This is a genomic window from Agrobacterium larrymoorei (assembly GCF_013322225.1).
Classification (GTDB): Bacteria; Pseudomonadota; Alphaproteobacteria; order Rhizobiales; family Rhizobiaceae; genus Agrobacterium; species Agrobacterium larrymoorei_A.
In genome coordinates this window covers 57,450-114,515 of sequence record NZ_JAAMFB010000019.1, presented here as the reverse complement: position 1 = coordinate 114,515, position 57,066 = coordinate 57,450, and the positions used below count along the sequence as shown (strand labels likewise).

The window sequence follows — 57,066 nt, the reverse complement described above, 5'->3', positions numbered from 1 at the left end:
TCGTCAAGGCACAGATTCATATTCTGGAAGGTGCCGCCATTGGCACACCGGAATCGGGCGTGCCTGCCCAAAGCGATATCCGTCTCAATGGCCATGCGCTTCAATGCCGCATCACCACGGAAGACCCGGAGCACAACTTCATTCCCGACTATGGTCGCATCACCGCCTATCGTTCCGCATCGGGTTTCGGCATCCGTCTGGATGGGGGCACGTCTTATACCGGTGCTGTGATCACCCGATATTACGATCCGCTGCTGGTCAAGGTCACGGCCTGGGCGCCGCGCCCGGATGAGGCGATCAACCGTATGGACCGTGCACTTCGCGAATTCCGTATCCGAGGTGTCGCGACCAACCTTACCTTCCTCGAGGCCATCATCGGTCACGAGAAATTTCGCAACAATACTTATACTACGCGCTTCATCGATTCGACGCCGGAACTGTTTGCGCAGGTCAAGCGTCAAGACCGCGCAACCAAACTGCTGACCTATCTGGCCGACGTGACCGTTAATGGGCACCCCGAAACCAAGGGTCGCGCAAAGCCGTCGGAAAAATCGGCAAAGCCGGTCGTTCCCTATATCGACGCACCGACGCCGGATGGGACCAAGCAGTTGCTGGACAGACTGGGTCCAAAGGGTTTTGCTGACTGGATGCGCAATGAAAAGCGCGTTCTGGTAACGGACACCACCATGCGCGACGGTCACCAGTCGCTGCTGGCCACCCGTGTCCGCACCCACGATATCGCCCGCGTGGCCAATGTCTACGCCAAGGCCTTGCCGCAACTGCTTTCACTGGAATGCTGGGGTGGCGCAACCTTCGATGTTTCCATGCGCTTCCTGACGGAAGACCCATGGGAGCGTTTGTCCCTGATCCGCGAAGGTGCCCCGAACCTGTTGTTGCAGATGCTGCTGCGTGGCGCAAACGGCGTCGGCTACAAGAACTATCCGGACAACGTCGTCAAATACTTCGTGCGCCAAGCCGCGAGAGGCGGAGTCGATCTGTTCCGCGTGTTCGACTGCCTGAACTGGGTGGAAAACATGCGCGTTTCGATGGACGCAATCGCGGAAGAGAACAAGCTCTGCGAAGCCACCATCTGCTATACGGGCGACCTGCTGAATTCGGCGCGCCCGAAATACGATCTCAAATACTACACGAACCTTGCTGCCGAATTGGAAAAGGCGGGGGCGCATATCATTGCCGTAAAGGACATGGCGGGTCTGTTGAAGCCTGCGGCTGCCAGGGTTCTGTTCAAGGCGTTGCGCGAAGCAACTAGCCTGCCGATCCATTTCCACACCCATGATACGTCCGGCATCTCGGCCGCTACGGTTCTCGCGGCGGTCGATGCGGGTGTGGATGCCGTGGATGCCGCCATGGATGCCTTTTCCGGCAACACGTCGCAGCCATGCCTTGGCTCCATCGTTGAAGCGCTTGCCGGTTCCGAACGCGACACAGGCCTCGATGCGGAATGGATTCGCAAGATTTCCTTCTACTGGGAAGCCGTGCGCAATCAATATGCCGCCTTCGAAAGCGACCTCAAGGGTCCGGCATCCGAAGTCTATCTCCATGAAATGCCGGGCGGCCAGTTCACCAATCTCAAGGAGCAGGCCCGCTCGCTCGGTCTCGAAAGCCGTTGGCATGAGGTAGCGCAGGCTTATGCCGACGCCAACCAGATGTTCGGCGACATTGTAAAGGTCACGCCGTCGTCCAAGGTCGTCGGTGACATGGCGCTGATGATGGTCTCTCAGGATCTGACGGTTGCCGATGTAGAAAATCCTGAGAAAGAAGTGTCTTTCCCGGATTCGGTCGTCTCCATGCTGAAGGGTGATCTCGGTCAGTCGCCAGGCGGCTGGCCGCAGGCGTTGCAGAAGAAAGCACTGAAGGGCGAACAGCCCTACACGGTTCGTCCCGGCTCGCTGCTGACGGATGCCGACCTCGATGCGGAGCGCAAGGAGATCGAAACCAAGCTGGAGCGCTCGGTCGATGATTTCGAGTTCGCGTCCTATCTGATGTACCCGAAGGTCTTTACCGACTTCGCGCTGGCATCCGAAACCTATGGTCCGGTGTCTGTCCTTCCTACGCCCGCCTATTTCTACGGTATGGAAGATGGCGAGGAACTGTTTGCCGATATCGAGCGCGGCAAGACGCTGGTCATCGTCAATCAGGCCTCTTCCGGTACGGATGACAAGGGCATGGTCACCGTTTTCTTCGAGATCAACGGTCAGCCGCGCCGTATCAAGGTGCCAAACCGCGCCCATGGCGCGACAGGTTCTGCCGTGCGCCGCAAGGCCGAACCTGGTAATTCTGCCCATGTTGGCGCACCGATGCCGGGTGTCATCTCCCGCGTCTTCGTCAATCCGGGGCAGGACGTTAAGGCAGGAGATGTGCTGCTCTCCATCGAAGCCATGAAGATGGAAACCGCGCTGCATGCGGAACGTGATGGAAAGATAGCTGAGGTTCTCGTCAAGCCAAGCGATCAGATCGACGCCAAGGATTTGCTGATCGCATACGGCGAATAGCTCCCCACCAAACTACGGCCAGCAAAAATGCCCGCTCTCCAGCGGGCATTTTTGCTTGCGAAAAATCGAATTCCGTTTTATGCACGTTTGTGCACGATTATTCCTGTTGAGTAAAAATGTCAAAGATCGATCAATTCGTCAGTGAGCGCCAGGCGCAAATCCTCGCAGAACTCCAGCGAAACGGTCGCGTCTTTGCGCACCAACTGGCGGAAAGTTTTGCGGTCTCTGGAGATACCGTTCGCCGTGACCTCCGAGAGATGGCGGCGCGCGGTGAATGCGAGCGCGTCTATGGCGGTGCTCTATTGGCGGGTGGGACCACCAGTCCGCTGAAGAATCGCCTCGAGGAATCGATGGACCGCAAGACTGCTCTCGGACGTGTCGCCAGCCGGTTCTTTTTGGATGGCATGGTCGTGTTCATCGATGCAGGTTCTACCAATCTCGCGATTGCCCGTTGTATTCCCACCAATGTGCGGCTGACTGTCGTGACCAATACACCCACAATCGCTGCCGAACTTTCAGGCCGCGCAGATATTGAGTTGGTCGTCATCGGCGGCAGGATCGATCCGGCGGTCGGCGCTGCAATCGACACCACCGCCTTGCGGCAGCTCGAAGCGGTACGGCCCGATCTCTGCATACTGGGCGCGTGCGGTCTGACGCTTGAAAATGGGCTGACGGCGGATGTATTCGAGGATGCCGTATTCAAGCGGCTCGCCTGTGCTGCAAGCCTGCGCACATTGGCAGCAGTCACGACTGAGAAACTTGGCCACAGGGCGGCTTTCCACGTTCATCCCCTCAAAGCGCCATTATCGCTGGTTCTCGAAAGTGATGCCGAGCCGCATTTCATCGACCGTTTCACAGCAAACCGTGTCGAAGTCTACCAACCAGATTGAAATCATCGGAGCGGATCTCTGATTCGAAAGGACCTGAACCATGGGTGACCAATTGGCCGATACGGCTGTCAAAACCCGCGCGCCATATATGACACGAACGCGACTCGGCGTTTCGCTGCTTTTTCTTATGAACGGTTTTATGATGGGCTCATGGGCACCCATGATACCGGAATTCGCCAAGCGGCTGTCCTTGAGTGAAAGCGCACTCGGTCTTGTCATTCTGGTATTCGGGCTGGGGTCGCTTGCCTGCATGCCCATCGCCGGTTCGCAGATCGCCCGCTTTGGGTCTCGAACGGTAACACTTTCCATCGCATTTGTTTTCGTACCGACACTGCTCCTGATTACATTTTCGACCAGCATTTGGGCAGGGGTTCTCACAGTCTTTCTGTTTGGTGGCCTGACCGGGGCGATGGATGTCGCCATGAATGCCAATGCTGTTGCCGTGGAACGCGGTATGCGCCGCGCAATCATGTCGTCCTGTCATGCTTTCTGGAGCCTCGGTGGATTGATCGGGGCTGCTCTTGGCGGTGTCCTGATCACCAAGATAGGCATTTACGGCCACGCCGTCGTGTTAACGGCTATCGCCGCTGCATTGCTTGCCATCGCCTGGCCACGCGTTCTTGCTGATCGTCCACATCCTGAAGAAGAGCGTGCCAAGGGTGGCCTGCCTCTGACGCCCTTGCCATGGATCATCGGTGTCATGGCACTTTTTTCGATGATTCCCGAAGGTGCCATTCTCGATTGGGGTGCGCTTTATCTTCGCAATGAACTCGGTGCTTCCGTTGCGCTTTCAGGCTTTGCCTTCGCCGCTTTTTCCCTGACGATGGCAATCATGCGTTTTGCAGGAGATCTGGTTCGTGATCGTTTCGGCGCAGTGCGCACGCTGCAGGTATGCTCGGCCATTTCCATCACCGGCCTGTTGATTGCCGGGGCCGCTCCAAACTCAATCATCGCGATTGCAGGTTTTGCTGTGGCTGGCGTCGGCATCTCCAACATGGTGCCGATTGCGTTTTCAGCGGCGGGTAACATGCCCGGACTTGCGCCAGGCATCGGTCTTTCGGTTGTCACGACCATGGGCTATTCCGGCATTCTGGTCGCTCCTTCGGCCATCGGCTTCATTGCCGAGCATACTGGACTGGCGAGCGTCTTCATCGGATTGCCGCTTCTGCATGTGGTGGTGCTGTTGCTTTCCAGACTGGCTCGCCATGCGGATGGGGCAAGCGGCCACTGAGTATAAATCCCGGAATGGGAACGGATTTCGCGAAAGTACGATACTAGAATCGTGAAGTCTCGAATTTCGCCATGATTGCGGTAAAGTAGGAGTTGATTGCTTCGATGTTGACAAGGCGCGCGCCTTGTTCCACCTGAAAGATCATATTTTGCTGCACGTAGCCGAGAAAACCATGACCTCACACGCTGATTTCGATCCCAAGCCGCGCCGTGCCTCTGTTGCCGTCGATGTTGGTGGAGTTATCGTCGGCGGTGGTGCGCCGGTCGTGGTGCAGTCGATGACGAATACGGATACGGCGGATATCGACGCCACCGTCGAGCAGGTTGCAGCATTGTTTCGCGCAGGCTCTGAAATCGTGCGTATTACGGTGGACCGAGATGAGAGTGCCGCTGCCGTTCCGAAAATCCGCGACCGGCTGCTTCGTCTTGGCATGGACGTTCCACTGGTAGGTGACTTCCATTATATCGGCCACAAGCTTCTTGCCGATCATCCCGCCTGTGCGGAAGCGCTCGCGAAATATCGCATCAATCCCGGTAATGTCGGTTTCAAGGACAAGAAGGACAAACAGTTCGGTGACATTATCGAAATGGCCATCCGCTACGACAAGCCGGTGCGGATCGGTGTCAATTGGGGCTCGCTCGATCAGGAACTGTTGACCACATTGATGGACAAAAACAAGGAGAACGGTTTTCCGCTTTCCGCCCGTCAGGTCACGCGTGAAGCTATCGTCCAGTCCGCGCTGATCTCCGCTGAGCTTGCGGAAGAGATCGGCCTTCCCCGCAACCGCATAATCCTGTCTGCCAAGGTCAGCCAGGTGCAGGACTTGATCGCGGTCTATTCCATGCTCTCGGAGCGTTCCGACCATGCGCTGCATCTGGGCCTCACCGAAGCGGGCATGGGATCGAAGGGCATCGTCGCTTCATCTGCTGCCATGGGCTATGTGCTTCAGCATGGCATCGGCGATACGATTCGCGTTTCCCTGACGCCGGAGCCGAATGGCGACCGCACCCGCGAGGTGCAGGTCGCACAGGAAATCCTTCAGGTCATGGGTTTTCGCCAATTCATTCCGGTTGTGGCAGCCTGTCCCGGCTGCGGGCGCACGACGTCCACCGTGTTTCAGGAACTGGCGCAGAATATCCAGAACGACTTGCGCAAGAATATGCCGGTCTGGCGCGATAAATATCCGGGCGTCGAAGCGCTCAATGTCGCCGTCATGGGCTGCATCGTAAACGGTCCCGGCGAAAGCAAACATGCCGATATCGGCATTTCGCTGCCCGGCACGGGTGAGAACCCCGCAGCACCTGTCTTTATCGACGGTGAGAAGGCGCTGACCTTGCGCGGCCCTAATATCGCTCAGGATTTCGAGGCGCTGGTGGTCGACTATATCGAAAAGCGTTTCGGCCGAAAGGATGCGGCGGAGTGAGTATCGACCGCGAAAATGCCGAAATCTGTCTGTCTTAACTCCTGAACTTCACGGAGCACTGGAATTCATGATCAAGAAACTTGCTATTGTCGCGCTTGCGGCAACCTTTCTTTCCGCCTGCACCACGACTGATCCCTATACGGGCGAGCAGAAGGTTTCCAACATGGCTGGCGGTGCCGGTTTGGGCGCGCTTGCAGGCGCTGTCGGCGGTTTGGCCATCGGCGGCGGCAACAAAGGCCGCAACGCCCTGATCGGTGCTGGTATCGGCGCGCTGGCTGGCGGTGCGATCGGTAGCTACATGGATAATCAGGAAGCGGAACTTCGCGCGCAATTGCAGGGTACTGGCGTATCGGTGACCCGCCGCGGCGACAGCATCGTTCTCAACATGCCATCGAACGTCACTTTCGCCACTGACCAGGATCAGGTGATCCCGCCGTTCTACCCAACGCTGAACTCTGTGGCGATCGTTCTCAACAAGTTCAACAAAACATACATCGATATTAACGGTCATACCGATTCTACCGGCAGCCTTTCGCATAACCAGGGTCTATCGGAACGCCGTGCGGCGTCCGTTGCGAACTATCTCGGTGAACGTGGCGGTGTCGACCAGCGTCGTATTTCCACAATGGGATATGGTCCGTCCCAGCCGGTGGCGTCCAATGCTACGGCAGATGGCCGTGCCCAGAACCGCCGTGTGGAAGTGCTGATTTCGCCGCTGACGCAGAATGGTTGATAGCGATTTATGGTCCCGGGGCGATCGAGTCAGTCCCGGCTTCCTGATTTTCGCCGTCGATGATCTTTGACACGTCATGCTCGGGCTTGTCCCGAGCATCTGCCAACGTTTCGGATTTTGCGACGTGAATGGATCCTGGGCTCAAGGCCTAGGATGACGTCGAGTTGGCGGTGATGTCGGACGAAAGATAGATCGCTGGTTGAACGAACGTCTTCTGCGCCTAACTCTTCCGTTCCGCAATAAACTGCGCCGCCTCTACAAGTGTGTCGGCCTTATCGCCATAAGGCCTCAGCAATTCCGCAGCCTCTACCACCAATCCCCGCAGTTTCGCGCGCGCCCATTCTTCTCCTCGCAGTGCGACCAGCGTTCCCTTGCCACGGGCGGCGTCCTTGCCCGTTGCCTTGCCCATGGTGGTAGCGTCGGAGGTAAGGTCTAGAAGATCGTCGGCAAGCTGAAAGGCGAGGCCGATTTTTTCGCCGAAATTGCGCAGCCTTTGACGATTTGAAGGATCGTTGCCGGCGATGATCGCGCCCGCCTCGCAGGCAAAGCGCAGCAGCGCACCGGTTTTCATAGCCTGCAATGTAACGATGCCAGCCTCATCGGGGGTGTTTTTTTCCGCAGCCAGGTCCAGCGCCTGCCCGCCTGCCATGCCGCCGATGCCAGCGGCGCGAGCCAAGGCGAGCACGAGTGCGGCTTTGCGATCTTCCGGCAGCAGAGTTTCGGGCGAGGCAATAATGTCGAAGGCCAATGTTAAAAGGCTATCGCCTGCCAAAATGGCCGTCGCTTCATCGAATTTCCTGTGAACGGTCGGCTGACCGCGGCGCAGATCGTCATTGTCCATGGCGGGAAGATCGTCATGTACAAGCGAATAGCAATGCAGGCATTCAAGCGCGGCACCAACACGAAGTGCAGCGTCCTCGTTACCACCAAGAAGCTTGGCCGTTTCGATGACAAGGAAAGGACGGAGACGCTTGCCACCGTTCAGAACGCCATGACGCATGGCTTCCAGAAGGTTTGCAGGGCGGGCAATTTCGTCTTCACCGACCTCGTTCGTCAACCATTGGGCAAGCAGGGCTTCTGTCTTCGCCGCGTTTTCGCGCAGCCGCATCTCGAATGTCATCGTGAAGGTTTCCTCGCTGTGGAGGCTCTTTGGCATGGGGAAAAATGACTGGCAATTGTTTTGTGTAACCAGTGTGGAACTTCCATATCGTGAGTAGCCTTGATGGCTCACGCGGAATATGACAGGTTCCGACTAAGCAAGCGGGGACGGGATTTGAGCAGCACGCCGGATAGCGATACGGAATACGAGACGCTTCCGGAAGAAGGGAGCAGGCGCAAGGTGGATGTTCGAAGCCTCGTCAAACGCGTCGTGGTCTTTGTGCTTGCCCTGCTCATCCTGCCTTATCTGCTGATCCCGGTCTATGCGATACCCTTCATTCGTCCTGTTTCCACGCTGATGTTGGCCGATCTGATCACCTTTCAGGGCTATGATCGCCGTTGGGTGCCGCTCGAAGATATTTCTCCCCGCCTTGTACAATCGGTGATGATGTCGGAGGACGGGCAGTTCTGTTCGCATGGCGGTGTTGACTGGAACCAGATGCAGACTGTCGTCAACAGCGCGCTAGAAGGCGAAGCGACCCGTGGTGCCAGCACTATTCCCATGCAGGCATCCAAAAACCTGTTTCTATGGAACGGCCGTTCGTTTATCCGCAAGGGGCTGGAACTTCCGCTCGCAGTCGTCTCTGATTTCATCTGGTCCAAAAAACGGATGATGGAGATTTATCTCAATATCGCCGAGTGGGGGCCCGGAATTTACGGTATCGAGGCCGCTGCACAGCATCACTTCAAGGTGCCCGCCTCGAAACTCAGTTCCCGGCAGGCAGCGCTTCTGGCTGTGGCGCTACCCAACCCGATCGACCGGGTCGCGAGCAAACCGGGGCGCGGTATGCAGCGGCTGGCAGGGCTCATCGAAAGACGAGCCCGCGGATCTGGTGCCTATGTCGGCTGTGTGCTGGATTAAGCTTCTCAGCTTTTTGTGAAAACGTAGTCCGTTTCCTGCCGTAGCGTTTCGCCTGGGCGCAATACTCCGTTCGGAAAACCTTTGTGATTGACGGCATCCGGCCAGATTTGCGTTTCGAGGCAGAAACCGGCAAACGGGCCGTAATGGCGACCGTCCAGGCCGGGAACGGCAGTGTTCAGCTTGAAGCCGGAATAGAAGTGCACGCCCGGCTCGGTCGTATGCACCTCGAGCGATACGCCCGAAGCGGATGCGTGGGCGTGCGCGACTTTCCGTTTTGTCACGCGTTCGGCGGAGAGGCAGAAATTGTGGTCATAAAGAACCTGTTCGCCATTCTCCATGCGCTTCATGGCCCCCGGTTGACGCAAGTCGAATCCCGTTCCGTCGACTGGACGGATTTCTCCGGTCGGAATTTGGCGCTCATCGGTCGGAAGATAATGGTCAGCTGCGATTTCGATGTCGTGGGCGAGTGCGGTTTCTGCGCCATCCAGGTTGAAATAGGAATGCTGGCAAATATTGGCAATGGTCGGCTGGTCGGTGGTCGTCTCATAGACAACCGACAGCACGCCACCTTCGCGAACGGTGTAGGTGGCAGTTATGGTGCAGTTGCCGGGGTAGCCAGCACGTCCGTCTGGATCGATGATCTGTAGCACCACATGGTCGGAGCCGTGCTCCATGATCATCCAGTTGCGCTTTCCGATACCATCGCTGCCGCCATGTATATGGGTCACGCCTTTTTCATTGAGTTCGAGCTGATAGCTCTTGCCCTCGATAGAGAATTTTCCACTATCGATGCGGTTGGCATTTCTGCCGGGTGTCGCTCCGAAATAGGAGGAGTATTTCGGGTAATCATCAAAATTATCGAAGCCGAGGACGAGTGGAGGTTGGTGGCCTTCTAACCGCAAATCCTGGATAACAGCGCCCCAGGTGATGACTTTCGCCGTCAAGCCGCCCGCAGAAATGGTCACGCGCTCGACCTTTTCACCCGTTGGCGTAAAGCCAAAATTTTCCCGTGCGCCTGCTTCGCTCATTCCGTTTCTCCCAATCGATACATCGGGCCGGACGTTGCGTTATTTTGTCATTCAACGCAACGCTGGAATGGGGCGAACATCAACCGGCTTGCTTTCCGATCTCTTCCAGCTCGTATGGCGTTGTCTGGTAAATCTCGTTGATCCAGTTGCCAAAGAACAGGTGTGCATGGCTGCGCCAGCGGTTGAGCGGCGTCAGCGAAGGGTCGTTGTGCGGGAAGTAGTCGTGCGGCAATTTTATGGGAACCCCGGCATTCGCATCACGGAAATATTCATCCGAAAGTGATGTGGAATCGTATTCCACATGGTTGAACATGTAGAGCCGCTTGCCGCGCTTTTCATGCACCAGACACACGCCCATTTCCTCGGATTCCATCAGGATTTCCAGATCCGGATGTTTTTCGATATCGGCGCGGCGTACCTCCGTCCAACGAGAGACCGGAACCTGAAAATCGTCCGAAAAGCCATTGAGATAGATCGAGGCGGGGCAAAGATTGCGATGACGGTAGACGCCGAACGCCTTTTCCCTCAATTCGTGCTTCGGCACCCCATGGAAATGGTAGATGCCGGCCATCGCGCCCCAGCAGACATTGAGTGTCGAGTGGACGTTGGTTTCCGTCCAGTCGAAGATCTTCCTCATCTCGTCCCAGTAGGTCACGTCTTCGTAGGACAGTGTTTCCACTGGTGCGCCAGTGATAATGAAGCCGTCGAACTTGCGGTGGCGCACCTCTTCCCATGTTTCGTAGAAGGAAAGCAGGTGCTCTTCCGGCGTATTCTTGGCGCGGTGACCGCCAATTCGGATCAGCGACAACTCCACCTGAAGCGGCGAGGCGCCGACGAGGCGTGCCATCTGGACTTCTGTCTTGATCTTGTTCGGCATAAGGTTGAGAAGCCCGATCTGCAGCGGACGGATATCCTGACGGATAGCGGCCGTTTCGGTCATGACCCGCACCCCCTCATTGACGAGGGTTTCAAAGGCGGGCAGCGTATCGGGAATCTTGATGGGCATCTCGAACTCTCACTTCCAGGCCACTCAAAGCCGTGAAAACAAAAAAACCGGCAGCGAAATCGCAACCGGTCCTCGGAAATTGCCTGTTTCCTCGACCCTTTAGCGACTTCTTTAAAGTGGCTGCAAGCCGGTCGGCAAATCACCACTGGCGGCTGTCATAATCCTGTCCGTGCGAAAAATCAATATCGTCGGTGCAAGCGCCGTTTCCGCCTTTCCTTGCCGCACCATTCCGGGCTATGGCAGGACATGACTTCGACCCACTTCACCATTCTGCTCGGTGGCGACATCACGGTGACGGATCGCCTGCGCGATGCCGTGGCGGGAACGCGCGTAATTGCGGCAGACAGCGGCATGCGTCATGCGGAAGTCCTGGGCTTGACCCCCGAATTGTGGGTGGGTGATTTCGATTCTTCCGATGCCGACCTCGTCAGCCGATGGCCGGATGTGACCAGGCAGCCATTTCCGGCCGCCAAGGGCGAGACGGATGGTGAGATTGCCGTTTCCGAGGCGTTGGCACGGCGCGCATCGAAATTGACCCTGGTCGGCGCGCTTGCGGGCGAGCGTTCGGATCATGCCCTGTTTCATTTGCTTTATGCCGTTTCGCTTGCCGAGCGGGGCATCGACGTGATGCTGACCTCTGGCACGGAAGAGGCCTATCCTTTGCTGAGTGCCGAACGAACGCTGGATCTACCCGCTGGATCGCTGTTTTCCATTGCCGGTTTCACTGCGCTGGAGGGTCTGGATATCGAGAATGCGCGATATCCCTTGAACGATTTTGCGCTTGCCTTCGGCTCATCGCGCACTATTTCCAACGTGGCGGAAGGGCTTTTGCGCCTTCGCCTGAAAAACGGTAAGGCCATTGTTCTTGCCCGTCCCTGTGATCTGACCGGAGCCTGATGCCTTGGCACCACCCATTCTGAAACTCGACGATATCAAGCTTACCTTCGGCGTGACCCCTTTGCTGGACGGCGCGAACCTGCAAGTGGAGCCCGGCGACCGCATTTGCCTTGTCGGGCGCAATGGTTCAGGCAAGTCTACGCTGATGAAGATCGCCGCCGGTCTGGTCGAAGCGCAGTCCGGCGAGGTTTTCCGCCATCCCTCCGCGACCATCCGCTATCTGGAGCAGGCGCCCGATTTCGATGGTTATGACACGGTTCAGGCCTATGCCGAATCCGGTCTTGGTCCAGGCGATGACGCCTACCGCGTTACTTATCTTCTCGAACATCTTGGGCTGACGGGACAGGAAAATCCGGCCAGCCTTTCCGGTGGTGAAGCGCGACGTGCGGCTCTGGCCCGCGTTCTGGCACCTGAGCCCGATATACTAATGCTGGATGAGCCGACCAACCATCTCGATCTGCCGACAATCGAATGGCTGGAAGGCGAATTGCAGCAGACGCGCAGCGCGCTTGTGCTTATTTCGCACGACCGCCGCTTCCTCGAAAAGGTTTCGACCGCGACCGTCTGGCTGGATCGCGGCCAGTCCCGCCGTCTCAGCCGTGGTTTTGCCCATTTCGAGGAATGGCGTGACAAGGTGCTGGAAGAGGAAGAGTTGGAGCAGCACAAGCTCGGCAAGGCTATCGAGCGTGAAGAGCACTGGATGCGCTACGGTGTGACCGCACGCCGCAAGCGCAACATGCGCCGTGTCGGTGAGCTTCGTGAAATGCGCGCCGCCTATCGGGGACATAACGGCCCGGTTGGTTCCGTGCAGGCAACGGTCACCGAGGGACGAGAGTCCGGCAAGCTGGTGATCGAAGCGGATACCATCACCAAGTCTTACGGGGATCGCACCATCGTTGCGCCGTTCTCCCTGCGCGTCAATCGCGGCGATTGCATCGGATTCGTCGGCCCCAATGGTGCTGGCAAGACGACGCTTCTGAAGATGCTGACGGGCCAGCTAGAGCCTGATAGTGGCACGGTGAAACTTGGCACCAAGCTTGAAATTGTAACGCTCGATCAAAAGCGTGAGGATTTGAATCTAGAGGATACGCTTGCCCATTACCTGACAGATGGGCGCGGCGAGAATCTGCTCGTCAATGGCGAGGTCAAGCACGTCACTGGCTACATGAAGGATTTCCTGTTTCAGCCGGAACAGGCCCGCACGCCGATCCGCAAGCTTTCGGGCGGCGAACGCGCGCGCCTCATTCTCGCGCGCATTCTTGCCAGGCCCACTAACCTGCTGATCCTCGACGAACCCACGAACGATCTCGATATCGAAACGCTCGATCTCCTGCAGGAAATCGTCGCAGGCTTTTCAGGAACAGTCATCCTCGTCAGCCACGACCGTGACTTTCTCGATCGCACCGTCACCTCCACCATCGCGCCCGCGAACCCGGATGCGCCGGATGGCCGCTGGATCGAATATGCCGGCGGTTATTCGGACATGATGGCGCAGCGCAAGGGTGCTGCGGACGACAAGCGGAAGGCGGAGAAGCAGGAAAAAGCGAAATCTGCTTCTTCTGCCGCTTCCATAAGCGATGCTGGAAAAGCTAAGGGCAAACTTTCCTTCAAGCAGAAATTCGCACTCGAAAACCTGCCAAAGGAAATGGAGAAAGCGCAAAGCGAAATCGCCAAGCGGGAAGAGCGTATGGCCGACCCACAGCTTTTCACCAAAGACCCGGGTGCTTTCAACACGCTGGCCGGTGAAATGGCAAAGCTGCGTGAGAAGCTGGAGGCAATGGAAGAAGAGTGGCTAGAGCTGGAAATGCTGCGGGAAGAGCTGGAGAGTTGATACTGTATATGCCTCCGTGCCTGGCATTTACTCCTCCGCTCCGTGCCGTGCGTGATAATGCGCGTACTCGGTATACGGCGTCGGCGAAGTGGGAAGCTTTCGTCTCGCAAACGCAAAGCGGCTAAACGCCAGTACAAAGTACGATGTAAAGGCGCGGAGGCTTACGTTCTTCCATCTTTGACTCAGCATCCAATTTGCGCTTTGCTGACCTGAAACGGAGGAGTCAAAACAATGCGCATGATCTTCGTCAACCTGCCGGTCAAGAATATCGAAACGTCCAAGGTCTTCTTCACCGCGCTCGGCTTCAGCTTCAATCCCGAATATTCCGATGACCGCACGCTCTGCATGATCGTGGAGAAAAATATCTTCGTCATGTTGCTCCAGGAGGAGCGCTTTCGCGACTTCATCAATGGCGATATTTCCGATGCCAAGAGCAGCACTGAAGTGCTGACCTGTCTGTCTGCGTCCAGCCGCGAAGAGATAGACACGATGCTTGCCACCGCTTTTGCCTCGGGCGGTAGCGAATGGAAGCCGGTTCAGGACCACGGCTTCATGTATGGCGGCAGCTTTCAGGATCCAGATGGCCATGTCTGGGAACTGGTGCATATGACCGAACAGGCAGAGCAAGCTTGATCTCTTGCCAAGCAGGCGCTTCGCGATTACATCTCGGCTAGATCTAACGGGGTGCTCTTCCTTTATAGGAAGGGCTGAGAGGCTGCGCCAACCCGAAGAACCTGATCCGGTTAACACCGGCGGAGGGATTAGACGGCTTCCATCCAGACGCCTATTCCCGTTTGCCCATTCGAGGAGGTGTCTGATGTATCGTCGTATTTTCCTGAACAGTCTTGTTGCTGCGTCTTTCCTATTGCCGAGCTTTGCCGTTGCGCAGGACAAGAAGGTGCTAACGGTCTATACCTATGAGAGCTTCGTGTCCGAATGGGGTCCCGGCCCCAAGGTCAAGGCGGCTTTCGAAAAGACGTGTAATTGCGTGGTCAATTTCGTCGGTGTAGCCGATGGCGTGGCCCTTCTTAACCGGCTGAAGCTCGAAGGTTCTGGCTCCAAGGCTGACGTTGTCGTCGGCCTCGATACCAATCTGATTGCCGAGGCCAAGCAGACGGGGCTGTTCGAAACGTCCAATATCGATACGTCTGCCGCGAAGGTGCCGGGTGGTTTCAAGGACGATGTTTTTGTGCCTTACGATTACGGACATTTTGCCGTCGTCTATGACACGCAAACGCTGAAGAACCCGCCGAAAAGCATGAAAGAATTGGTGGATGGCGATCCTTCCCAGAAGATCGCCATCCAGGACCCACGCACCTCGACGCCGGGTCTCGGTTTGCTGTTGTGGGTGAAGTCCGTCTATGGCGACAAGGCGCCGGAAGCTTGGGCAAAGCTCAAGAGCCGTGTTCTGACCGTAACCCCCGGTTGGTCGGAATCCTATGGCCTCTTCACAAAGGGCGAAGTGCCCATGGTGTTGTCCTACACCACCTCGCCCGCCTATCACATGGTGGCAGAACATAGCGAGCGTTATCAGGCGGCCGCATTCGAGGAAGGTCATTATATTCAGATCGAGGTCGCGGGCACGTTGAAGAATGCGCCGGAGAAGGATCTCGCTAAGCAGTTTCTCGCCTTCGTGCTCAGTTCCGGCTTTCAGGACGCCATCCCCGAAAACAACTGGATGATGCCGGTTGCAGACACGTCTTCTCCGTTGCCCGATGCATTTTCCAAACTCGTGCAGCCGACAAAAACGTTCCTGATGTCGCCCGAAGAGGTTGCGAAGAACCGCAAGGCATGGATCGACGAATGGTTGACGGCCATGAGCGTGAAGTGATTTCGGGCGTTGTCGAGCAATGATCGAGCGCCGCGATAGACGCCGGTTTCTGGTGGGCGGCACGGTGGCTTTTGCTGCCCTGCTTTCATTCATCGGGCTCGCTGTCTCGTCACTCCTTTCGTTCGATGGGCAGGCACCGTCAGGGGCGCTTCTGAATGGCTATACGTTGCGAATTCTTCGGTTTACGCTCTGGCAAGCCACGCTTTCGACGCTTCTTTCCGTGTTGCTCGGTTTGCCGGTGGCGCTTGCGCTTGCTCGGCAACACGGTTTTCCCGGTCGCATATGGATCATTCGGCTTATGGCAGTCCCCATGGGGCTGCCGGTCGTCGTTGGGGCACTCGGCATCATCACGATCTGGGGGCGGCAGGGAGTGTTTAACACGCTGCTGTTGGCCGCAGGGATGGATCAGCCTTTCAGTATTTACGGTCTTTCGGGCATTTTGATCGCGCATGTGTTCTTCAATTTGCCGCTTGCCGTTCGTTTCTTTCTCGCCGGGCTGGAGCGCATTCCAGGCGAATATTGGCGCATGAGCGCAAGCCTGGGGCTCGGATCCTTTTCCACCTTTCGCTTTATCGAATGGCCGGTGGCCGCGAGACTTATTCCCGGTGTGGCGGGGCTGATCTTCATGCTGTGCGCCACCAGCTTCACCCTTGTCCTGCTGCTTGGCGGCGGACCAGCAGCAACCACAATCGAGGTGGCCATCTATCAGGCGCTTCGCTTTGACTTCGATCCACCGCGTGCCATTGGCCTGTCGCTAATACAGATCGCCATGACGGGACTGCTCCTTCTCCTGCTTGCGCTTTTACCCTCTGCCGACGCGAAAGGGCAGACGCAGGGGCGGATAGTTCGACGCTTCGATGGCAGGGCAGCGGCCCAGCGCATTTGGGATGTCGTCGTTATCCTTCTTGCGGTTATGCTGGTCGGCTTACCGCTTGTCGCCGTCGCGGCCTCGGGTTTCTCAACCGACCTCTTGCGCTTGGTAACGGCAGAGGCTTTCCGAAGGGCTGCCGTGACAAGCCTTTCGATAGCCGTTGTTTCGGCGACGCTTGCGCTATGTCTTTCGATCGCCCTCATTCGCGCAAGTCAGGCCATTGCCGATAGACGGCGAGCAGGCGCACCGTTAAAAATGCTTTCGGTAGCACTCGGTGCGAGCTCTTCGCTCGTACTTCTTGTGCCGCCGGTGGTGTTGGGAAGTGGCTGGCTTCTGCTGTTGCGGAATTATGGCGATGTTGCCGCCTTTGCACCAGTGCTGGTCTCTGTCATAAACATGCTGATGGCGCTACCCTTCGTCATGCGTGTTCTGGAACCTGCATTTGCAACGCATCAGGCCCGGAACGGTCGCCTGTCTGCCAGTCTTGGTCTTTCCGGCTTCTCGCGTTTCCGCTTCATTGACTGGCCTGTTCTTAGGCAGCCCTTTGCCATGGCTTGTTCCTTCGCCATGGCGCTGTCATTGGGTGACCTTGGCGCGGTCGCATTATTCGGCTCGGAAAGCTTCGTGACCCTCCCATGGCTGATTTACAGCAATATGGGCAGCTATCGTACCAATGATGCGGCGGGCTATGCCTTTATTCTCGGCGTGATATGCCTTGTCCTTGCAGCAGGGGGCGTGTCGCGCCCGTCCAATCCAGCGAAAGCGATTTCATGAGCATTGAGGAAGCCGGGGCAAAGCTCGATAATGTCAGGCTGACGCTCGGTAAACAGGATTTTGTCTTCGATTGTGCATTCAAGCGGGGAAAGGTCACAGCGGTCGTCGGGCCTTCCGGCTCCGGCAAGTCGACGCTGCTCAATCTCGTGGCTGGTTTCGAAGCACCTGATGCCGGACGAGTGATGATCGACGGTCGGGACGTAACGACCCTCGATCCATCGGTGCGTCCGGTTTCCCTGATTTTTCAGGACAATAATCTGTTCGCGCATCTCGACATCTTCACCAATGTCGGTCTTGGCATCGACCCGTCTCTCCGGCTATCTTCTGTAGAAAAATCTGAAATATCGAGCGCTCTCTATCGCGTGGGTCTTTCGGGCTTCGAAAAGCGTCTGCCCGGCTCGATGTCCGGCGGTGAGCGGCAACGGGCTGCACTGGCAAGGGCGCTGGTGCGAAAGAAGTCTCTGATGCTGCTGGACGAGCCCTTTGCCGCGCTTGATCCCGGTTTGCGGTCTGGCATGGCAGTTCTGGTGAAGGAGCTTCAAAACGAAAGCCAAAACACTGTTCTGCTGGTGACGCACCATCCTGATGACATTCGCCGTCTTGCAGATTCCGTGGTCTTTCTGGTGGATGGGCGGATCGTTTTTGAGGGGCAGACAGACGCATTCTTCGCGGCGACCGACATACACGCAATCGGTACTTTTCTTGATGTTTGACTTTTACCCACGCCACAATTTGGACGCGGCGCGGTGTCAACCCTGCAAATACACAATGGCGATGCTCTAATTTTGCACTTGCGAATCTGTCTTTACTGCTTGAGAAACATGCATAGTTTTCTTTCGTTGGAATATTTCCAAGCCGTGGATCGTTCTCGCTGTTTAAGCATTTGCGTGCCCATAGGTGTAAATCTGGTATTCTGGTCTTAACGGATGATCAGGAACGTTAGGAGCAGACTGGCAGAATGATGACGCGTGTGAAGGCCCTCGAGGGCCGCACCTCCGGTCACAAGACGAAAGCTTATGGGCAACCGGCAAAAGGCATCGCAGCCCTTGTCGCAGCGTGTCTCATGTTGTCTTCCTGTCAGTCGCTGTTTTCGCCTTCCTATCAGTCCAGCCTCAAGCCTTCCGATAATCCGCAGACGGTCGAACAGGTCCAGAAGAACGATCCGCGAGCGCAGATGGGTGCGCGCGAGCATCCCCGCATCGTCGCCAGCTACGGCGGCGAATATCACGACGATAAGACCGAGCGCCTGGTGGCGCGCATTGCGGGTGCGCTGACGGCGGTTTCGGAAAACCCGCAGCAATCCTATCGCATTACCATTCTTAATTCGCCGGCTATCAATGCTTTCGCGCTGCCCGGTGGCTATCTTTATGTGACACGTGGTCTTCTTGCGCTTGCCAATGATGCGTCTGAAGTCGCGGCGGTCCTTTCGCACGAAATGGGTCACGTCACCGCCAATCACGGCATCGAGCGCCAGCGGCGTGAAGAGGCGGAAGTCATCGCCAGCCGTGTCGTGGCGGAAGTCCTGTCCAGCGATCTTGCGGGCAAGCAGGCGCTTGCACGCGGGAAATTGCGGCTCGCCGCCTTCTCCCGCCAGCAGGAATTGCAGGCGGATGTTATCGGCGTGCGCATGTTGGGGGAGGCGGGGTATGATCCTTACGCCTCGCCTCGCTTCCTCGATTCGATGGCGGCCTATGCGCGCTTCACGTCGGCTGACCCAGACAGCGACCAGAGCCTCGACTTCCTTTCCAGCCACCCGAATACGCCGCAGCGCATCGAGCTTGCCAAGCGCCATGCCCGCGCCTTTGGGCAAGAAGGGCAAGTGGGTGACAAGGGTCGTGACTGGTTCTTAAACGGCATCGATGGTTTGCTATACGGCGATAGCCCGCAGGAGGGCTATGTTCGCGGCAACACATTCCTGCACGGAACTCTGGGCATTCGTTTCGATGTGCCGGAAGGTTTTCAGATAGACAACAAGGTCGAAGCCGTTCTGGCGACCGGCCCCGGTGATATGGCCATCCGTTTCGATGGCGTGGCCGATCCAAAGCAGACGGCGCTTTCCAATTATCTGACCAGTGGATGGGTTGCCGGTTTGCTGCCCGAAACCGTACGTGAGACGCAGGTCAACGGTTTGCCCGCTGCAACCGCCCGCGCCAGTGCCGACAAGTGGGATTTCGACGTGACCGTGATCCGCGTCGGCGACCAGATATTCCGGTTCCTGACGGCGGTTCCGAAGGGAAGCCCTCAGCTTGATACGGTTGCAAATGGTCTGCGTTCCAGCTTCCGCAAGATGACACCGTCGGAAATTGCTTCTCTGAAGCCTTTGCGCGTCCGCGTCGTGACCGTCAGGCCCGGCGATACGGTCGCGTCCCTATCCGCGCGCATGATGGGCACCGAGCGTAAGATCGATCTTTTCAGAACCATAAACGCGCTCAGCGCCACGGCGACCGTCGACCCCGGTCAACGCGTCAAGATCGTCTCGGAATAATTCAGCCTTCCGCCAGCGGCACGTCGAATACTTCACCGGGTCGCATTGGGTGGAACCGGTCTTCTGAAACGCCGTGTTGCGTAAGTGCAGCTTTTAACGCGATGAGCGGCGCATCGATGGCTTCATCGGTAAGCTGAACGGTGCCCCAGTGATGCCCGCAGGCGTAGGTTGCGCCGCAAATCTTCATACCTTCAACCGCTTCAGCCGGATTTTGGTGCTGGCCCTTCATGAACCAGCGAGGCTCATAGGCACCGAAGGGGAGGTTGGTGAGGCGAAAGCCGCCGTACTTCTTCGCTGCCGCGTGGTAATTAAGCCCGCTATGAAAGCCTGTGTCACCGATGTGATAGATCTTGCCGCCAGGCGTTTCGAGGACGAATGCAGCCCACAGCGCCATACGACGATCATTGAGGCCGCGCGCCGACCAGTGATGGCAAGGCTCGAAGTGGATTTTTACGTCAGGCGATACCGCCAGTGCATCGCCCCAGTCTCCCACCGAAATCTTTGCCGCCTCGACCTTAGTGCGGATAATCGTGTCGTTGCCGAGTGGCGTGATGAAATGCGGCTTGTGAGCAACGTGCAGCTGATGCAGCGTTTCCAGATCGAGATGGTCGTAGTGATTATGTGTAACCAGCACGAGATCTATCGGCGGGAGGTCTTCAAAGCGGATACCCGGTGGATTGACGCGCTTTGGCCCTGCGAAGCTGAAAGGACTGGTGCGCTCTGACCAGACGGGGTCTACAAGGATATTGAGGCCTGCGGTCTGAATGAGGAAGGATGCGTGGCCGATGAAAGTAACGCGCAGATCGGTGCCGTTTACGCGCTCGTCGGGTTTCACGAAGGGATAGGGGCTGGGGTAGCTTTCCGGCCATTTCGCCCGTTCGCCATTGAAGCGCCACTTCAAAAGATCGCCGAGACCGTTCGGTTGCTCACCGTTGGGATTGAAGAAGCGCGTACCATCGAAATGGTCCGAAATTGGTCCGGAATAATAAGCGGCTTTCGACTGGCGCGCATAGAGACCGCCGCCAGCGAGAGCGGCAGCCAATACAGAAAGTTTAAACAAGCTTCTTCTTTTCATTGTAAATCTATATGCGCGGCGACGAAGGCCTTCAAGGAGGTTGAGCTTGATCACCGTGATTTTACGGTGACGTCAATTCCTGTCGTGGTCTCTAAAAATCCCCGGACGCCTTGACTTCTGTGGGCTTTTCCTGTTTATCTGCCCGATCAGCTGGCAGTTTCAAGACTCCAAGCCGCCGACCGGGACCCGCAAAGGTGTAAAGAGATCCCGGAGGCAAACATCCGACAGCGCGATGCGCCCTCGGGTGCTTTTTGGCTATGCTCGTTCTAGGGCGTCTTGTTTTTGACAGCAAAAGCACCGACGTTTCGGGAACCCCGGAACGAAGAAGGATGAAACGATGTTTGAAAACCTCCAGGACCGCCTTGGCTCCATTCTGAATGGACTGACCGGCCGTGGCTCGCTTTCGGAAGTCGATGTTTCCGCAGCGTTGCGTGAGGTTCGCCGTGCGCTTCTGGAAGCGGACGTGGCGCTGGAAGTCGTTCGCTCCTTTACCGACAAGGTGCGTGAAAAGGCCGTCGGTGCCTCGGTTCTGAAATCCATCAAGCCCGGCCAGATGGTCGTCAAGATCGTTCATGACGAGCTTGTCGAGATGCTGGGCTCCGAAGGCGTTTCCATCGATCTTCATGCGGCAGCTCCCGTCGTCATCATGATGGTGGGTCTGCAGGGTTCGGGTAAGACCACCACCACTGGCAAGATCGCCAAGCGCCTGACGGATCGCGACAAGAAGAAGGTGCTGATGGCATCTCTCGACACGCGACGTCCGGCAGCGCAGGAGCAGTTGCGCCAGCTCGGCGTTCAGACCGGTGTCGATACGCTGCCTGTCATCGCGGGCCAGTCGCCGACCGATATCGCTTCGCGGGCCGTGCAGGCGGCCAAGCTCGGCGGTCATGATGTCGTGATCCTCGATACCGCCGGTCGTACCCACATCGACGAACCGTTGATGTTGGAAATGGCCGACATCAAAAAGAATTCCAAGCCGCACGAAATCCTGCTGGTGGCGGATTCGCTCACCGGTCAGGACGCGGTCAATCTGGCGCGCAACTTTGATGAGCGCGTCGGCATTACCGGTCTTGTGCTAACCCGTATGGACGGCGATGGCCGTGGCGGTGCGGCGCTTTCGATGCGGGCCGTGACCGGCAAGCCGATCAAGCTGATCGGTATCGGCGAGCGCATGAACGAGCTGGATGAGTTTCATCCACGCCGTATCGCAGACCGTATCCTCGGCATGGGCGATATCGTGTCCTTGGTCGAAAAGGCTGCCGAAAACATCGATGCGGAAAAAGCCGCTGCGATGGCCAAGAAGTTGCAGTCCGGCAAGTTCGATCTGAACGATCTGGCCGAGCAGCTTGGTCAGATGAAGAAGATGGGCGGTATGGGCGGCATCATGGGTCTGATGCCCGGCATGGCTGGCATGAAGGACAAAATGGCCGCGTCCGGTATGAACGACAAGATGTTCGACCGTCAGATTGCCATCATCTCCTCGATGACAAAGGCCGAGCGCGCCAACCCGGATATTCTGAAACACAGCCGCAAGAAGCGTATCGCTGCCGGTTCCGGCACGGATGCTGCCGAAATCAACAAGCTGCTCAAGATGCATCGCGGCATGGCCGACATGATGAAAGCCATGGGCGGCAAGGGCAAGGGCGGCATCATGAAACAGATGATGGGCGGACTTGCGGGCAAGATGGGTCTTGGCGGTGGAATGGGCGGCATGCCTGATCTCGCCGCCATGGACCCCAAGCAGCTGGAAGCGCTTCAGAAGCAGGCGGAAGCCGCCGGTCTCGGCAAGGGTGGCGGACTGCCACCGGGTCTGGGCGGCATGCCCGGTCTTCCAGGACTTGGTGGGCCAAAGCTTCCCGGTCTCGGCGGGCTACCCGGCCTTCCCGGTTTTGGCAAGAAGAAGTAAGCGATCATGACAAACACCGAAGTGAAGGCGCAGCTCTCTGAATACCGCCAGTCCATCGATAACATCGATGCTGCATTGGTTCATATGTTGGCCGAACGGTTTCAGCGCACCAAGGCTGTGGGCGTTTTAAAAGCCACTTACGAATTGCCGCCGGCGGACCCGGCGCGCGAAGAATACCAGATCGAACGCCTTCGCCGTCTGGCCAAGGACGCCAATCTGGATCCGGATTTCGCCGAGAAGTTCTTGAACTTCATCATCAAGGAAGTCATCCGGCATCATGAAGCAATCGCCGCTGAACACAGCGGCCTCGACAAGACCGCCTGACCGGCGGGCAAGCCATTATAAGGAGAACTCACATGGCACTTAAAATTCGTCTCGCACGCGGTGGTTCCAAGAAGCGCCCGTACTACCAGATCGTTGTTGCTGACGCCCGTTCGCCACGCGACGGCCGCTTCCTCGAGAAGGTCGGTTCCTGGAACCCAATGCTCGCCAAGGACAATGCTGACCGCATCCAGATCAATGCTGATCTGGTCAAGGAGTGGCTTGTAAAGGGCGCTCAGCCAACCGACCGCGTTCTGCGCTTCCTCGCAGAAGCTGGCATCACGACGCGCGACGCCCGCAACAACCCTGAAAAGGCAAAGCCAGGTAAGAAGGCTCTCGAGCGCGTTGCCGAGAAGAAGCAGAAGGCTGAAGACGCCGCTGCTGCTGCCGCTGAAGCATCTGCTGCCGAGTAATCGACAGGCTGAATTCAAAGACGGGTGGTGCGGTTTCCGCGCCACCCGTTTTCATGTTTTAATTGCGTGTGCTTAAGCTTAGAAAAGGCTTTAGGCAGAAACGCGAGAACAACGGACGGTCCGATGGCAAAGCTGGAAAACCCCATTCTCATGGCCAAGATCGGCGCAGCGCAAGGGCTGCGTGGCGAAGTGCGGGTCAGCTCTTATACGGATGATCCGACGGCACTTGGCGATTACGGCAATCTGGTTGCCGCCGATGGCCGCGTGTTTGAAATTCTGGAAATTCGTGAAGCCAAGACCGTCGTCATCGTACGTTTCCGAGGTGTCAACGACCGCACTGCCGCAGAGGCGCTGAACGGTATCGAACTCTTCATCGACCGGGACAATCTGCCGGATGACGACCTGGATGAGGATGAGTTTTTCTACACCGATCTCGAAGGCCTCAACGTGGTCGATGCCGAAGGAAAGAGCTACGGTGCAGTCAGCGCCGTTTATGATTTCGGAGCAGGTGATCTGCTGGAGTTGAAGGGCGCGGGCCGCCGCCCGGCGCTTATCCCGTTTTCCGAAGCCTCTGTTCTGGAAATCGATCTGGAAGGTGGGAAGATACTGATTGATCCATTTGCAGCAGGGCTGGTGGACAACCCGGAAGATGGTAAGGACGATCCCGATCATCCGATCTTCGGCAGACAAAAGAAATAAGCCGATGAGCTTTAAAGCAACCGTGCTGACGCTCTACCCGGAAATGTTTCCGGGCCATCTCTCCTATTCGCTGGCGGGCAAGGCGCTGGAGCGCGGCCAATGGCACATGGAACCGGTGCAGATTCGCGATTTCGCCACCGACAAACATCGCAGCGTGGACGATACACCTGCGGGCGGCGGTGCTGGCATGGTGCTGAAGCCCGACGTGCTGGCGGCGGCAATCGATGCCGTGTCGGAAGGCGATACGCGTCCGCGGCTGCTGATGAGCCCACGCGGTAAGCCGTTGCGCCAAGAGCGCGTGCGTGAACTTGCTGCGGGCGATGGGGTCATCATCGTCTGTGGGCGCTTCGAGGGTGTGGATCAGCGGGTTATCGATGCGCGTAATCTCGAAGAGGTCTGCATCGGCGATTATATCCTGTCCGGTGGTGAACCGGCGGCGCTGACGCTGCTGGATGCGGTGGTGCGTATTCTCCCCGGCGTGATGGGCAATGATCTCTCGGGCGTGCATGAGAGCTTCGAAGGCGGTTTGCTGGAGCATCCTCACTTTACGCGTCCGCAAGTCTGGGAAGAGCGCGATATTCCAGCGGTTCTCACCTCAGGCAATCACAAGCTGATCGAGAAATGGCGGCACGAGCAGGCGTTGGCTTTGACGAAAGAACGCCGCCCGGATTTGCTGGCAGAGGCTCAGGACGTGAAAAAGTAGTAGCCCGTCAGCAGCAGGCCGACCGTGATGACCAGAGCGCGGATGATCCATTGAGGAACGCGGCGGGCGACATAGACCCCGCAATAACCACCAAGTGCGGAGGCGGGTATCATGATCAGTGCCGCATGCCAGGCAACCACGCCGCCACCGACGAAAACGACGATGGCAACAGCCGCGATAACGACGGCCAGCAGGTTTTTCAGCGCATTGAGATGGTGATAGGTTCCGCCTGCGGTAAGGCCCAGCACAGCCAGCATCATGATGCCCATGCCAGCACCAAAAAATCCGCCGTAGATCGAGGTGAAGAACTGGCCAATCAGGCTGGCTGCATTGCTGGTTGGATGTTCCTGAGCTGAACGGGGGCGTAACCAAGGCCCTGCAGCAAAGAGCGCTGTGGCCGCCAGCAACAGCCATGGCACCATCTGGCGGAAGGACGGGTTGTCGAGGGAGAGCAGAAGCAGCGCTCCGGCTGTCGAACCGAGAATGGACAGGATAGAAAGAAAGATCGCACCTTTCCAATGTGCACGTATTTCCGGCCAGTAGGCGATGACCGAGGTAACATAGCCTGGAAACTGCACGATGGATGAGGTGGCGTTGGCAGAGATTGGTGCGATGCCTGCAACCGTCATAGCGCCGAAGGTGAGAAATGTTCCTCCGCCAGCAATCGCGTTGACCGCACCGGACAAAAAGCCGCTTGCGAAGAGCAGCAGAATGATAGCGATGGACATGACCCCTCCCGAGTTGTCCATTTGCATATCCGGTCCGAAAATTTCCGGCAATCAGGTGCTGAAGTATTTCCAACATATGCGCGAAGCGGTTTTGCGTCTGGATGATTGCTTTGAAAAGCGGAAATGCTCCAATCGACAAATTATTGTCACGAAAGTGGTGACAAAGGCCGTGTCTTCCTGTATGCCCCGCGTGGAATTGGGGTTTACCCCATAGACCGAAAGCAAAGAATGGCGAACCCGCTTCTGCCGAAAGGCATAATTCCAAGGCATTGACCCAAGGAATGATCGTTGAGCGCTCTGGCTGTTTCAGAAGAAATCAGAGGTTAACATGACCAATATTATCGCACAGCTGGAAGCCGAACAGGCCGCCAAGATCGAAGCAAAGCGCAAGCTTCCTGAATTTTCCCCGGGCGACACCGTTCGCGTCAACGTTCGCGTTACCGAAGGTAACCGTACCCGTATTCAGGCCTATGAAGGCGTTGTCATCGCCCGTTCTGGCGGCGGCCTCAACGAGAGCTTCACCGTTCGCAAGATTTCCTACGGCGAAGGCGTAGAGCGCGTATTCCCGGTTTATTCTCCGCTGGTTGAAGGCGTTGAGATCGTTCGCCGCGGTAAGGTTCGCCGCGCGAAACTCTACTACCTGCGTGACCGTCGCGGTAAGTCCGCACGTATCGTTGAAGACACCGGCGTTCGCGCTCGCAAGCTCAACGATGCAGAGCGTCAGGCCGCTGCTGAAGAAAAGGCACGCATCGAAGCTGAAAAGGTTGCAGCAGCACAGGCTCTGGCCGCCGAAAAGGCAGCAGCGGAAGCGGCTGAAGCCAAGGCAGCTGAAGAAGCCGCAGCCGCGAAGGCTGCTGAAGGTGCAGCTGAATAAGCTTTCCCTCATTGGGATTTTGAAAGGGCGGTCTTCGGGCCGCCTTTTTTGTTTTTTGGGATTTGGGCGTTGGCCCGCCCCCCTCGACTTCATGCTCGGGCCTGTCCCGAGCATCTGCTACGTCTCATATTTTGCTAAGTTGGCAGATCCTCGGGACGAGCCCGAGGATGACGTTACAGGATAAGGAGGCCTTCGACATTCTCTTGTTGTCACCTACTTTGGGTGCATATCCCTTGCTCCGCACCCTTCACCTATGCCATTTTCCAGCCCTGCCAGCCGGAGAGATCAAATTGTTCAGACGCTCGTTTTTCATCGCCATTGCCGCAGCATTGTTTTCGCCAGTCATCGCCTTTTCCACCGAGCTGCCGGACCTGAAAGGCCGTGAAATCGTCGTGGTGACGGAAAATGCCTACCCACCCTTGCAGTTCGTCGATCCGAAAACCGGCGAGGCGATCGGCTGGGAGTATGATGCGATGAATGAGATTGCCAAACGGTTGAATGCCAAGGTCGAGTACCAGAACTCTTCATGGGATGCGATGATTCCGGCGGTGTCCGAGGGGCAGTACGATATTGGCATGACCGGTATCAGCATCAAGGACGATCGTAAGGCCAAGGTGGATTTCTCCAATCCCTATATGCGCTCGGAAATGTTCATGTTGGTGCGCGCAGATGAAGATCGCTTCACCGACGCTAAAAGCTTTGCCGCTTTCGAAAAGGGGCTGGTAGGCGCGCAGGCGGGCACCACGCCCTTTTACACCGCAGTCTACGACATTCTCGATGGCAACGAGCAGAACCCACGCATCAAGCTGATGGAGACTTTCGGCGCGACAGTTCAGGCGCTTCGTTCGGGTGATGTCGATCTAGTCCTGACCGATGGCGTTGCTGGCAAGGGCTATGTCGATGCCTCGAATGGAGCGCTGAAACTTATCGGTGGTCCCTTGGGTGGCGACGATTTCGGCTTTATCTTCAAGAAGGGGTCCGATCTCGTTGGCCCGATCAATGCGGCCATTGCTGCGTTGAAAGCGGACGGCACCTTCACAGCCCTCGATAAAAAGTGGTTTCTCGACTACAAACTCGGTGAATAGACCGATGCTTCCGAATACTAGAGAGCGTCGCGCGTGAGCGGCATTCGCAGCAAATCTTCCATAGAGGATTTTCCGTGGTGGCTGGTGGCGCTCGTCGCCATTGGGCTTGTTCTCACCATCGTGATAGCCATCAACGGCATCTACGCACAGGTCTTCACGACTGTCGCAAATGGCATCGGAATGACGATCTTCGTCACACTCGTTGCCTTTGCGCTGGCGTGCGGTTGGGGGTTGGTTATCGCCCTGCTCGGCATGGCCGATAATATCGTACTGCGACAACTCTCGCGCTTCTATATCGAGGCGGTGCGCGGCATCCCTATCCTCGTCGTCCTGTTCTACATCGCCTTCGTCGGTGCGCCTGCCGTCGTGGACCTCATCAACTGGATCGCCTCGCCTGTTATTCAAGCGGGCTGGATGGAGGAGATGCTGGTCCGCGAATTCTCGCTGACATGGCGCGCCATTCTGGCATTGACGATCTGTTATGGTGCCTTCATCGCTGAAATCTTCCGTGCGGGTATCGAGGCGGTGGCAGAGGGGCAGGTTGAAGCGGCAAAGGCGCTGGGCCTGAACCGGATGCAACGGTTTCGCCTGATCATCTTTCCGCAGGCGATGCGCACTGTGTTCCCGCCGCTCTCCAACGATTTCGTATCGATGATCAAGGACAGTTCGCTGGTCTCGGTCCTCGGCGTGATGGATATCACCCAGCTCGGTAAGGTCTATGCCGCGGGTTCGTTCCGCTTCTTCGAAACCTACTCCATCGTCGCCTATATCTACCTCATTCTTACATTGGGCCTTTCACTCATACTAAGACGAATAGAGAAGGCAATGAGGCGCATAGACGCCTGAAGATAGGCCAAGCAGCACCTCACGAAGTATCAAACGCAAAACGCCGGGACTAGCCCGGCGTTTTTTCGTTCATATATTGCTGGATTAGGCAGCCAGATCTCGCAGAACGGTCTGAAGAATGCCGCCGTTGTTCATGTAGGTCACCTCATCGAGCGTATCGATGCGGCAAAGCAGAGGAACGTCCTTCACTGTGCCGTCGGAGTAGGTGATCTTGGCGATCTTCGTTTCGCGCGGCTTGATCTCGCCTTCCAGCCCTTCAATGGTGACGATTTCATCACCCTTGAGACCGAGGCTTGCCCATGTCGTGCCGTCCTGGAAGGTGAATGGAACAATGCCCATGCCGACCAGGTTGGAGCGGTGAATACGCTCGAAGGACTGTGCGACGACTGCCTTTACGCCGAGCAGGTTGGTGCCCTTTGCAGCCCAGTCACGCGAAGAACCGTTGCCGTATTCCACGCCCGCAAAGATAACCAGCGGAACGCCCTCTTCCTTATAAGCCATTGCCGCATCGTAGATCGACAGCTCTTCCTTGGATGGATAGTGGATGGTGTAACCACCTTCCTTGCCATTTGGTCCGAGCATGTGGTTGCGGATGCGAATGTTGGCGAAGGTGCCGCGCATCATGACTTCATGGTTGCCACGGCGCGTTCCGTACTGGTTAAAGTCCGCAACAGCGACGCCATTGTCCGTGAGATAAGCACCGGCTGGCGAAGCCGCCTTGATCGAACCGGCCGGGGAAATGTGGTCGGTGGTGATCTTGTCGCCGAACAGGCCAAGAACGCGCGCGCCCTTGATGTCCTTGAGACCGGAGCCGGTCTTGCCCATGCCGACGAAGTATGGCGGGTTCTGGACATAGGTCGAATGGTCGTCCCATGCGTAAGTCTGACCGTCTGGAACCTGAACCGCCTGCCAGTTTTCGTCGCCCTTGAATACGTCAGCATACTTGCTTTCGAACAGTTCGCGGGTGACATACTTCTGGATGAACTCCTGCACTTCGGCAGAGGTTGGCCAGATGTCCTTGAGGTAAACCGGGTTGCCATCACGGTCTTCACCGAGCGGCTCTTTGGTCAGGTCCTTTTGAACCGTACCGGCGAGCGCGTAAGCGACGACCAGAGGCGGAGAAGCGAGGTAGTTTGCCTGAACGTCAGTAGAAATACGGCCTTCGAAGTTACGGTTGCCGGAAAGAACGCCAGCCGTGATCAGACCCTTGTCGTTGATGGTCTTGGAGATCGGCGCAGGCAGGGGACCGGAGTTGCCGATGCAGGTCGTGCAGCCAAAGCCGACGAGGTTGAAGCCGAGTGCGTCAAGCTCCTTCTGGAGACCGGACTTCTCGAGATATTCGCCAACGACCTGAGATCCCGGTGCCAGCGAAGTCTTCACCCATGGCTTGGACTTCAGACCCTTGGCAACCGCGTTGCGAGCAAGAAGACCAGCAGCGATCAGCACAGATGGGTTCGACGTGTTGGTGCAGGAGGTGATGGCGGCAATCGCCACATCGCCGTGACCAAGGTCAAAGCTTTCGCCTTCCACTGCGAAGCGGTTGGAGAGCTGGCCGGGCTTCTTGTAGTCGTTTTCAAGAGCCGTTGCGAAGTTAGGCGCAATGGTTTCGAGCGGCAGGCGGCCTTCTGGACGCTTCGGGCCAGCCATGGAAGGCACGACGTCGTTCAGGTCGAGTTCCAGCGTGTCGGTGAAGACGAGCTGCGAACCGTCATTGTCGCGCCACATGCCTTGAGCCTTCGAATAGGCTTCGACCAGGGCGATACGGTCCTTGGTGCGACCGGAAACGTCGAGGTAACCGACGGTGGCGTTGTCGACCGGGAAGAAACCGCAGGTCGCGCCGTATTCCGGGCCCATGTTGCCGATGGTTGCGCGGTCTGCAACTGGCAGAGTGTCGAGGCCGGGGCCGAAGAATTCCACGAACTTGGAAACAACGCCCTTCTTGCGCAGCATCTGAACGACGGTCAGAACGAGGTCGGTCGCGGTGACGCCTTCCTTGAGCGTGCCGGTCAGCTTGAAGCCGATGACTTCTGGCAGAAGCATGGAAACCGGCTGGCCGAGCATGGCCGCTTCAGCTTCGATACCGCCAACGCCCCAACCCAGAACGCCCAGACCATTGATCATGGTCGTGTGGCTGTCGGTGCCGACGCATGTGTCCGGATAAGCGATGGTGTCGCCATCTTCTTCCTTGGTCCAGACGGTCTGGCCGAGATATTCGAAGTTCACCTGGTGACAGATGCCGGTGCCCGGAGGAACGACGCGGAAGTTCTTGAACGCCTGCTGGCCCCACTTTAGGAAGCGGTAACGCTCGCCGTTACGCTGATATTCCAGCTCAACGTTACGTGCGAAAGCATTCGGCGTGCCGAATTCGTCGACGATGACGGAGTGGTCGATGACCAGATCGACAGGCACGAGCGGGTTGATCTTCTCAGGGTCGCCACCGAGGTTCTTGATGCCGTCGCGCATGGCTGCGAGGTCAACCACGGCAGGAACGCCGGTGAAGTCCTGCATCAGAACGCGGGCAGGGCGGTAAGCGATTTCAGCTTCCTTGAGGCCCTTGTTTTCCAGCCATGCGGCAACGGCTTCGATATCTGCCTTGGTAACGGAACGGCCGTCTTCGTTGCGCAGCAGGTTTTCGAGCAGAACCTTCATCGAATATGGAAGGTTTGCAACGCCCTTCAGGCCGTTCGCCTCTGCCTTTGGCAGGCTGTAATAAACATAGTCCTTACCGTCCACGGTAAGAACGGAGCGACAATTGAAACTGTCAATAGATTTGGCCACGGTTAAAAACCCCGCTTCCTCTGATAGCCAACACGCGCGTGCGGACACCTATGCACTATCATGCACATCAGGATGCGGGTACGGTCATTTCCGCTGTCCGCACGAGAGGCTGCTTGTGACAACCTGCAGGTCCGGCGCTATATGATGATCACGCCGACCGCTGGCGTGGTTGAGACCCATATAGATAATTTCGCCGAAACGTGCCAGACCAACAAACGACCTAAATCGATATTTTTTTCGATTGCGATGATTAAAATCTTAAACGAGGCGAAGCGGTGCATCTGATAGCGGAAAATCTCTGCGCCAAACGGGGCGAAGATTTCATATTCATGAACGTTTCCCTCAAATTAACGGATGGCGATGCTCTGGTCCTGACGGGGCCGAACGGCTCCGGCAAATCCACGCTTTTGAGGGTTGTTGCGGGGCTTCTTCAGGCCGAATTAGGTGTGGTAAAGATAGCCGGCGAAGGACTTGAAGAGGGCGCTCGCGCTTGCGAAGCGAGCCATTACCTCGGTCACCGCAATGCCATGAAACAGGAGCTGACGGTTTCTGAAAACCTGTCATTCTGGAAGAAATTTCTTGGCGATTTCAACGGCGGCTCATCACTCTCCATAGAGGAGGCGGCAGAAACAGTCGGATTGTCGGGTATAACGCATCTTCCCTTCGGCTATCTTTCCGCCGGTCAGCAACGGCGATTCGCCATGGCAAAATTGCTCGTCGCCTGGCGACCAATCTGGATACTGGACGAACCGACCGCAGCGCTCGATACAAGTGCAGATATTATGTTCACCGGGCTCGTGAAAGCTCACCTTGCCAAAGGCGGCATCGTGATCGCGGCTACCCACCAACCTCTTGGACTTGAAAACGCGAAGGAACTGCGGATGACGAGCTTCGCTGGCGTAGAGGCCTGGGGATGATTGCTCTTTTCCTCCGCGATCTCAAGCTCTCGATCCGGGCTGGCGGCGGCGCGTTGATCGGTGTCCTCTTTTTCATGACGGTTGTTGCCGTCATTCCTTTCGGTGTCGGACCAGACCTCAATCTTCTGTCTCGCATCGGTCCTGCCATTGTGTGGATCGGTGCGTTGCTGGCGGCTCTACTCGGTCTCGATAGACTGTTTCAGGCCGAGCGCGATGACGGTTCTCTCGACCTCATTCTCATGCATGAAAACCCGCTGGTTTTAACTGTCTTTGTCAAATGCCTCGCGCACTGGACGGCAACGAGCCTGCCACTGGTCATTGCCTCGCCGCTTCTCGGTCTCTTTATGAATATGAGCGAAGTCGCTATCGGCGCGGTCATGTTGACCCTGTTTGTCGGCTCGCCTGCGCTAACATTTATTGGTGCCGTGGGAGCGGCAGTCGCCGTCGCTCTTCCACGCGGCGGACTGCTCGTTTCCATTCTTGTCCTGCCGCTCGCCATACCCGTGCTCATATTCGGTGTCAGCGCATCCTATGCTGCCGTTCAGGACCCTGCGCCCTTCATGCCACCTTTTCTTATTCTTATCGCGATCACGCTCTTTTCATCGGTCATCGGCCCGTTGTTCGCGGTTTTGGCGCTTCGCGCTTCTTCGGATTGACAAGGATCAATTGCAGCGTCTCTTTCGTCAATGTAGAACGGGCCAGGCTGCGCATCAGAGAACGCCATGAACGATACAAGTCTTGCTATTACCAAACTCAGCGATCTCGCCAACCCGACCCGGTTTCTGGCGCTGGCTTCGCGCATTCTCCCGTGGCTTGCAGTGCTGTCGGCGCTCTGTCTCATCTTCGGTCTTTATATGGCCTTCACCACCGAAGGAGATTATCAGCAAGGCGACACCGTGCGCATCATGTATGTCCACGTTCCCGCTGCTTGGCTGGCAATGATGTGCTACACCGTGATGGCGCTTTCTGCCATTGGAACGCTGGTCTGGCGTCATCCACTGGCAGATGTCAGCCACAAGGCCGCGGCACCCATCGGCGCTGCCTTCACGCTGATAGCGCTCATCACCGGTTCCCTTTGGGGAAAGCCCATGTGGGGAACATGGTGGGTGTGGGATGCCAGACTGACGTCAGTCTTCATTCTCTTCTTGATGTATCTTGGCCTCATAGCCTTCAACAGGGCGATGGATGATCCATCCAAGGCAGCGCGCGTCAGCGCCGTTCTCATCCTTGCGGGTTCCGTCAATATCCCAATCATCAAGTTTTCGGTTGAGTGGTGGAATACACTGCACCAGCCGGCCAGCATCATCCGAATGGATGGCCCCGCCGTCGATCCCGAGTTTCTCTGGCCTTTGCTGACCATGGCCGTCGGATTCACGCTTCTGTTCTTTACGCTGCACATTGCCGCCATTCGAAATGAAATCCTGCGAAGGCGGGTTGCCGTGTTACGGCGTTTGGCAGCACGGGCTGCCAGCAGGGCGAGGTAAAGCAGTGACCCATATATTTTACATCACCATGTCTTACGCCATGACCGGACTTATCAGCTTCGGCCTGATCGCCTGGGTCTGGTTCGATGGTGCTGCACGTCGCAAGGAACTGGCAGAGCTGGAGGCGTCCGGTATTCGCCGCCGTTCCAGATCAGCAGCAGCGGAGACGCCTGAAGCATGACGAACGAAAGCACGCCTGGCAAAGCCCGCAGCAAATCGCGTTTTGCGCTCGCTCTCCTGCCGCTACTTGCCTTTTCGGGCTTTGCGGTGGTTGCGGCCAAGATGCTGTATGAGCAGGACGTCAACGGTCTGGACGTCAGCGCCATTCCATCGGCGCTGATCGGCACGAAAGCACCATCACTCTCCTTGCCGCCGCTCGAAGGTTCGAATGTGCCCGCGCTGACGGACGCCGCAATCAAGGGCAAGCTGACCATCGTCAATGTCTTTGCTTCGTGGTGCGTGCCATGCAGGCAGGAGCATCCGATGCTGAAAGAGCTGGCAAAGGATGAGCGCCTCAACATTGTTGGCATCAACTATAAGGACAAACAAGATAACGCCCTTCGTTTCCTTGGCGAACTCGGAAATCCCTACGATGCGATCGGTATCGATCCCAACGGCAAATCGGCGATCGACTGGGGCGTTTACGGCATTCCGGAAACCTATCTTGTCGGTGCGGACGGTACCATTATTTACAAGAAGGTCGGCCCCATCGATACTGTGACCTACGAGCGGGACTTGATTCCGGCAATCGAGAACGCTCTGGCGGGAAGCTGAGATTGGCCCGGTCAGGAGCCAGGCATCTTGATCGCTTTAAGCTTGATGCCCGAATTCGAGCCGTAAAGAAGAGGTATACCTTCCTGCACGACCTGATTTCGTCCGTTTTCCTTGGCCTTGTATAAAAATCCATCTGCCCGGGAAATAGCATCGTGGATCGAATGATCCCCGCGCGCGAGTGACGAGATGCCGAAACTGGATGTAATCTGCCCAAGCACATTGCTTCCAGACCAGTCGCGGGATGAGAAGGCGCTGCGAACCATATTTGCCAGAACGGCGACTTCGGAAGCGTGTAAATCAGGAACGAAGGCAACGAATTCCTCACCGCCGAACCGCGCGATTTTGGCGTTTGGTGGCAGTCGTTCCTTCAGCAGTTCCGCCAGAGCGATAATCACGAGATCGCCCGTGGCATGGCCGAAGCGATCATTGACTGTTTTGAAGTGGTCGATATCGCACATGAGGGCCACGCCTTTCGGTGGTTCTGGTGACCTGAAGTCTGGCGCGGCGAGATCAAAGCCTCGGCGATTGAAGAGGCCGGTCAAAGGGTCGTGTTCCGCAGCAAAACGATGCTGTTCCAAAACCTTTGCCACAGCGCTTCCAAGAACTGACACCGCCATTAAGAAGCCGAAGATACTGGCGGCGAATTGCACAAGATAAGCGTATTCTGATGAAAGATAGGTGTCGAGGCTTTCCATCGACGTGCTACTCGTCATCAAAAGCAACAAGGTCACGCGTGTCACGGTTTCCAACACCACCAGTGCCACTGACGCTAGCAGAATTCTGTCCATAACGTTCCGCACTTTGTGCCGGACGAGCCATACGGACGGAGCAAGAAGAAGCGCGATCATGATATCGCTCGTGGCGAGTCCATTTCTCAGGTTCGGTTGAACGAAGATAAAGAAACTGACGGCAAGGAAGCCAGCGATAGCGAAGCCAATCCTGGCCCTTACATGCGTTTTTACCTCGAACTGCACGAGAAGCGCATGACCGTAAAAAAAGAAGGCTGAGAAGAAAAGTATGTTGGAGAGAACGGCCTGTACCAGAAGAAAATTGTCGGTCAGCACCATTGGCAGTGCAAAGCCGCTTGCTGCCGACAGATAGCCCAGCCCCCAGTAGCGACCCGGGCGAAAACCGATTGCTTGCAGACCAAGAAACATCACGCCAAAGGTGATCATGATAAAAGGCAGCAGATAGGCGAAATTATCCTGCACGAGCTCGGTCTTTACGCAAAAGGGTACATTTACTGCGCAACCAAGTAACCGGTTTTTCTTAATAAAGCATCCGCCTTACCGGCCGGCGATGACGAGCTACGCGGCGGGAAGCGCATTCTGCCATTCACGGATCGCATCGATTGGCGAGATCAGCATCAGTACGTTCAGGGTTAGGTTGTCGCGGATCAACCATCCGGTAAAAAGCTCGAAGAAGATGGCGACGATGACGGTGAGCCAGACCGGTACGCGGGCGGCGAAAAGGAAGCCAAGCGCCATAAACACTGTATCCATCGCTGAATTCAGAATGCTGTCACCGCTATAGCCAAGCGCCATTGTGGCGGTTCGGTAGCGGTCGATGATGATCGGTGAATTTTCCAGGATTTCCCATGTCGCTTCCACGAGCACGGCGGCGGATAGCCTGAAGGAGAGCGGCTTTTTGCGAAACAGCAGCCATGCAAACCAGTAGAACAGGAAGCCGTGAATGATGTGAGACGGAGTGTACCAGTCTGCAATGTGCTGGGAATTGCCCGGCGTATTCACACCCGGCTCGAACAGCTTTACGTAACCGCATTCACAGATCGGAATGCGGCCCATGAAATGGAGAATGAGAACCTACGCCAGCAGCAGCGCAGCCGCAACGCCAAACCAGAGATGATGCGAAGGGCGAGCGGCAGCGGGGTTGGTAGAACTCATTCCTTGTCTTTCATCAAAGGCTCAAGCGAGTGGCGCATGACCAGCGGCATCTGGGCCATGGTGAAGATGATGGTTATCGGCATGGTGCCCCACACCTTGAAGGCGACCCATTGGTCGGTGGTGAAATTGCGCCAGACGACTTCGTTCAACACCGCGAGAAACAGGAAGAAGATACCCCAGCGCAGAGTCAGCTTACGCCAGCCCTCGTCCGTCAACTTGAAGGCGGAATTAAAAACATAACCGAGCAGGGACTGGCCAAACAGGAGGCCGCCGAGAAGGATAACGCCAAACAGGCTGTTGACGATGGTCGGCTTCATTTTAATGAAGGTGTCGTTCTGCAAATAGAGCGTCAGCGCACCGAATACGAGGACGACGATACCGGAAATCAGCGGCATCATCGGCAGTGTTCTGGTCAGAACCCAGGACACGGTAAGCGCCACCGCCGTCGCGATCATGAAAAGACCGGTGGCGATGAAGATTGGGCCACCGAATTCATGCAGAACAGGGAGCTTTTCCGCCAGCCAATCGCCGCGGGAATTGGCAAAGAAGAAAATCAGAAGCGGACCAAGTTCCAGCGCAAACTTCAGGAGCGGGCTGATTTCCCGCACCATCTTTTCACTTTCACGCTGATTGCTTTCCACGTCCATACTCAAACTCCTGCAATCGCATTGGCGAAATCGTCGGCTTCGAAAGGCTCCAGATCGTCCACGCCTTCGCCAACGCCGATGAAATAGACCGGCAGCTTATGCTTGGCAGCGATGGCAACGAGGATACCGCCGCGCGCCGTGCCATCCAATTTTGTCATAATCAGGCCCGAGACGCCCGCAACATTGCGGAAAATCTCCACCTGGTTCATCGCGTTCTGTCCTGTCGTCGCATCCAGCGTCTGAAGCACGGTGTGCGGTGCTTCAGGATCGAGTTTGGAGAGCACGCGCACGATCTTCTCCAGCTCAGCCATCAACTCCGTCTTGTTCTGGAGGCGACCGGCCGTATCGATGATCAACACATCGCTTTTCTTCGCCCTTGCCTGCTCATAGGCGTCGTAAGCAAGCCCCGCCGCATCCGCACCAAGCTTGGTGCCGATAAATTCGGAGCCGGTGCGATCCGCCCAGATTTTCAGCTGCTCGATGGCGGCCGCACGGAATGTATCTCCAGCCGCCAGCATGACCTTGAGACCGGAGCCTGACAGCTTGGCCGCGAGCTTGCCGATGGTCGTGGTTTTGCCAGTGCCGTTGACGCCAACAACGAGAATGACATGCGGCTTATGCGAAAGATCGAGCTCCAATGGCTTAGCGACCGGCGTCAGAACCTTGGTGATCTCTGCCGCCATTATCTTGGCAACGTCTTCGCCGCTCACATCCTTGCCGTAGCGCTCGGAAGACAGCGCACCGGTAATACGCATGGCTGTCTCGACACCCAGATCAGACTGGATCAGTAGATCTTCCAGCTCGTCCAGCGTATCGTCATCCAGCTTGCGCTTTGTAAACAGCGCTGAGATCTGGCTCGTGAGCTGCGAAGAGGTGCGGGCAAGACCGGCGCGCAGGCGCTGGAACCATGTCAGCTTTGCTTGAGGAGCGACCTCGACAGGCTCTACCCGATCAGCAGCAGAGGAGAAGCCCTTCGGCAGAGTAGCGGGAACGGTAGAGGTGGCCGAGACGTCCAACTCTGTGTTGGCAGCTTCTGCCTCATCGAGCAGATCGTCCATCGCCGTTTCATCGAGCGGGGCGTCTGGCGAAATCTCGACCGTTGTTGCGCTATCAACAGTCTCGCTCGCTGCCGCTTCGGCTTCGAGCAGCGACAACGGCACCATGCCGATATCACCGACCTGCTCGGTGCCGGGAAGGAGAGGTGGCTCTTCGTCCTCTTCGGCAGATACGGGCTCGATTGTCTGTTCTGGCTCGACCGCATCTGAGGCTGGCCCGCCAGCCGTTTCCATCTCCAGATCGGAAACCGGGTCGTTGGCCAGAACTGCGTGGGCTTCGGCTTCCGTCAAAACCTCTTCAAAAGAGAGGTTGTCATCCTGCTGCTGAACGGCGTCTTCGCCCTCTGGCTTATCCGTTTCAGTCTTGTCCTTGCCGAACGAAAAGACTTTTTTGATGAAGCCGAGGGCCATGACTGTTCCGTCTCTTAATTCTTCAGGCCGCTTCCGCCGCCAGATATTGTATATTCAAGTGCTTACCGTTGTGACCGGTAATGATCACCCGCGCAAGTGTGCGGGGCAGAAGATCAGGGGCAGAAACGAGCGTAAAGTTGTCCGTATGTGCAAACCCATTGTTCTCAACGAGAATAGTCTGCTCACTACCAACCATGCCGTCTAGATGCGCGTACCGCAATAATTCGCCACGTTCACGTAATTTTGCGGCACGCTCCTTGATCAAGGCTCGGTCCAGTTGCGGCATGCGGGCAGCAGGTGTTCCGGGGCGCGGGCTGTAGGGGAAGACGTGAAGGTTGGAAATGCCGCATTCTTCAGCAAGCGTTGCCGCATTCTCAGCCATCTCCTCGGTTTCGGTCGGGAACCCCGCAATCATATCCGCACCGAAGGCGATGTCGGGACGCAGAGCCCGGACGTCACGACAGAAACGAACGGCATCGTCACGCAAATGGCGACGCTTCATGCGTTTCAGGATCATGTCATCGCCATGCTGGAGCGACAGATGCAGATGTGGCATGAAGCGCTCTTCATCCGCAATCAAATCCATCAGATGCCTGTCCGCCTCGATACTATCGATGGACGACAGCCGAAGCCGCAGAATATCCGGGACCTGTTTCAGCAGCGTTTTTGCGAGATAACCAAGCGACGGCTCGCCGGGAAGATCTGCGCCGTAGCTGGTAGCATCGACGCCGGTCAGCACGATTTCGCGATAGCCGCTTTCGGTAAGCTTGCGCGCTTGCTCCACGACAGCACCCATGGGAACCGAGCGGGAATTGCCGCGACCATAGGGGATGATGCAGAAGGTGCAGCGATGGTCACAGCCATTCTGCACCTGAATGAAGGCCCGCACATGCCCATCGATGTGCTTCACCATCTGCGGCGCAGTGGCCTTCACGCTCATGATGTCGTTGACGCGAAGCTTTTCTTCCGCAGAGACGCCAAAATCCGGCAGCGCACGATAGGAGGTGCTTTTTAGCTTTTCCTCATTGCCCAGCACCGCATCCACTTCCGGCATGTCCGCGAAGGTCTGCTTTTCTGTTTGCGCCGCGCAGCCCGTGACGATGATGCGCGCATGCGGATTATCTCGCCGCGCACGACGAATGGCCTGGCGCGCCTGACGCACGGCTTCACCCGTCACCGCACAGGTGTTGACCAGTACCGCATTGTTGAGCCCTGCCTTCTCGGCCTCGGCCCGCATCACTTCCGATTCATAGGTATTGAGGCGGCAGCCGAAGGTTATGACCTCGACACCGCTCATAATGCCTCCTGCCGAGCCTCAATATCCCGCGCCCAGTTGCCAGTCACCGGATCGACCCGTCCGGCCCATTCCCATTCGGCAGGGCCGGTCATGATGACGTGATTGTCCTCACGCCATTCGATAGTTAGCGGAATACGCACCGGGCTCGAAGCAACATCGATCTCAACCGTGCGACCCGTACGACCGGTCCTCGCAGCAGAGACGGCAGCGGCGCAAGCGGCGGAACCGCAGGCAAGCGTCAGACCCGCCCCACGCTCGAATGTGCGCGTACGCAGCGCGCTATCGGACATGACCTGCGCCAGAGTGATATTGGCCTTTTCCGGAAACATCGGATGGCTTTCGAGCAGCGGCCCGATCCGCTCTAGATCGAATTCCATGGGATCGTGATCCACCCAGAAGACGGCATGTGGATTGCCCATGGACATAGCGGCAGGGGAGTGCAGCAGCGGATTGTCGATTGGCCCGATCTGCAATTCGATGCGACTGGTATCGTGAAACTCTTCGGCCAACGGAATGTCGCTCCAGCGGAAACGTGGCATTCCCATGTCGACCGAAATCATGCCGTCCGCATGCTCGGTGGCATTCAGAATGCCCGCCACAGTCTGAAAGGTGAAAGCCTTTTTGCCGGTCTCGGACGCCAAAGCCTGCACGACGCAACGCGTGCCGTTGCCACAGGCCTGAGCCTTGGTGCCATCGCAATTCAAGATATCGATATAGGCATCCGTGCCGTCCACGCGCGGATCGTGGATCGCCATGATCTGATCAAAGGCCGTGTCGGCATCCGCATTCAAGGCAATGGCGGCCTGCGGGGTCACCATGTCTTTTCGGCCACGCATATCGACAACGAGGATCTTGTTGCCAAGCCCGTTCATCTTTGCGAATTCGACCGTCTGCGTCATGATATGAACCTGTTCGAGATTGGCGCGGCATCTCTCGCGCATTTTGCCTCTATATGGCGGAACTGCGGAAGAATTACCAGCCGCCAGCCCTAAACAAAACACCCCCGGAGCGATCCGAGGGTGCAAAGTTTCTCAAGCGAAATCGCTTTTACTGCCACTCACGCACATCGACGAAATGACCGGCAATGGCAGCGGCAGCCGCCATTGCCGGCGAGACCAGATGCGTGCGGCTCTTGTAACCCTGACGGCCCTCGAAGTTACGGTTTGAGGTCGAGGCGCAACGTTCGCCAGGTGCCAGACGGTCGTCATTCATGGCAAGGCACATGGAACAGCCAGGCTCACGCCACTCGAAACCGGCATCGAGGAAAACCTTGTCCAGACCTTCCTTTTCCGCCTGCTCCTTCACAAGGCCGGAGCCCGGAACGATCATCGCTGACACGGTTGGCGCAACCTTGCGGCCTTCCACAACCTTGGCGGCGGCACGCAGATCCTCGATGCGCCCATTGGTGCAGGAACCGATGAAGACGCGGTCGATGGCGATATCCGTCATCTTCGTACCGGGCTTCAGGCCCATATAGTCCAGCGCGCGCCATTTGGAGTTGCGCTTGTTCTCTTCGCTGATGTCATCCGGGTTGGGAACGATGCCCTGAACCGAAACGACATCTTCCGGCGAAGAACCCCAGGAAACGATGGGCGGCAGGTTGGCTGCATCCAGAACAACAACTTTGTCGTAATGCGCGCCTTCGTCGGACTTCAGCGTTTTCCAATAGGCAATGGCCTGATCTAGCGCTTCGCCCTTCGGCGCACGCGGCTTATCCTTGATGTAGTCGAAGGTTGTTTCATCCGGCGCGATCAGACCAGCGCGCGCGCCGCCCTCGATCGTCATGTTGCAGACCGTCATGCGGCCTTCCATGGAGAGCGAGCGGATCGCTTCGCCTGCGAATTCAATTACGTGGCCCGTGCCGCCAGCGGTACCGATTTCACCGATGATGGCAAGGATGATGTCCTTTGCCGTCACACCTTCCGGCACTTTGCCATCCACACGCACCAGCATGTTCTTGGCTTTCTTCTGGATCAGCGTCTGCGTCGCCAGAACATGCTCAACCTCAGACGTACCGATACCATGGGCAAGAGCGCCGAAAGCGCCGTGGGTTGAAGTATGACTATCGCCACAGACGATTGTCATGCCCGGCAGCGTGAAGCCCTGCTCAGGCCCGACGATATGGACGATCCCCTGGCGCTTGTCGCGCTCGGAATAATATTCGACACCGAACTCGGCAGCGTTTTGCGCTAGCGCTTCGACCTGAATGCGGCTCTCTTCGTTCTTGATGCCTTCCAGACGGTCGGCAGTCGTTGGAACATTATGGTCCACCACGGCCAGTGTGCGGGTGGGCGAATGGACGGGGCGACCGGCCATACGCAAGCCTTCGAAGGCCTGCGGCGACGTCACCTCATGTACCAGGTGACGGTCGATGTAGAGAAGACAGGTGCCATCAGGATCACGGTTGACGACGTGATCGTCCCAGATTTTATCATACAGAGTACGCGGTGCGCTCATGGCTTTATCCATTCGATTTTTTGAAAACAGGAATTGGGTCGTGGAATAAAGGCTGACAGCCTTATCGGGCCATCAGGCGAACGTAAGTCGGCTGTTGAGCGCCCCGGCGATGCGCGCGAAAAACCGTGCCGGCAGACGCTTGTGATCCTGCAGCACGAAAATATTTGACGAGAGACATCTGAATTTCGATCCCATAAGCCGTTCATAGCAGATCGGCTTATCAACAGCAATATTGCTCGCCCACAGCAAATTTACTTCCGGACTACCTTTAACTCGCCGTTTTTTTGTGCATTGCAAAATACAGCGCCTTCAAATTGCTGCGTTGCGACAAAAATTGCCGCAGTTTTTGGTGGTGGTGCGCCGTCTACAGCCGTGGCCTCGTGGGTTCGCGGTTTTCGCAACCGACAGGGAGGATACGTCTATGGTATCTGAAAAAGAACTTATTTCCAAAATTACATGGCGGCTCATGCCGTTTCTCGGCATTCTTTATCTGATAGCCTATATTGACCGGCAGAATGTCAGCTATGCCAAGTTGCAGATGGTTGGCGACCTTGGCCTGAGCGAATATGCCTATGGTCTGGGCGCTTCGCTTTTCTTCATCGGCTACTTCATATTCGAGGTTCCCAGCAACCTGCTCCTCACCCGTTTCGGTGCCAGCCGCTGGTTTGCCCGCATCATCATTTCCTGGGGAATGGTGACCATCGCTTTGGCCTACACCAGCAGCCCTACGATGTTTTACATCCTTCGTTTTCTACTCGGCGTGTGTGAGGCAGGTTTCTTCCCCGGCGTTCTCTATCTCCTCACCATCTGGTTCCCACGTGATTATCGCGCACGCATGGTCGGCCTGTTTATGATTTTCAGCGCGCTGGCCAATGCCATCGGTGCGCCGCTCGGCGGCATGCTGTTGGATTTGGACGGCCTTTTCGGTTATGCGGGCTGGGAATGGGTCTTCCTTGCCACCGGCATTCCGGCTGTTATCGCCGGTATCGTAACGATTTTTTATCTGGATGATACGCCGGAGAAGGCAAAGTTCCTGACCCAGCCTGAAAAGGACTGGCTGAAGCAGCGCATCGCCTCTGAAAATTCCGGCATGGAAGAGCATGCAGAAGACGGCTTTCGCGCGCTCATCAATCCGCGCGTCTTGTTTATGTCGTTGTGCTACATCGGCTTCCCCTTGGCGGCCTACGGGCTCAGCTACTGGCTGCCGACCATCGTGAAGAGCTTCGGCGTTTCCAACACGGCAAACGGCTTCATCAACATCATTCCATGGATCGTCGTGGCCGTCGCGCTTTACGTCATTCCCAATGCCGCTGACCGTTCCGAAAAGAAGACCATCTATATCGTGGGTCCCGCCTTTACCGGCGCGTTCTGCCTGCTGATGTCGGCGCTCGTTTCCCAGCCGGTGCTGCAGTTCGCGTTTCTTTGCATCGCTGCCGGTGGCATCTTCGCCGGTCAGCCGGTGTTCTGGAGCCTGCCTGGACGTTTCCTGAAGGGCGCGGGCGCCGCAGCGGGTCTTGCCGCAATCAACTCGGTCGGCAATCTCGGTGGCTTCATTGCGCAGAACGTCGTTCCGTGGATCAAGGATCAGACAGGAAGCACGATTGCGCCCATGTTCTTCCTTGCCGCATGCCTGGCGGTCGCTGGCGTTCTCGTCATTATTGCTGGTCGGATGATCGCATCGCAGACGAAGACTCAGTCTTCAAGCACAGCATGACAACTAGACCTCTGGTTCCCATTTGGTAACCAGAGGTCGAAAATGTGCCTTCTTTTGAAGCCGGTTTAGTCGCCTTATGAATATCGTTGCGATGGCAATATTCAGGAGACGACCATGACCGGCTTCATTGCAAAGATAACCATTCTGACCCTCGCCAGCTTCGCTGCGCTACCCTTGAGCGGTGTGCAGTCTTTGCATGCGCAGGAAGCAGTCGTGAGGGCGCCTGACGCAGAGGCTCTGTTCACCAGCCCCGATCCAAAACTACACGCCAACAAGCAGGTCGCTTACAAGATCATTCGTGATCTTCTGGAGGCCGGACGCTGGGACATGGCCGACCAATATCTGACGGAGCGCTATATTCAGCACAATCCCAATGCCGCGTCCGGGCGTGATGGCGTGGTGAAATTCTTTACGGAAGTTCTGAAAGTACAACCCAAGCCGATCCCCGAAAAGATCAAATCACCTGTAGCTTTCGTCACTGCCGAGGGAGATCTGGTAACGGTTGGTTTCGTACACGAGGCACCGGACCCAAAGGATCCCAACAAGACGTACACGACTACCTGGTTCGATACCTGGCGGTTTGTGGATGGCAAGGCTGACGAGCATTGGGATTCCGCGCTGAAGATGCGATAAGGGGCGGCACGCGAAACCGAATGATGGGTTTACCATCGCAGTACTTGAGGTTGATGACGGCTTTTTTGGCCGTCCTCACCCCATCGTGACTTTCTCTTGAATGCCCTTAGGCGCTATTTTCCGTCTTGCATCCTGACATATATTGATTGCATCAATTGTCTGGATAGTCTTCCAGACAAGGGTTCTTGTAATGCCGCTGACAACCGGGTCTCGAAAAAACGGACCTATGAGATTTGCTGTTTCGCTTTGCCTGCTCGGTGCCTTTGTCGGTCAACCCGCATTTGCGCAGGAAAAGCTGAAAGGCGTCGTGGAACTCTTTACGTCGCAGGGATGTGCGTCATGCCCGCCGGCTGATGCAACTTTGCGTAAACTCATACAGAATGGCGATGTGGTTGGGCTCTCCTACCACGTGGATTACTGGAATTATCTCGGCTGGGCGGATTCTCTGGCATCTAAGGAAAACACGGAGCGGCAGTACGGTTATGCCCGCGCACTGGGGCGCAACAACGTCTATACGCCTCAAGCCGTGGTAAACGGTCGCGACCATGTAAAGGGCGCGGACATTCAGACCATCTACAATAGGCTTGATACGTTCAGTCGTGCGGGGGAGGGGCTGAATGTCCCCGTCAAAGCGCAACGTGTTGCCGATGAGATAGAGATCGACATTGGCTCCGGGACAGGCAAAGCCGATGTCATCGTGGCTTATTTCACAAGAGAACAAGTCGTTGACGTGCAAAAAGGCGAAAACCAGGGGAAGCAAATTTCCTACTGGCACAGCGTCTACGACGTACAGACGGTGGGAATGTGGGAAGGAAATGCGATGACGGTAAAACTTCCGGCGAGCGTGATGCAGAAAGCAAAAAAAGGTGGTTGCGCTATCCTGCTTCAGACGACCGATGCGTCTGGAAATCCATCTGCTATCGTGGGAGCGAACGTCATCTTGTCATCGGATTGACTTCATCGGGAAACCGATGGGAGATCCGGTCCGGGCATTGGGGGCTGGGGGTAAAGGGTCAATGCACCGGACCGGGTCATCTTGGTGCCTAGGCATCAATTGACAATAGCAATATTCCATTCAATTCAGGCCATGGTTTGACCGAAATGGGGCAATTTGCCTCCCTCAGAATGCCTAAATTATTACCGACGACTGAGCGGGTCTTTGGAGTATGGTCCGCAGGCTTGACAGTGAGGGCATTTGCCGAGCGCTGACGTCTCGCATTTCAGCACGTTTTTCTGCTTATAATCAAAACCAGCCAGCAAAACACCGGTTTGAACCAAGGCTTGCAATTTCATAATGGCAGCGTCAGACTGTCATCTCTGTGTAATGAAGCAGTCTAGCGAGGTTGACTGATGGCGGATCAGCCGGATTTGCAACGAAGAGGCTCGTCGTCGGAAAATTCGACCGTTATCGATCTTCGGGAATATCGGCAAAGCAAGGACCCTCTACCCATCACGTTTCACCGCCGCGAGTTGGATGCGATCCTGCGCATCTACGGGCGAATGGTTGGTGAAGGCGAATGGCGGGACTACGCAATCGACCATATGAAAGACAAAGCAGTCTTTTCCGTCTTCAAACGTTCCGGCGAGATGCCGCTATACCGGATCGAAAAGAACCCCAAGCTTGCAGCCAAGCAGGGCGCCTATAGTGTCGTCAACACGGACGGCCGTATATTGAAGCGCGGGCATGAGCTCCCACAGGTTTTGAAGGTGTTCGACAAAGCCCTGAAACTCATTGAGTAACGCAAGTCCCGGATTGCTTGATCTCGAAGAGAAAAAATCCAAAGTGATACGCATAAAAAAAAGGCGGCTGGTTGCCGCCTTTTTCGTTTCATCTCTCTCTGCTTATTCGTCGCGATTTCCGAGGAACTGCAGAAGGAATGTGAAGAGGTTGATGAAGTCGAGGTAGAGCGTCAACGCACCCATGATAGCCTTGCGGCCCATCGAAGCGGTGTCGTCACCCTCGAAATACATCTCCTTGATCTTCTGCGTGTCGTAAGCGGTCAGGCCAGCGAAGATCAACACGCCGATGGCGGAGATCGCGAAGCCCATGGCGGACGACTGCAGGAAGATGTTGACGATCGATGCAATGATCAGGCCGAACAGACCCATGATCAGGAACGAGCCCATGCCGGACAGGTCCTTCTTCGTGGTGTAGCCGTAAAGCGACAGTGCGCCGAAGGAGGCAGCCGTCACGAAGAACGTCTGAACAATGCTCTCACCGGTGTAGACCAGAAAGATCGATGACAGGGACAGACCCATCAGGGCAGCGTAGCCCCAGAATGTCGCCTGCGCGGCCGGAACGCTCATCTTCTGAATGCGGAAGCTAAGGAAGAATACGAGACCCAACGGGGCGAGCATGACAACCCAGCGCAAAGGCGAGCTGTAAAGCGCTGCACCCAGGCCGGTCAGCATCTTGCCGTTGCCGAGCGTGGCGACAGCCGCGGAAGGATCATTCGTCGTCGCCAGCATTGCAGTCAGGAAAGCTGCAAAGCCGGTGATAGCCAGACCTACGGCCATCAGGTTATAAACCTTGACCATATAGGTGCGAAGACCTTCATCGATCGCCGCACCAGACTGCGCACGGCCTTGAGCCACACGGTTCTGGTAATTGTTGAAGTTAGCCATTGTTTCCTCTTTTGAGCTCCGAAATCCCTACGGTGTCGGGACGATGACCGTCTTGCGATCATATCCCAGGCGCCGCTGCGGAGCTACAGCAAGCCTATCGAAGAATATGATGGTATCTCATTTGACTTACAAGAGCCCAAAAAGCCGAAAAAACACCACATGCGCGAAAAGCGATAACGTTTTGGCGATGAAAACGGCCAATTAATCGTAAAAGTTAAGTAGCGCACAACTTTTACTCTCATTCGCCTGTTTGCCTTAGAACCGGTGCCGCTTTCTGCCCCAGAACGCGCCACGTGCCAAGCAGTCCGATACCGACCGTCATGACAAGAGCAACGATAATCGTCCCAATCGCAACATCCGGTAAGAAACTGGACGGCAACTTCATTATCCGGGCAATGACGAACCACGCCGAGACACCACCGGCAAACAGCGCAAAAATAGCAGTTGCCAGACCGAGGATCATGTATTCGTAGGAGAAAGCACGGATCAGCATGGCGCGTGTACCGCCAAGCGTCTTCAGGATTACCGCATCGTGCGTGCGTGCACGGTTTCCGGCGGCAAGCGCACCGGCAAGCACGAGTACGGAAGCAATGAGGGCCACGGCTGCGGCAGCCCGGATCGCTGTGGCCAACTGGCCCACGAGACGATCCACCACATCGAGCGCATCCTTCACCCGAACCGTCGTTATGGTGGGATAGGTATTGGTCACGGCCCGCAGGATTTCGCCTTCCTGTGCCGGTGTTGCGGACGGATCTGCCAAGGTGGCCAGCCATGCATGCGGTGCGCCGCGGAACGTGTTGGGCGAGAACACCATGACGAAGTTGATAGACAGCGACTGCCATTCGACATTGCGCAGATTGGCGATCTTCGCGGTGATGCTGCGGCCCAGCACATTGACGGTAACGGTATCGCCGATCTTCAGGCCGAGTTCACCCGCCTCCTCGGCTGCAAATGAGACGAGAGGTTCGCCGCTGTAATCTTTTTCCCACCAGGTCCCTTCGGCAAGCGTGGCGTTTTCGGGTAAATCTTTCGAGTAGGTGATGCCGCGATCACCGCGCAGCACCCAGCGACCGGACGCCGGCACCTCGATCTTTGTGACATCCTGCCCATTGAGCGCAAGGATGCGTCCGCGCAGCATCGGAACTTCGGTAAGGGTGCCTTCCGGCGCTTGCTTTTTCACGAGATCGCGAAAGCCATCTCGCTCCGTTCCCTGAATATCGACGAAGAAAAAGTTAGGAGCACGCTCCGGCAGGCTGGCAGTCAATTCTCGGCGCAGATTGCCATCGATGAGCGTCAGGGTGACCAGCAGCGTAAGGCCAAGACCAAGTGAGAGCACGACGGACGGCGTGAGAGCGCCGGGGCGGTGGATATTACCGATGGCAAGGCGCAGTGCGGCGGAATGGACACGCGGACTGCGGCGCGCAATTGCCCGAATGCCCCACGCAACAAGACGAAGAACGACGAAGGCAAAGGCAATTGCGCCAAGGAAAACCGAAGCGATGAAGCGATCTTCGGCGGAAAAGATGGCGAGGCTTGCAAGAACCGCCAGCAAGATACCCATGGCGGCGATATATGGCCAGGATGGCAGTCGACTCTCCTCGAACCCCTGCTCGCGAAACAGCGCGGTTGCGGGAACTTCACGGGCCTGACCAAGCGGAAGAATTGCGAAGGCGAGCGTCGTCAGCAGGCCGAAAACGGCGGCGAGGATCAGTGCGCCAGGATAGAAGGCCAGCTCATTCGGAACCGGCAAGACACCTTCCAGAAAGCGCATGGCGACGAGCGGTGTAATCGCTCCGAATGTCAGGCCGATTGCAATGCCGATGAAGGCGATAAAGGCAATCTGGAACAGGTAGGTCATCGTTACGACGCTCGCCGGCGCGCCGAGGCATTTCAGCGAGGCTATGGTCGTGCGCTTGGAATCGAGGAAGGCGCGAACGGCGTTCGCCACGCCGACGCCGCCGACGATGAGTGCAGTGAGGCCGACCAGCGTTAAAAACTGCGAGAAGCGATTGACGTTGTCCGTGAGCGATGGAGCGGCACGGTCGCTTGTGCGGATCGACCATCCGGCATTGGGGAACTCGCGGTTTGTATCATCGATAATCGTCGCACGCTTCGCCGCGTCATTGAGGCGAACCTTGTAGGCATGTTCGACCAGACTACCGGTCTGGATCAGGCCTGACGCAACAAGCGCATCGCGGCTGAGCAGCAGGCGCGGAGCAAAGCCAAATCCATCTGATAGGGCGTCCGGCTCGGTGACAACCGTACCCGTCAGTTTCAGACGGGTATTGCCGAGTAACAGTTCGTCGCCGACTTTTATACCGAGACGTTCAAGCAGAAGAGGCGCTGCAACCGCCCCGAAGCTATCACCTTGTTTCGCGATGAGTTCCGGCAATGGCGCCTGTGGGCTCGCTTCGAATGTGCCGTACAAAGGATACGCGCCATCTACAGCTTTCACTTCGGCAAGGGTCTGTTGTAATCCGTCTTCCAAACGAGCCATTGAGCGCAGACCGCTCGATTCGGAGACGTCGCCCAGACCGTCGATATAGGCGCGCTCTTTTTCCGTGACTTCGCGGTTGCGCAGTTCGAAGCGCACGTCACCAGCCAGAATTGACTGGCCCTCGGTCGCAATGGCGCTGGTGACAGCGCGGGAAACGGAATTCACGGCGGCGATGGCACCAGTCCCAAGCGCGATACAGGCAAGGAAGATGTAGAAACCACGAAAACCGCCGCGAATTTCGCGGCGGGCAAGGCGGAAGGCGTTCCGAATGTTCTTCATTGAAGGGATCATGCTGAAACCGTCTGTTTGGCTAGCGTCTTTGTGCTGTCACCTTCGATTTCGCCGGAGCGAACCTTGATCTGTCGCGAGCAGCGGGCGGCGAGCGACGGGTCATGAGTGACGAGGATCATCGTCATGCCGCGCTCGGCCTGCTTGGAAAACAGAAGGTCTGCGATCTGCTTGCCGGTGTCCGTGTCAAGATTGCCGGTCGGCTCGTCTGCGATCAGGACTGCCGGTGAAGGGGCGAGTGCGCGGGCGATGGCGACGCGCTGTTGCTCGCCACCGGACAGTTGGCCGGGATAGTGATGGAGGCGTTCCCCAAGTCCAACCGCCTTCAGTTCCCGTTCGGCGATTTCGAAGGGTTTCGGAACGTTAGCGAGTTCAAGCGGGACCGCGACATTTTCCAGCGCCGTCATATTGGCAATGAGGTGAAAAGACTGGAAGACGATGCCGATGTTCTTGCCGCGAAAATCAGCTAGCGCATCTTCTCCGAGATTGTGAAGTCCTGTTCCCGCAATCGTGATCTGGCCGCTATCGAGCCGCTCCAGGCCTGCCAGAACCATCAGAAGCGTAGACTTGCCAGAGCCCGATGGACCCACGATCCCAACGGCTTCGCCTTCATCTATGCTCAAGTCCATATGCTTGAGAACGTGAACGGAAGCGGCGGCATTGCCAAGGGTCAGGTCGGCCTTTTTCAGCTCGATGATGCTTTTCGTCACGTTATGCGTTCCTATATACGGAAAGAGGCAATCGGAAAGTTTGATTAGCCTGACAAATTAGGAAGGCCGCCATGAATTTTAAAGCCGTTGCCGCTCACTTCATCGTCATTGGTTGCGCGTTCTTCTCCGGTATTTCTGCTCATGCGCAGGAAACCTCCGTACAACTCGTTGGTTTAGGTGACAGTTTGATGGCGGGATATCAGCTCCCACCGACCGACAGCTATACAGCGCAGCTAGAAACGGCGCTAAAGGCGAAGGGCATGAATGTGAGTGTTGCCAATGCCGGTGTTTCCGGTGACACGAGTTCAGGCGGACTGGCGCGCGCGGATTGGTCTGTGCCCGATGGCACCGGTGGAGTTATCCTGGAGCTCGGTGCAAATGACGCGCTTCGCGGCATATCGCCTGCGGAAACCGAGAAAAATCTCGACACGATCATTGCCGGTTTTCAAAAGCGCAACATCCCTGTTTTGCTGATCGGTATCATGGCGCCGCCGAATATGGGCGATGACTACGCCAAGCAGTTCAACCCGATTTATCAACGATTGGCTGATAAATATAAACTGCCGCACTATCCTTTTTTCCTGGATGGCGTGGTGACGAATGAAACCCTGCAGCTGGAGGACCGAATGCATCCCAACACGAAAGGGATTGCCGTGATGGTCGAGAAATCGCTGCCGACTGTGGAGGCCTTCGTTAATACTATCGGTGCGCAAAAGAAATAAGCGCTTGCGCCAGCAGGCGTTGCATGATTCGCTACAGTTGTTCTGCAAAGATTCGGGGAGCTCGCCATGCCGAGACTATTTACCGCCCTCGAAATTCCGCGCAATGCGGCCATGAGCCTCTCATTGTTGCGCGGTGGTCTGCCGGGTGCCCGGTGGATTGACGTGGAGAATTATCACATCACCCTTCGATTCATCGGAGACATCGACGGACGTACCGCCGATGAGGTGGTGGACAGGCTGGACCGGATCGAACGCCCGGAATTCCAGATCAATCTTACTGGTATAGGGTCCTTCGGCTCGAAAAAACCGCACTCCATCTGGGCTGGTGTAACGCCTTCCCCGGAGATGAATGCGTTGCAAGGCGAAATCGAGCGCATCTGCCAGCGTCTTGGGCTTGCGCCCGACCCGCGCAAGTTTACCCCGCATGTTACACTTGCGCGGCTGCGTAATTCTCGACTGGACGATGTCGTGCACTATCTCTCCGGTCGCGGCGATTTTCGCACTTCGCCCTTTACCGTCGGGCGGTTTGTGCTGATGTCTTCCAAGGAATCGGTCGGCGGCGGGCCCTACATCGTGGAGGAAGCGTTTCCGCTGCACGAGGCGCGATCTTCGGTCGCCTTCTCGAGCAGGGATGTGCATCCGGCCAAAAGCATGGTGTAGACGGTCAAAAAGCCGTCTTCTCCGCCATAATACGGGTCAGGCACGTTCTTGTTTTGACCCGAAGTGTATTGGCTGAAGAGACGCAGCTTTTGATGATGTCGCTGCGGGCAGACCGATCGAAGGTTTGAGAGATTGTCCTCATCCATAGCGAGGATCAGATCGTAATTTTCGAAATCGGCAGGGCGAACCTGACGCGCTCGCTGTTGTGAAATATCGATGCCGTGCTGATAAGCGATGGCAATGGAGCGCGGATCAGGAGGGTTCCCAGCGTGCCATCCTCCCGTTCCTGCGGAAGCAATCACGAAGTTTTCGCCCAGACTAGCCTCCTTGACCAAATGCGAGAAAATCCCTTCTGCCAAAGGTGAGCGACAGATGTTTCCCATGCAAACAAAAAGGATGCTCGTGCGTTTCATGAATGCCACGGTCTTAGATGAGGTGAGGTAGATGCAATATCCGAGATTAGAGAAAGATGCCATTGAAAGCGAGCTTGCCAAACTTGAAGGATGGTCATTGCGCGAGGACGGGCTTGCCATCGTCCGTGCGTTCAAGTTTGCCAATTTCGCTGAAGCATTCGGGTTTATGGCACAGTGCGCGCTTGTTGCGGAGAAGCTGAACCATCACCCGGAATGGTCGAACGTCTATTCCCGCGTCAAGGTCTGCCTCACCACCCATGATTCTCAAGGCGTGACTGAACGTGACATACTGCTTGCGACTGCGATGCAGAACGCCGCTTCAGGCCGCAGCGATTGAATGGACACTAACGCACATTATATCATTCTCCATGACCAGAGGACCGACTATCATGGACGACGTAAAGATCGGTGAAATTCTCTTGCCCGGCGAACCGGACCAGCAAGAGGAACGCGAACAGGACGTGCGTGCCAAGTTCTGGCCCAAGCTCAAGCGAGTGGTGACGAAGGTGCCGTTCGCCCGCGATGCGGCAGCGGCCTATTATTGTGCGACGGACAGCAATACGCCATTTCGTGCCAAGGGCATTCTGCTGGCAGCACTCGGCTACTTCATCATGCCGATGGATGTTGTACCTGACGTATTTGCGGTTATCGGCTTCACCGATGACATTGCCGTGTTGACGGCGGCACTGGCCATGATCCGCGCCCATATCAAAATGGAGCATTACGATGCTGCGGATGCTGCCCTTGAGCGGTTGAAGGATGAGTAACGGGTCTGTGATGTCCCGTTCGGAACCGCTCTAAATCCTGACAAATTCTTGCCTGAATTCTTGTGTCATACCTTGGGGGCAGGCGCTTTTTGCGTTTGCTCAGAGAAGGTGCTGGGACGTTCTGCCCCATTCATTCTACGACTTTTAGTGTTGGTGTTGACGGTTTGGTAACCGTCTTTGGCCAATATCAGTGATGACGGACTTCACCTAGCACCGGCCCGGCCAATGCCGTTCGGCCAACTGCAAGACTATAACCCGGCAGGAAATTCAATGTTTGTAAGAAGTGTAGCAACCGCAGCCGCCATTTTGCTGACAAGTGTCAGCATTGCCTCTGCACAGTCGCCCACGCGCATCCAGCAGTTCAATGCTTGGGGTGCCTATTCGTACAAGTCGGGTAACAGCACCGTTTGCTATGTTCTTTCGATCCCAACCGCCAAGGAGCCCGCAAGCGTGGACCATGGCGATATCTTCTTCATCGTCTCGCAGCGCCCGGGTCAGAACATTTCCTACGAGCCGCAGGCCATGGTTGGCTATCCTCTCAAGGAAGGCTCCAAGGTTAATGTGACGATCGACAACAAAAACTTCGTCATGTTTACCAAGGACAAGGCTGCCTGGGTCGAGAACGCTGCGGAAGAACCCGCGCTCGTTGCCGCCATGAAGGGCGGAAAGACGATGACGGTCAAGGCGACGTCGGGTCGCGGAACCGCAACATCCTATTCCTATTCGCTTTCTGGCATCTCCGCTGCATTCAAACAGATTGAAAGCTGCAAGTAAGCAAGCGTATCATCGCGTTTTCCGAATGGCTGGTCTTTGACCGGCCATTTGCGTTTTTACCGATTTGATGGTAGATGCCCGCCCAACACAGACGAGTGCCTGCGCAAACAATCGTGTCGCTCGTCATTTTCTCAACATGCAGACGACCTTCCGCCGTTTCGACAGGCCGGTATCTCGTTGCATTGGATGATGGGATAGGACGATGTCCGCACTTGAAACGACTGCTGGCCTGGCGATCAAAAACCCCTTGGTTGCCAATGCCGACCTGATGTCCGGCAAGCCGACGCTGATTGGCATGACGCGCGAGGAAATGGCGGATGCGCTGATGGACATCGGTGTGCCGCAGAAGCAGACCAAGATGCGCGTCAGCCAGCTGTGGAATTGGCTTTATGTGCGGGGCGTATCCGACTTTGACCACATGACCAATGTGGCGAAGGAACTGCGCGAAAAGCTTAAGAACCATTTCACCATCGCCCGGCCAGAAATCGTTGAGGAGCAGGTTTCCAACGACGGTACGCGCAAATGGCTGATGCGCTTTCCGCCCCGTGGTGCAGGGCGCCCGGTGGAAATCGAGACGGTTTATATCCCCGAAGAAGGTCGCGGCACGCTCTGCATCTCCAGTCAGGTCGGCTGCTCGCTGACCTGCTCCTTCTGTCACACCGGAACGCAACGGCTGGTGCGTAACCTGACGGCAGAGGAAATTCTGTCCCAGCTTCTCGTGGCGCGTGACCGGCTGGGCGATTTCCCGGATCGCGAAGCGCCACAGGGAACGATCATGCCTGCCGAAGGCCGCAAGGTGTCCAACATCGTCATGATGGGTATGGGCGAGCCGCTCTATAATTTTGAGCATGTGAAGACGGCATTGCTGATAGCGACCGATGGCGATGGCCTGTCGCTCTCCAAGCGCCGCGTCACGCTTTCGACCTCGGGTGTCGTGCCGGAAATCTTCCGCACGGGAGATGAGATTGGCGTGATGCTGGCAATTTCGCTGCATGCCGTGCGCGATGAGCTGCGCGACATGCTGGTACCGATCAACAAGAAGTATCCGCTAAAAGAGCTGATCGAAGCCTGCCGCAACTATCCGGGTCTTTCCAATGCGCGCCGCATCACCTTTGAATATGTGATGCTGAAGGACGTCAATGACAGTCTGGAAGACGCCAAGATGCTGACGCAGCTTCTGAAAGGCGTGCCTGCGAAGATCAATCTCATCCCGTTCAACCCATGGCCGGGCACGAACTATCAGTGTTCCGACTGGGCGCAGATCGAGAAGTTCGCGGACTTCATCAATCAGGCGGGTTATGCATCTCCGATCAGAACGCCGCGCGGGCGAGATATTCTCGCGGCCTGTGGTCAGCTGAAGTCGGAATCGGAGCGCATGCGCAAGACCGAGCGTCTGGCTTTCGAGGCCATGATGATCGCCAATCACGGTGCCGACGACTAAATAGCAGAAGAATTGATCAATTCGATCAGTCTTGCGCGATTGATTTCGTTCCGACGCTTTTCTAAAGGAAGCAGGAATGAAAACAATCGGAGGATACCCATGCGCGCACTTATTCTGGCAATGGCAGCGGCCACTGCACTCGCAATGCCCGCCAAAGCGGAAAACGTAACTGTAGCGGTTACCGCAATTGTGGAGCATCCGGCACTCGACGCTGCCCGCGACGGCGTCAAGGCTGCACTTGCGGAAGCTGGTTACAAGGAAGGCGAAAATCTGAAATTCGTCTACCAGTCCGCGCAGGGTAATACAGCCACCGCAGCGCAGATCGCCCGCCAGTTCGTCGGCGATGCGCCGAACGTCATCGTGCCGATCTCCACGCCATCCGCTCAGGCTGTTGCCGCTGCGACCCGCGACATTCCTGTCGTCTTCACAGCAGTTTCTGATCCAATCGGCGCACAGCTGATCAAGTCGATGGAAAAGCCGGGTCGCAACGTCACCGGCCTTTCCGATGCGTTACCTGTCAACGAGCATCTGGCGCTGATCAAGGAAATCGCGCCGAACGCAAAGACTGTTGGCTACATCTATAATTCTGCTGAAGCTAACTCGGTCTCAACGCTGGAGCTTTTGAAGGCTGAAGCCGAGAAGGCTGGCCTGACGGTCGTCGAATCCGTTGCCACCAAGTCTGCCGAAGTTCAGGGTGCTGCGCGCGCGCTGGTTGGCAAGGCAGATGTTATCTACGTTCCGACCGACAACACCATAGTCTCTGCTTTCGAAGCTGCTGCCGGTGTTGCTGCCGAGGCGAAGATCCCGCTCTTTGCCGCCGATACGGATTCCGTAGCGCGTGGTGCAGTCGCCGCTCTCGGCTTCAACTACTTCGATGTTGGCAAGCAGACGGGCGCCGTCGTCGTTCGCATCCTCAAGGGTGAAAAGCCAGGCGACATTCCTGCGACCGTTGCCGTTGGTACCGATCTCGTTCTGAACAAAAAAGCTGCCGAAAAGGTTGGTGTGACTTTCCCGGAGAGCGTGACGAAGCGTGCGACCAAGGTGATCGAATAAATAGAGACGCCGCCACGTTATCTCCGTCATCCTCGGGCTTGTCCCGAGGATCTACTTAGGTCGAAATATTTGCGACGTTGTAGATGCTCGGGACAGGCCCGTGCATGATGACAGAAGTGGCGCTTCGAATAACGGTCTAACGACTGTAAGATAATCGCCCGCCTCTGCGGGCGAAAAACCAAGGACTTTCTGCTGTGAGCCAAATCGCCTTCTGGGGTGCCGTCGAACTGGGGCTGGTGTTTGCCTTCGTCGCTATCGGCGTTTATCTCGCTTTCCGCGTGCTCGATTTTCCCGATCTGACCGTGGACGGTTCCTTTCCGCTCGGCGCTGCCGTGGCGGCGGTGCTGATCATTGCGGGGCTCAACCCCTGGCTCGCGACAGGTGTGGCGATGATCGCCGGTGCTGGTGCCGGTATCGTGACGGCGGTGCTGAATGTCCGCTTCAAGATCCTCAATCTCCTGGCCTCGATCCTGACCATGATCGCGCTGTTCTCGGTGAACCTGCGCGTCATGGGCAAGCCGAACGTCGCGCTACTCAATCAGGAAACGGTGATTGAGCCGTTTTACGGGCTAGGCGTTTCTGAATATCTGGTGCGTCCGCTATTTGTCGGTGCGTTGGTCATCATTGCCGTCATCCTCGTCTGGCGCTTTCTGGAAAGCGACGCGGGCCTTGCCATGCGCGCAACCGGTGCAAACGCCCGCATGTCGCGCGCTCAGGGCATCAAAACGGGCAACCAGATTTATCTCGGCATGGCGATTTCCAATGCGCTTGTGGCTCTCGGTGGCGCACTGTTTGCCCAGACCAATGGTTTTGCTGATGTGACCTCCGGTGTGGGCACCATCGTCGTCGGCCTTGCTGCCGT

At 56.7% G+C, this 57,066-nt stretch carries 54 protein-coding genes, 1 pseudogene and 2 riboswitches (2 of these 57 running past the window's edge); of the genes and pseudogenes, 38 read left to right on the top strand and 17 right to left on the bottom strand.

What is annotated here, in order from left to right:
- From pyc to G6L28_RS12200, 5 genes are all read left to right on the top strand, one after another.
- A protein-coding gene (pyc, locus tag G6L28_RS12220; protein ID WP_174064054.1) for a pyruvate carboxylase crosses the window boundary here: on the top strand, nt 1-2,513 show its 3' portion. It extends 949 nt beyond the left edge of the window; the window shows 2,513 of its 3,462 coding nt (coding positions 950-3,462); its start codon lies beyond the left edge, outside the window; the stop codon is at nt 2,511-2,513.
- 116 nt (nt 2,514-2,629) lie between these two features.
- A complete protein-coding gene (locus G6L28_RS12215; protein ID WP_174064053.1) occupies nt 2,630-3,403 on the top strand; it encodes a DeoR/GlpR family DNA-binding transcription regulator in 774 nt (257 codons plus the stop codon).
- A gap of 40 nt (nt 3,404-3,443) precedes the next feature.
- Entirely contained in the window at nt 3,444-4,634 is a 1,191-nt protein-coding gene (locus G6L28_RS12210; RefSeq protein ID WP_174064052.1) for an MFS transporter, read from the top strand.
- Nucleotides 4,635-4,806: 172 nt separating this feature from the next.
- The gene (ispG, locus tag G6L28_RS12205) at nt 4,807-6,057 is read left to right on the top strand and encodes a flavodoxin-dependent (E)-4-hydroxy-3-methylbut-2-enyl-diphosphate synthase (protein WP_174064051.1); all 1,251 of its coding nucleotides are present in this window, start codon (nt 4,807-4,809) and stop codon (nt 6,055-6,057) included.
- A gap of 67 nt (nt 6,058-6,124) precedes the next feature.
- Nucleotides 6,125-6,790, top strand: coding sequence for an OmpA family protein (locus G6L28_RS12200; protein WP_174064050.1), 666 nt, complete (start codon nt 6,125-6,127; stop codon nt 6,788-6,790).
- Between the two features lie 220 nt (nt 6,791-7,010).
- Here the strand turns inward: G6L28_RS12200 and G6L28_RS12195 are convergent, their stop codons facing one another.
- Entirely contained in the window at nt 7,011-7,910 is a 900-nt protein-coding gene (locus tag G6L28_RS12195; RefSeq protein ID WP_234902550.1) for a polyprenyl synthetase family protein, read from the bottom strand.
- A gap of 153 nt (nt 7,911-8,063) precedes the next feature.
- Between G6L28_RS12195 and mtgA the strand changes: the two genes are divergently transcribed.
- Complete coding sequence (mtgA, locus tag G6L28_RS12190) at nt 8,064-8,810, top strand: monofunctional biosynthetic peptidoglycan transglycosylase (protein ID WP_234902549.1); 747 nt, start codon at nt 8,064-8,066, stop codon at nt 8,808-8,810.
- Between the two features lie 5 nt (nt 8,811-8,815).
- Here the strand turns inward: mtgA and G6L28_RS12185 are convergent, their stop codons facing one another.
- Together G6L28_RS12185 and metA are read right to left on the bottom strand one after the other, a co-directional pair.
- Nucleotides 8,816-9,838, bottom strand: coding sequence for an aldose epimerase family protein (locus G6L28_RS12185; protein WP_174064047.1), 1,023 nt, complete (start codon nt 9,836-9,838; stop codon nt 8,816-8,818).
- A 79-nt stretch (nt 9,839-9,917) separates the two neighbouring features.
- Nucleotides 9,918-10,844 carry a homoserine O-acetyltransferase MetA gene (gene metA / locus G6L28_RS12180; RefSeq protein WP_174064046.1) on the bottom strand — a complete coding sequence of 309 codons (927 nt, stop codon included), beginning with the start codon at nt 10,842-10,844 and terminating at the stop codon, nt 9,918-9,920.
- Nucleotides 10,845-10,923: 79 nt separating this feature from the next.
- Nucleotides 10,924-11,000: riboswitch (SAM riboswitch) on the bottom strand.
- Nucleotides 11,001-11,090: 90 nt separating this feature from the next.
- On the opposite strand from metA, the gene G6L28_RS12175 reads away from it, so the two are divergent.
- The 7 genes from G6L28_RS12175 (at nt 11,091) to G6L28_RS12145 (ending at nt 19,533) form a co-directional block, all read left to right on the top strand.
- On the top strand, nt 11,091-11,741 hold the full coding sequence (locus tag G6L28_RS12175) for a thiamine diphosphokinase (RefSeq protein WP_174064045.1): 651 nt from the start codon (nt 11,091-11,093) through the stop codon (nt 11,739-11,741).
- A gap of 4 nt (nt 11,742-11,745) precedes the next feature.
- The gene (locus G6L28_RS12170) at nt 11,746-13,572 is read left to right on the top strand and encodes an ABC-F family ATP-binding cassette domain-containing protein (RefSeq protein ID WP_174064044.1); all 1,827 of its coding nucleotides are present in this window, start codon (nt 11,746-11,748) and stop codon (nt 13,570-13,572) included.
- 231 nt (nt 13,573-13,803) lie between these two features.
- Nucleotides 13,804-14,205, top strand: coding sequence for a VOC family protein (locus tag G6L28_RS12165; RefSeq protein WP_174064043.1), 402 nt, complete (start codon nt 13,804-13,806; stop codon nt 14,203-14,205).
- A 37-nt stretch (nt 14,206-14,242) separates the two neighbouring features.
- A riboswitch (TPP riboswitch) is annotated at nt 14,243-14,350 on the top strand.
- 39 nt (nt 14,351-14,389) lie between these two features.
- The gene (gene thiB, locus G6L28_RS12160; protein ID WP_174064042.1) at nt 14,390-15,403 is read left to right on the top strand and encodes a thiamine ABC transporter substrate binding subunit; all 1,014 of its coding nucleotides are present in this window, start codon (nt 14,390-14,392) and stop codon (nt 15,401-15,403) included.
- Between the two features lie 19 nt (nt 15,404-15,422).
- On the top strand, nt 15,423-17,048 hold the full coding sequence (thiP, locus tag G6L28_RS12155) for a thiamine/thiamine pyrophosphate ABC transporter permease ThiP (protein ID WP_174064041.1): 1,626 nt from the start codon (nt 15,423-15,425) through the stop codon (nt 17,046-17,048).
- Nucleotides 17,045-17,761: a thiamine ABC transporter ATP-binding protein gene (gene thiQ, locus G6L28_RS12150; protein ID WP_174064040.1), complete on the top strand. Its 717-nt coding sequence runs from the start codon at nt 17,045-17,047 to the stop codon at nt 17,759-17,761. The genes thiP and thiQ overlap by 4 nt, the downstream gene beginning before the upstream one ends.
- Nucleotides 17,762-18,111: 350 nt before the next feature.
- Nucleotides 18,112-19,533: a M48 family metalloprotease gene (locus G6L28_RS12145; RefSeq protein WP_174064240.1), complete on the top strand. Its 1,422-nt coding sequence runs from the start codon at nt 18,112-18,114 to the stop codon at nt 19,531-19,533.
- A 1-nt stretch (nt 19,534) separates the two neighbouring features.
- Here the strand turns inward: G6L28_RS12145 and G6L28_RS12140 are convergent, their stop codons facing one another.
- Nucleotides 19,535-20,608 (bottom strand): MBL fold metallo-hydrolase, encoded by a 1,074-nt coding sequence (locus tag G6L28_RS12140; RefSeq protein ID WP_174064039.1) that lies wholly within the window; start codon nt 20,606-20,608, stop codon nt 19,535-19,537.
- 337 nt (nt 20,609-20,945) lie between these two features.
- On the opposite strand from G6L28_RS12140, the gene ffh reads away from it, so the two are divergent.
- From ffh to trmD, 5 genes are all read left to right on the top strand, one after another.
- Nucleotides 20,946-22,514, top strand: a complete 1,569-nt coding sequence (gene ffh, locus G6L28_RS12135; protein ID WP_174064038.1) for a signal recognition particle protein — start codon at nt 20,946-20,948, stop codon at nt 22,512-22,514.
- Between the two features lie 6 nt (nt 22,515-22,520).
- Nucleotides 22,521-22,838, top strand: coding sequence for a chorismate mutase (locus tag G6L28_RS12130; RefSeq protein WP_174064037.1), 318 nt, complete (start codon nt 22,521-22,523; stop codon nt 22,836-22,838).
- 32 nt (nt 22,839-22,870) lie between these two features.
- On the top strand, nt 22,871-23,248 hold the full coding sequence (rpsP, locus tag G6L28_RS12125) for a 30S ribosomal protein S16 (protein ID WP_174064036.1): 378 nt from the start codon (nt 22,871-22,873) through the stop codon (nt 23,246-23,248).
- 123 nt (nt 23,249-23,371) lie between these two features.
- Nucleotides 23,372-23,947 (top strand): ribosome maturation factor RimM, encoded by a 576-nt coding sequence (gene rimM / locus G6L28_RS12120; RefSeq protein WP_174064035.1) that lies wholly within the window; start codon nt 23,372-23,374, stop codon nt 23,945-23,947.
- A gap of 4 nt (nt 23,948-23,951) precedes the next feature.
- Nucleotides 23,952-24,650 carry a tRNA (guanosine(37)-N1)-methyltransferase TrmD gene (gene trmD, locus G6L28_RS12115; RefSeq protein WP_174064034.1) on the top strand — a complete coding sequence of 233 codons (699 nt, stop codon included), beginning with the start codon at nt 23,952-23,954 and terminating at the stop codon, nt 24,648-24,650.
- On the opposite strand, the gene G6L28_RS12110 is transcribed toward trmD, so the two are convergent.
- Nucleotides 24,632-25,378, bottom strand: coding sequence for a sulfite exporter TauE/SafE family protein (locus tag G6L28_RS12110; RefSeq protein ID WP_174064033.1), 747 nt, complete (start codon nt 25,376-25,378; stop codon nt 24,632-24,634). The genes trmD and G6L28_RS12110 overlap by 19 nt on opposite strands.
- A 328-nt stretch (nt 25,379-25,706) precedes the next feature.
- Here G6L28_RS12110 and rplS point away from each other — a divergent pair, with 328 nt between their 5' ends.
- From rplS to G6L28_RS12095, 3 genes are all read left to right on the top strand, one after another.
- On the top strand, nt 25,707-26,252 hold the full coding sequence (gene rplS, locus G6L28_RS12105) for a 50S ribosomal protein L19 (RefSeq protein ID WP_174064032.1): 546 nt from the start codon (nt 25,707-25,709) through the stop codon (nt 26,250-26,252).
- A gap of 284 nt (nt 26,253-26,536) precedes the next feature.
- Entirely contained in the window at nt 26,537-27,337 is an 801-nt protein-coding gene (locus G6L28_RS12100; RefSeq protein ID WP_425292675.1) for a transporter substrate-binding domain-containing protein, read from the top strand.
- Nucleotides 27,338-27,370: 33 nt separating this feature from the next.
- Complete coding sequence (locus tag G6L28_RS12095) at nt 27,371-28,183, top strand: ABC transporter permease subunit (protein ID WP_174064030.1); 813 nt, start codon at nt 27,371-27,373, stop codon at nt 28,181-28,183.
- Between the two features lie 84 nt (nt 28,184-28,267).
- Here the strand turns inward: G6L28_RS12095 and acnA are convergent, their stop codons facing one another.
- Complete coding sequence (gene acnA, locus G6L28_RS12090; RefSeq protein WP_174064029.1) at nt 28,268-30,961, bottom strand: aconitate hydratase AcnA; 2,694 nt, start codon at nt 30,959-30,961, stop codon at nt 28,268-28,270.
- A gap of 275 nt (nt 30,962-31,236) precedes the next feature.
- Here acnA and ccmA point away from each other — a divergent pair, with 275 nt between their 5' ends.
- From ccmA to G6L28_RS12065, 5 genes are all read left to right on the top strand, one after another.
- Nucleotides 31,237-31,878, top strand: coding sequence for a heme ABC exporter ATP-binding protein CcmA (gene ccmA / locus G6L28_RS12085; RefSeq protein ID WP_174064028.1), 642 nt, complete (start codon nt 31,237-31,239; stop codon nt 31,876-31,878).
- A complete protein-coding gene (gene ccmB / locus G6L28_RS12080; RefSeq protein ID WP_174064027.1) occupies nt 31,875-32,534 on the top strand; it encodes a heme exporter protein CcmB in 660 nt (219 codons plus the stop codon). The genes ccmA and ccmB overlap by 4 nt, the downstream gene beginning before the upstream one ends.
- Nucleotides 32,535-32,600: 66 nt before the next feature.
- Nucleotides 32,601-33,362, top strand: a complete 762-nt coding sequence (locus G6L28_RS12075) for a heme ABC transporter permease (protein ID WP_174064026.1) — start codon at nt 32,601-32,603, stop codon at nt 33,360-33,362.
- Nucleotides 33,363-33,366: 4 nt separating this feature from the next.
- Entirely contained in the window at nt 33,367-33,543 is a 177-nt protein-coding gene (gene ccmD, locus G6L28_RS22875) for a heme exporter protein CcmD (RefSeq protein ID WP_174064025.1), read from the top strand.
- Nucleotides 33,540-34,136 carry a DsbE family thiol:disulfide interchange protein gene (locus G6L28_RS12065; RefSeq protein WP_174064024.1) on the top strand — a complete coding sequence of 199 codons (597 nt, stop codon included), beginning with the start codon at nt 33,540-33,542 and terminating at the stop codon, nt 34,134-34,136. Before ccmD ends, G6L28_RS12065 begins: the two co-directional genes overlap by 4 nt.
- An 11-nt stretch (nt 34,137-34,147) precedes the next feature.
- Here G6L28_RS12065 and G6L28_RS12060 read toward each other — a convergent pair whose 3' ends face one another.
- The 7 genes and pseudogenes from G6L28_RS12060 to leuC all read right to left on the bottom strand — a co-directional run bounded on the left by G6L28_RS12060 (nt 34,148) and on the right by leuC (nt 41,907).
- Complete coding sequence (locus G6L28_RS12060; RefSeq protein ID WP_174064023.1) at nt 34,148-35,347, bottom strand: diguanylate cyclase; 1,200 nt, start codon at nt 35,345-35,347, stop codon at nt 34,148-34,150.
- A 96-nt stretch (nt 35,348-35,443) separates the two neighbouring features.
- Nucleotides 35,444-36,040 (bottom strand): annotated as a pseudogene (locus G6L28_RS12055) (DUF2585 domain-containing protein).
- The gene (locus tag G6L28_RS12050) at nt 36,037-36,687 is read right to left on the bottom strand and encodes a septation protein A (protein ID WP_174064021.1); all 651 of its coding nucleotides are present in this window, start codon (nt 36,685-36,687) and stop codon (nt 36,037-36,039) included. The pseudogene G6L28_RS12055 and the gene G6L28_RS12050 overlap by 4 nt, the downstream one beginning before the upstream one ends.
- A 2-nt stretch (nt 36,688-36,689) precedes the next feature.
- Nucleotides 36,690-38,153: a signal recognition particle-docking protein FtsY gene (gene ftsY / locus G6L28_RS12045; RefSeq protein WP_174064020.1), complete on the bottom strand. Its 1,464-nt coding sequence runs from the start codon at nt 38,151-38,153 to the stop codon at nt 36,690-36,692.
- 22 nt (nt 38,154-38,175) lie between these two features.
- On the bottom strand, nt 38,176-39,450 hold the full coding sequence (mtaB, locus tag G6L28_RS12040) for a tRNA (N(6)-L-threonylcarbamoyladenosine(37)-C(2))-methylthiotransferase MtaB (protein ID WP_174064019.1): 1,275 nt from the start codon (nt 39,448-39,450) through the stop codon (nt 38,176-38,178).
- Complete coding sequence (dapF, locus tag G6L28_RS12035; RefSeq protein WP_174064239.1) at nt 39,447-40,349, bottom strand: diaminopimelate epimerase; 903 nt, start codon at nt 40,347-40,349, stop codon at nt 39,447-39,449. The genes mtaB and dapF overlap by 4 nt, the downstream gene beginning before the upstream one ends.
- Nucleotides 40,350-40,497: 148 nt before the next feature.
- Nucleotides 40,498-41,907 carry a 3-isopropylmalate dehydratase large subunit gene (leuC, locus tag G6L28_RS12030; RefSeq protein WP_174064018.1) on the bottom strand — a complete coding sequence of 470 codons (1,410 nt, stop codon included), beginning with the start codon at nt 41,905-41,907 and terminating at the stop codon, nt 40,498-40,500.
- A gap of 421 nt (nt 41,908-42,328) precedes the next feature.
- Here leuC and G6L28_RS12025 point away from each other — a divergent pair, with 421 nt between their 5' ends.
- The 4 genes from G6L28_RS12025 (at nt 42,329) to G6L28_RS12010 (ending at nt 45,994) form a co-directional block, all read left to right on the top strand.
- Entirely contained in the window at nt 42,329-43,621 is a 1,293-nt protein-coding gene (locus G6L28_RS12025; protein WP_174064017.1) for an MFS transporter, read from the top strand.
- 114 nt (nt 43,622-43,735) lie between these two features.
- Nucleotides 43,736-44,254, top strand: coding sequence for a nuclear transport factor 2 family protein (locus G6L28_RS12020; protein WP_174064016.1), 519 nt, complete (start codon nt 43,736-43,738; stop codon nt 44,252-44,254).
- Nucleotides 44,255-44,480: 226 nt separating this feature from the next.
- Nucleotides 44,481-45,209: a DUF1223 domain-containing protein gene (locus tag G6L28_RS12015; RefSeq protein ID WP_174064015.1), complete on the top strand. Its 729-nt coding sequence runs from the start codon at nt 44,481-44,483 to the stop codon at nt 45,207-45,209.
- 395 nt (nt 45,210-45,604) lie between these two features.
- Nucleotides 45,605-45,994 (top strand): DUF2794 domain-containing protein, encoded by a 390-nt coding sequence (locus tag G6L28_RS12010; RefSeq protein WP_174064014.1) that lies wholly within the window; start codon nt 45,605-45,607, stop codon nt 45,992-45,994.
- Between the two features lie 102 nt (nt 45,995-46,096).
- Here the strand turns inward: G6L28_RS12010 and G6L28_RS12005 are convergent, their stop codons facing one another.
- From G6L28_RS12005 to G6L28_RS11995, 3 genes are all read right to left on the bottom strand, one after another.
- A complete protein-coding gene (locus G6L28_RS12005; RefSeq protein WP_174064013.1) occupies nt 46,097-46,879 on the bottom strand; it encodes a Bax inhibitor-1/YccA family protein in 783 nt (260 codons plus the stop codon).
- Nucleotides 46,880-47,117: 238 nt separating this feature from the next.
- Nucleotides 47,118-49,655, bottom strand: a complete 2,538-nt coding sequence (locus G6L28_RS12000) for an ABC transporter permease (protein ID WP_234902546.1) — start codon at nt 49,653-49,655, stop codon at nt 47,118-47,120.
- 8 nt (nt 49,656-49,663) lie between these two features.
- The gene (locus tag G6L28_RS11995; RefSeq protein ID WP_174064011.1) at nt 49,664-50,374 is read right to left on the bottom strand and encodes an ATP-binding cassette domain-containing protein; all 711 of its coding nucleotides are present in this window, start codon (nt 50,372-50,374) and stop codon (nt 49,664-49,666) included.
- A gap of 71 nt (nt 50,375-50,445) precedes the next feature.
- Between G6L28_RS11995 and G6L28_RS11990 the strand changes: the two genes are divergently transcribed.
- Nucleotides 50,446-51,096, top strand: a complete 651-nt coding sequence (locus tag G6L28_RS11990; protein WP_174064010.1) for an arylesterase — start codon at nt 50,446-50,448, stop codon at nt 51,094-51,096.
- A gap of 66 nt (nt 51,097-51,162) precedes the next feature.
- The gene (thpR, locus tag G6L28_RS11985; RefSeq protein ID WP_174064009.1) at nt 51,163-51,756 is read left to right on the top strand and encodes an RNA 2',3'-cyclic phosphodiesterase; all 594 of its coding nucleotides are present in this window, start codon (nt 51,163-51,165) and stop codon (nt 51,754-51,756) included.
- Here thpR and G6L28_RS11980 read toward each other — a convergent pair.
- Nucleotides 51,663-52,169, bottom strand: a complete 507-nt coding sequence (locus G6L28_RS11980) for a low molecular weight protein-tyrosine-phosphatase (protein ID WP_174064008.1) — start codon at nt 52,167-52,169, stop codon at nt 51,663-51,665. The two genes, thpR and G6L28_RS11980, sit on opposite strands and share 94 nt — an antisense overlap.
- A gap of 31 nt (nt 52,170-52,200) precedes the next feature.
- On the opposite strand from G6L28_RS11980, the gene G6L28_RS11975 reads away from it, so the two are divergent.
- The 6 genes from G6L28_RS11975 to G6L28_RS11950 all read left to right on the top strand — a co-directional run.
- The gene (locus G6L28_RS11975; protein ID WP_174064007.1) at nt 52,201-52,506 is read left to right on the top strand and encodes a 4a-hydroxytetrahydrobiopterin dehydratase; all 306 of its coding nucleotides are present in this window, start codon (nt 52,201-52,203) and stop codon (nt 52,504-52,506) included.
- 52 nt (nt 52,507-52,558) lie between these two features.
- Nucleotides 52,559-52,936 carry a YkvA family protein gene (locus G6L28_RS11970; protein ID WP_174064006.1) on the top strand — a complete coding sequence of 126 codons (378 nt, stop codon included), beginning with the start codon at nt 52,559-52,561 and terminating at the stop codon, nt 52,934-52,936.
- Nucleotides 52,937-53,206: 270 nt separating this feature from the next.
- On the top strand, nt 53,207-53,710 hold the full coding sequence (locus G6L28_RS11965; protein ID WP_174064005.1) for an invasion associated locus B family protein: 504 nt from the start codon (nt 53,207-53,209) through the stop codon (nt 53,708-53,710).
- A gap of 268 nt (nt 53,711-53,978) precedes the next feature.
- On the top strand, nt 53,979-55,151 hold the full coding sequence (rlmN, locus tag G6L28_RS11960; protein WP_234902556.1) for a 23S rRNA (adenine(2503)-C(2))-methyltransferase RlmN: 1,173 nt from the start codon (nt 53,979-53,981) through the stop codon (nt 55,149-55,151).
- A gap of 99 nt (nt 55,152-55,250) precedes the next feature.
- Nucleotides 55,251-56,204 carry an ABC transporter substrate-binding protein gene (locus G6L28_RS11955; protein ID WP_174064003.1) on the top strand — a complete coding sequence of 318 codons (954 nt, stop codon included), beginning with the start codon at nt 55,251-55,253 and terminating at the stop codon, nt 56,202-56,204.
- A 194-nt stretch (nt 56,205-56,398) separates the two neighbouring features.
- On the top strand, nt 56,399-57,066 hold the 5' portion of the coding sequence (locus G6L28_RS11950) for an ABC transporter permease (protein ID WP_174064002.1). The gene runs 214 nt beyond the window's last position; 668 of the gene's 882 nt are visible here — the first part of the coding sequence; its start codon is at nt 56,399-56,401; its stop codon lies beyond the right edge, outside the window.

Coding starts and splice junctions, on each gene's coding strand:
- G6L28_RS12215 (WP_174064053.1), top strand. CDS start 2,630: ATGTCAAAGATCGATCAATTCGTCAGTGAGCGCCAGGCGCAAATCCTC.
- thiB (WP_174064042.1), top strand. CDS start 14,390: ATGTATCGTCGTATTTTCCTGAACAGTCTTGTTGCTGCGTCTTTCCTA.
- G6L28_RS12165 (WP_174064043.1), top strand. CDS start 13,804: ATGCGCATGATCTTCGTCAACCTGCCGGTCAAGAATATCGAAACGTCC.
- G6L28_RS12075 (WP_174064026.1), top strand. CDS start 32,601: ATGAACGATACAAGTCTTGCTATTACCAAACTCAGCGATCTCGCCAAC.
- G6L28_RS12015 (WP_174064015.1), top strand. CDS start 44,481: ATGAGATTTGCTGTTTCGCTTTGCCTGCTCGGTGCCTTTGTCGGTCAA.
- rlmN (WP_234902556.1), top strand. CDS start 53,979: ATGTCCGGCAAGCCGACGCTGATTGGCATGACGCGCGAGGAAATGGCG.
- rimM (WP_174064035.1), top strand. CDS start 23,372: ATGGCAAAGCTGGAAAACCCCATTCTCATGGCCAAGATCGGCGCAGCG.
- G6L28_RS12210 (WP_174064052.1), top strand. CDS start 3,444: ATGGGTGACCAATTGGCCGATACGGCTGTCAAAACCCGCGCGCCATAT.
- G6L28_RS12065 (WP_174064024.1), top strand. CDS start 33,540: ATGACGAACGAAAGCACGCCTGGCAAAGCCCGCAGCAAATCGCGTTTT.
- G6L28_RS12050 (WP_174064021.1), bottom strand. CDS start 36,687: ATGGACGTGGAAAGCAATCAGCGTGAAAGTGAAAAGATGGTGCGGGAA.
- rplS (WP_174064032.1), top strand. CDS start 25,707: ATGACCAATATTATCGCACAGCTGGAAGCCGAACAGGCCGCCAAGATC.
- G6L28_RS12025 (WP_174064017.1), top strand. CDS start 42,329: ATGGTATCTGAAAAAGAACTTATTTCCAAAATTACATGGCGGCTCATG.
- dapF (WP_174064239.1), bottom strand. CDS start 40,349: ATGACGCAGACGGTCGAATTCGCAAAGATGAACGGGCTTGGCAACAAG.
- G6L28_RS12185 (WP_174064047.1), bottom strand. CDS start 9,838: ATGAGCGAAGCAGGCGCACGGGAAAATTTTGGCTTTACGCCAACGGGT.
- G6L28_RS12110 (WP_174064033.1), bottom strand. CDS start 25,378: ATGTCCATCGCTATCATTCTGCTGCTCTTCGCAAGCGGCTTTTTGTCC.
- ispG (WP_174064051.1), top strand. CDS start 4,807: ATGACCTCACACGCTGATTTCGATCCCAAGCCGCGCCGTGCCTCTGTT.
- G6L28_RS12195 (WP_234902550.1), bottom strand. CDS start 7,910: ATGACATTCGAGATGCGGCTGCGCGAAAACGCGGCGAAGACAGAAGCC.
- rpsP (WP_174064036.1), top strand. CDS start 22,871: ATGGCACTTAAAATTCGTCTCGCACGCGGTGGTTCCAAGAAGCGCCCG.
- G6L28_RS11990 (WP_174064010.1), top strand. CDS start 50,446: ATGAATTTTAAAGCCGTTGCCGCTCACTTCATCGTCATTGGTTGCGCG.
- G6L28_RS12010 (WP_174064014.1), top strand. CDS start 45,605: ATGGCGGATCAGCCGGATTTGCAACGAAGAGGCTCGTCGTCGGAAAAT.
- thiQ (WP_174064040.1), top strand. CDS start 17,045: ATGAGCATTGAGGAAGCCGGGGCAAAGCTCGATAATGTCAGGCTGACG.
- G6L28_RS12130 (WP_174064037.1), top strand. CDS start 22,521: ATGACAAACACCGAAGTGAAGGCGCAGCTCTCTGAATACCGCCAGTCC.
- metA (WP_174064046.1), bottom strand. CDS start 10,844: ATGCCCATCAAGATTCCCGATACGCTGCCCGCCTTTGAAACCCTCGTC.
- G6L28_RS12000 (WP_234902546.1), bottom strand. CDS start 49,655: ATGAAGAACATTCGGAACGCCTTCCGCCTTGCCCGCCGCGAAATTCGC.
- trmD (WP_174064034.1), top strand. CDS start 23,952: ATGAGCTTTAAAGCAACCGTGCTGACGCTCTACCCGGAAATGTTTCCG.
- G6L28_RS11975 (WP_174064007.1), top strand. CDS start 52,201: ATGCAATATCCGAGATTAGAGAAAGATGCCATTGAAAGCGAGCTTGCC.
- leuC (WP_174064018.1), bottom strand. CDS start 41,907: ATGAGCGCACCGCGTACTCTGTATGATAAAATCTGGGACGATCACGTC.
- G6L28_RS12020 (WP_174064016.1), top strand. CDS start 43,736: ATGACCGGCTTCATTGCAAAGATAACCATTCTGACCCTCGCCAGCTTC.
- G6L28_RS12145 (WP_174064240.1), top strand. CDS start 18,112: ATGTTGTCTTCCTGTCAGTCGCTGTTTTCGCCTTCCTATCAGTCCAGC.
- G6L28_RS12175 (WP_174064045.1), top strand. CDS start 11,091: ATGACTTCGACCCACTTCACCATTCTGCTCGGTGGCGACATCACGGTG.
- G6L28_RS12140 (WP_174064039.1), bottom strand. CDS start 20,608: ATGAAAAGAAGAAGCTTGTTTAAACTTTCTGTATTGGCTGCCGCTCTC.
- thiP (WP_174064041.1), top strand. CDS start 15,423: ATGATCGAGCGCCGCGATAGACGCCGGTTTCTGGTGGGCGGCACGGTG.
- G6L28_RS11970 (WP_174064006.1), top strand. CDS start 52,559: ATGGACGACGTAAAGATCGGTGAAATTCTCTTGCCCGGCGAACCGGAC.
- G6L28_RS12200 (WP_174064050.1), top strand. CDS start 6,125: ATGATCAAGAAACTTGCTATTGTCGCGCTTGCGGCAACCTTTCTTTCC.
- ftsY (WP_174064020.1), bottom strand. CDS start 38,153: ATGGCCCTCGGCTTCATCAAAAAAGTCTTTTCGTTCGGCAAGGACAAG.
- G6L28_RS12005 (WP_174064013.1), bottom strand. CDS start 46,879: ATGGCTAACTTCAACAATTACCAGAACCGTGTGGCTCAAGGCCGTGCG.
- G6L28_RS11965 (WP_174064005.1), top strand. CDS start 53,207: ATGTTTGTAAGAAGTGTAGCAACCGCAGCCGCCATTTTGCTGACAAGT.
- G6L28_RS11980 (WP_174064008.1), bottom strand. CDS start 52,169: ATGAAACGCACGAGCATCCTTTTTGTTTGCATGGGAAACATCTGTCGC.
- ffh (WP_174064038.1), top strand. CDS start 20,946: ATGTTTGAAAACCTCCAGGACCGCCTTGGCTCCATTCTGAATGGACTG.
- mtaB (WP_174064019.1), bottom strand. CDS start 39,450: ATGAGCGGTGTCGAGGTCATAACCTTCGGCTGCCGCCTCAATACCTAT.
- ccmB (WP_174064027.1), top strand. CDS start 31,875: ATGATTGCTCTTTTCCTCCGCGATCTCAAGCTCTCGATCCGGGCTGGC.
- thpR (WP_174064009.1), top strand. CDS start 51,163: ATGCCGAGACTATTTACCGCCCTCGAAATTCCGCGCAATGCGGCCATG.
- G6L28_RS11955 (WP_174064003.1), top strand. CDS start 55,251: ATGCGCGCACTTATTCTGGCAATGGCAGCGGCCACTGCACTCGCAATG.